Raw genomic sequence first — 42,663 nt, forward strand, 5'->3', positions numbered from 1 at the left:
GGCGCGCCCAACGCTCCAACTGGGCGCGCTCCCCGGCACTCAACACCAACTCGGCCCGCGGCCGTCCGGTTCGTGGCATACGCCCAGCATACACTTAGTAAACGGACTTTAGAAGCAAGACACTAGTGTCCCGCGCCGGAAATCCGTCGCATGACTCTGCTCGACCTGGCTGCGCGCGTCCGGTCATCCGCGCCCGGCTGGCAAGGCGCCGGAACACCCTCGCGGTGCTCAATCAACGCAGTGGGTCGTCTGTGGGTGTTTCGGCAACGCGGCCAGGCGGGATGCGGGGGCCGATTTTCACGGCGGATTTCCGGCGCGGGACACTAGATCCCAGCGCGTGCAAGGCGCTTCGCCCTTCAACGCCTTGGCCTGGCCCTATGGCTAAACGTGGAAGGCGGCCAGCGCGAGCGTCGCGGATTCGGGGTCGTATTCGGCCAGGAGCACGCTTCGCGCCGGCCGCCGCGGCTCGTTGAGCATGCCGGCCAGCTCCCACCACGTTCCGGTGGCCGGGCGGCCGGGATGCGCGTGGTGTATCAGAAATCTGTCGGCCAGGTCGCCGGCGTGCTCCGCGAGACCGGGGCCGAGGATCAGCGCCGTGTCGCTCGGCCCACCGAGGCCCGCGGCGGCCGCTTCGAGCGCGCAGACCGCGGCCTCGTCGGTCTGGACGTCCGCCAGGATCTTCACCTCGCCCAAGCGCGCCGGGTGTCGCGGCCGGCCCGCGGCCGCGGCGGGTAAGGACACTGGCACAGTCGAGTCACCGAGGAGCAGCGCGACTGCGGCGTTCTCGGCCGGCATCGGGGCCGAGCCCGTGTCGTAGGGCAGCGACGCCTGCTCGACGACCAACAGGATCGTGCTGTGCAGCGCGTCGGTTCGGGCGTATTCGCCGGCGAGCCGCAGACCGGTGAACGCCGCCACGGCGCCCTGGTCGCCGATCGCGAGGGCGAGCGGGGAGCCCGGGCACACGTGGCTCAGGTAGATGGCCGTGGAACGACCCGGGGTCAGGTCGGGCACGGCCGAGGCGAGCACGAGCAGATCCACCGCCTCGCCGGGCGGCACGGTCAGGCGCAGCAGTTCCTCGGCCATCTCGCCGTAGCTGTGGCCTCCCGCGGCGAACTTCTCCTCGTCGAGCGAGAGCCCGTCCTGCTTCAACAGATCGCTCAGGTACGTGCGCAGGAGCGCGGTGTGCGCGGCGTCTTCCGCGAGCGCGGCGCGGCCGGGAAAGCCCAGGCGAACCGCCGCGCGAACGCCCCAGTGCGCCGGACCCGCGAGCCGCCCGGCCGGTGCCGGTGCCGGTGCTGGAATCGGAGCTGCGGTCGTTGCCGGAGCCGGACCCGGAGCCGCGGTCGTTGCCGGACCCGGAACCGGAACCGAGCGCGCCAAGGTGCCGGACACCCGTTCGTTCCCCGCTCTCATTCCTCGGTGAGCAGGTTCGCGGCGACGTAACTCGCCAGCGAGCCGATCGTCTCGAAGTCGTCGCGATCCAGTTCCTCGACGCTGATCTCCAGTTCCATGCTCTCCTCCAGCCGCAGCAGCAGTTCCAGGCCGGTGGTCGAGGTCAGTCCGACCGCGTCCAGCAGCGCCGTGTCCGCCGAGGCGCCTTCGATCTCGCGGCCGAGCATCTGCGGAAGCAGCGTGCAGATCGCTTCCGCGATCCGCTCGCGCGATCGCGGATCGCCGGTCAGGGCGGTGGCGCTGATGTCCAACACGGTGGCTCCTTAGCTGCGAAAGTCCTTCGGTTGCGAAGATCCGGCGGCGCGAACCGCGCCCGGAAACGTGATCGTCCCGGGCCCGTCAATGCTCGAAGACCATGGCGGCGAAGGCGGCGCCGAGGCCGGCCCCCGCGGCGGCCATCACATAGCGGTCGCCCGGCTGCAGCAGTCCGCGGTCGGCGGCGGTCCGGTAGTTCACCAGCCCGTCCGCACAGAACAGGTGCCCGATCGAGCCGACGTTGTCCAGCAGCACCCGCTCCAGCGGGAACCCGAGCTTGCGGCACACCCGCTGCCAGGCCACCCGGTTCACGCTGTGCGGAAGGATCAACCGGATCTGCGTCATGTCCAGGCCGCTGCGTTCCACCGCGGTGCGGATCGCCGCGGCCAGGCAGTGCGCGTATTCCCGCTGGAACCGCGCCGCCGTCTCCGGCGAGTCGTCGTCGAACTCGCCCCGCAGCTGCGCGTCGTACGCGAGCAGCCGGTCGTGCTCGCCGTGGGCGCGCACCAGGCAGGCCGCCGCGCCCTCACCGAAGAAGGAGGTTTCCGGCACGAGCTGGGCCTGTCCGGTGAACGCCTTCTCGCCGGCGACCACCAGCCCGAGCGCCTCAGGGTCGGCGTCGGCGGCCAGAAGCCGGCCGACCACGTCCACCGCGAGCAGGCCGGAGGCGCAGGCGTGGTGGCCCACCGCGAAGGTCGCGGCCTGTTCCAGCCCGAATTCGCGGCACAGGTCCCGCAGCGGATTGCGCGGATACGGCACGACCACGGGGAAGGTGCGCGCGTGCACGACGTAGCGCACCCGGTCCTCCCTGCCCTTCAGGCTGCCGAGGTCGGCGACCGCGCCGCGCAGCAGGTCCAGCAGCCCGCCGGGATCACGGCTCACCTCGCCGAGCCCGTGGTAGCGCCGGAAGACGCGCACCTGCATCGCGGTCAGCCCGAAATGCTCGGCCAGATCCTCGATGGGCGTCCGGCCGGACGGGACGTACACGCCGACGGCTTCAAGAGCGGTCATCGCACCCCCAGAGCCCTTTCATACATGGACCGGCCCCGCCGCCGGCTGCCGCGCCGACACCCGCGTCGGCGCCCGCGGGTCGAGCGCCGCCTCCACGGCCGCCGCCTCCATCTCGCGCGCCAGCGCCTCGTTGCCGGCGGGGGACAGGTGCCGGGTGTCCGCGCAGACCATCAGCTCGATGCCGTCGCCAGCGTCGTCGATGTGCAGGAACAGCTGCTCGTACGGGTTGACCTTCTTCTCGACCCAGCGGAAAGTGCTCGCGGCCCGCTCGTCGCCGAGCCGCCGCGCGCTGATCGGTTCGGGGCCGGTCGGCGCGACGCGGCGGTCGTTGAAGAAAGCCCAGTGGGTACACGACCACGGCCGCGCGTCGGGATCCAGCAGGCGCGCCTCCCGCACCAGCCGCTCGATCAGCGCGGTCTCCGCCTTCGGGTCGAAATAGGAATACTTGCGCACCGTCATCGAGAGCTGACGTGCCTGGCGCACCGCGTCGTCGATCGTGCTCTCGGCGACGTCGAGGACGCAAACGCCGCTCTGCACGAGGTTGCCGACCATGTCGGCCAGCCCGGGGCGGAACCGGTTGCTCGCCAGTGGCCTGATGACCGCGGGGTTCAGCAGCCCCAGCCGGCCCAGCGCGGTCGCGTAGAGCGCCATCAGCACCGCCGAGGCGTCGGCCGCGGTGCGTTCGGCGATCGCGGGCAGCGCCAGTTTGAGGGCGCGGGATCGCAGCACTCCGGTCCAGTGCCTGGGCTCGCGCTCGTCGCCGGAGAGCGGGAGTGGCCGCGGCGGCACCGAACGCAGCACCTTCTCCATGAACCGCATCGCCGCGTCGTTCACCCGGCGTCCGGCGGGCGAGTCCTGCCAGCGCGCCAGTTCCAGCTGTTGCAGGCCGATCGGCGGGTCAGTCACGCCCGCGTCGATCTGCCGACTCATCGCCACCATGCCCAGGTTGTCGCTGACGGTATGGCACGAGATGGCGACCACGTGGGTGAGTCGCCCGTCCTGACGCACGACGCCCATCTGAATCGGCCACTGGGATGTGAAGTCGCGCGGCCTGGTGCGGTAGCAGGCTTCGATGCGCGCCGCGACGGCCGCGGCGTCTTCCCGCTGCGCCGCGTCGAAGACGTCGAGCGTGATCTCGCCGTCGCGGTGCAGTTCCTGGACCGGCGAGCCGGGTACGTCGAACCGCAGCCGGGTGCGCAGCGAGGGGAAGCGGGACATCATGTACCTGAGCCGGTCGGCGGTGTCCTGCACCGTGGTGCCCGGCGGCAGCGGGATCACCCCGCCCATGGAGATCCAGCCCTGGCGGACCATGGCCTCCAGGATCTCGCGCTGACCCCACGTCAGCTCCGCGACGCCCTCGCCGTCGCCGGCGAAGTGCACGGGCACGCGCTCGCTCGGCGCGGGCACGGTCGCGGGCCTGATCGACGCGTTGAACGGGGGCACGGTGGCGGACAGCGGGAAATGGCCGATGCGCGGGTCGGCGAAGAGTTCCGGGCGCGACGCGGAAGCGGCAGGCGAGGTCGGTGCGGTCATGTCAGTCAGCCGCCGCTCGTGCCAGGCTGCGCTGGCGCATCAGGAACTTGCGTACCTTTCCGGTGGGGCCGGTGATGAGGTGGTCCTCGCCGACCACCACGACCTCTCGCAGCGTGGCCGCCGCGGCCTCGGTGAGCGCGGCGCGCACCTCGGCGGTCCGGTCGACGCCGGGGTCGGCCCAGTCGTGCAGCGCGAGCAGGACGTCGGTGGTGACCCGGCCGTCCGGGCCTTTCGCCGCCACGACGGTGCAGTCGTGCACGTCCGGGCACGTTCTCAGGATGTTCTCCTCCGATTGGGCGGTGTACAGCCACTGGCCGCCGCCGAGGTCGATCGCGTCCACGGCGCGGTCCACGTGGTAGTAGTAGCCCTCTTCGTCGCGGTAGAGCAGGTCGCCGGTGAGGTAGTAGCCCTGGAACCTGGTGCGGTACCAGCCGGCCGAGTCGTTCCAGTAGCCGGCGGCGACGCTCGGCGACTTGAGCCCGAAGTGCCCCACCTCTCCCGGCGGCACCTCCTTGCCGGTGGCCAGGTCGAGCAGCGCGATCTCGACGAACACGTGCGGCCTGCCGATGCAGCGGCCGTACCGCTCGGTGTCGGGGCGGTGCGTGATGTGGAAGGCGGAGTGGCCCATCTCGGTCGAGCCGAGGCCGTCGACGAACATCGACCCGGGCACGCGGCCGACGCCGCCGCGGCCGACCGTCTGCCGGGAACCGGCCGCGACGAGCCGCCGCACGTGTGCTTCGTGCGCGCAGTCCCCGGTGTTGTACCAGAGCGCCACCGAGTCCACGTCGCGCTCGGTCAGATCGATGCGCGCCAGCGCGGCCCACGTCGCCGCGAAGCCGAACACGCCGGTGGGCTTCCAGCGTTCGATGGTCTCCACGATCGCCGGGCCGTCGGCCTGCTGCGAGAGGAACAGCAACTCGCCCCGGTTGCACATGATGTGGTTGATCGCGGCGATCCCGGCCGCGTGCGGGGCCGGCAGCGTGCACAGCACCCGCTCGGTGCCCTGCGCGCGCGGCGTCTTGAGCCGGATGAGCCGGGTGGCCGCGAACAGGCTCGCGTTCGAGTGCACGACGGCGGTCGGCATGCGCGTCGTGCCCGAGGAGTGCGTGATCGCGATCGGGTCCTGCTGGTGGTGCCGGTACGGCGCGGGCGCCGCGGCCGGCTCGCCGGAGCCGGTCGACGCCGGGTCGATCAGCAGGTCGCGGGCGAGGCCGAGGCTCTCGCCGGCGAGCAGGCCGCGGTGGGCGCCGTCCGCGACCAGGCCGACCGCCCGCAGTCTTCTGATGTACTCGGCGGCCACGTCGCCGGGCAGCGCCGGGTTCATCAGCGCCGGGATCGCGCCCAGCCAGGTCAGCGCCATGAAATGCAGGAAGCAGTCGGCGGCGGCCGAGACGTAGACCGCGACCGGGTCGCGCGGCCCGATGCCCTGGGCGTGCAGCCACGCCGCGCGCGCCGCCACCCGGTCGCGCAGTTCGCCGAGCGTCATCCCGTGGAAGGCCGGCAGGCCGTCGACCGGCGTATCGAAGCCGAGTCCCGGGCCGTCGAGCGGCGCGCCGTGCTCGATGAGCTTGGGCAGGACGTTGCCCGCGCCGAGGTCGGGATCGGCGGCCAGTGCCGCCCGGATGCTCGTACCCATCGGGTCCCTTCTCACAGGGTTCTCATCACAGGGTTCTCATCACAGGGTTCTCATCACAGGGTTCTCATCACACGGTTCTCAATCGCACGGTCTCATCACGCTGCCTCGGCTCATGGCTCAGACCGCGCGCGCCAGCCGGGTGCTCGGCTGGCCGAAGACGAGGCTGACGTTGTGGCCGCCGAAGCCGAAGGAGTTGGATACGGCGTGGCTGAGCCGGGCCGGCCGGGCGAGCTTGCGCACGTGGTCGAGCTCGCAGGCCGGATCGGGGTCGTCGAGGTTCTGCGTCGGCGGCAGCAGGCCCCGGCGCAGCGCCAGCACGGTCACCGCGGCCTCCGCCATCCCGGAGGCGCCGAGCATGTGGCCGGTCACCGCCTTCGTCGCGCTGACCGGCGGCTGGTGGTCGCCGAAGGCGGTGCGGATCGCCAGCGCCTCGGCGGTGTCGCCGAGCTTGGTGCCGGTGCCGTGCGCGTTGAGGTAGCCGACGTCGGCCGGGCCGATCCCGGCGTCCGCCAGCGCCCGGCGCATGCACTCGGCCGCGCCTTCGCCGTCCGGACGCGGCGTGATCGGGTGATAGGCGTCGTTGGTCGCGCCCCACCCGACCACGTCGGCGTAGCCGGCCGCGCCGCGCGCGTCCGCGTGCGCCGCACGTTCGAGCACGAAGACGCCCGCCCCCTCGGCGAGCACGATCCCGTTGCGGCGCCGGTCGAACGGCCGGCTGGCGGAGGCGGGATCCTGCGCCCAGCCGCGGGCCAGGGCACGGGCGTTGGTGAACGTGTCCGCGAGCGTGCGGAACAAGGGCGCCTCGCTGCATCCGCACACCGCCACGTCGGCGAGCCCTGATCGCAGCAGGCGAAGTCCCTCCGCGATCGACTGCCCGCCGGCGGCGCACGCGGTGGCGACGCAGGAGCTGTAGCCGCGGATGCCGTACTTGATCGCGATCCGCGCCGCGCCCATGTTGGGCAGCATGCCGGGCAGCAGGTACGGGCTGACGCCGACCCGGCCGCGCTGCGAGCGCTCGATCGACTGGGCTTCGAGCGTGGGCAGCCCGCCGGTGCTGGAAACCACCACCGCGGTGCGGTACGGGTCGACGTCGCGCCCGATTTCGAGCCCTGCGTCGGCCAGCGCGTCCTCGGCGGCGCGCAGCACCATCACGATGTAACGGTCGACGACCCTGGTCTCCGGTCCCGGCAGCACCGCGGCCGGGTCGATCGGCGGGCCGAAGCCGGCGACCTCGACCGCGCCCTGCAACGGATGCCCGGGCGGCGGCGTGCTCAGGCCGCTGCGCCCGTCGCACATCGCCGCCATCACCTCGGCCGCGCTCGTTCCCACCGTGGTCACCAGGCCCATGCCGGTGATGACCACGCCGTCGCGTCCGGCGTCGCGCTCGCTCAAACCGCCCCTCCCTGACCGAAGAAGGCGGCGGTCTCAGCCGACCGCGCTCGACGCGGCGCCCGCGCCGATCCGCGCCGCCACCGCGGCCCGGAACTCGCCGACGGTCAGCACCGCCATCTGCTCGGCCTCGTCGTCCTCGAACCGGACGCCGAACGCGTCCTCGACCCGGACCAGAAGTTCGGCCAGCGCCAGCGACTCCAGGTCGGCGCCGGCCGGTCCGAGCAGGGTCGCGTCGTCGATGCCCGTGGTGTCGTAGTTCATCTCGCGCAGGGACCGCAGAATCACCTCGCGGATCTGCTCGTCCGTGCTGCTCTCGGCCGCTGCCGGCGCGTCGTCGGTCATGGGAACGGGTTCCCTTCAGAACGTGGGACGTGGAGTCGATGACGGTGCGGCGGGCGCGGACCGTGCTGAATCTCCAGCGGCGTACGTGCACGGATCCAATCGGTCCCCCCTCCCTGAGCGGACTGCGGCGCGGCGGCGACCGTGACCGCGGGCGGCCGTTACGCCGATACCCGCGCCCGATACCTTGCGCAGCCGCACTCTCGGCTCCGGGGCAGGGTTTTTCAATACCCGGGAAAGATCCGTGATTTCAACCGCAGGTCACGTGCAGGACGGTGATTTCCGCATCGTGAAACTTTCACACAATTGACGTGAGAGCGCTCTCGTGAGAGTCTGCGTACCGTCATAAGCACCGCGGCAGATCCCGCACTCCGAGGCTCTAAATGCCCCGGCGTGGACGCGGTGCCGGAATAGCTCTGATTATCCCGCTAAGCCGCAGGCCGCAGCGTTATGGCCCGGAAACTTGGCGTGGGGGGAAACCGCAGGCCGCAGAAGATTTCCGGCGCGGCCGAATTTCCCGCGCCCGCGCGCCGGTCCTTATTTCGCCGAGGTAAGACGGCGCGGCATGGTTTGTTATTCAGCGCACCATGCCGGCTACGGAACTCCGCACGCATTCGCTCGCCGCCCTCTCGCCCGGAGACTTGACGACGTGGAAGCCGACTCGGACGCACGCACCACCACCAGCACGAGTATGAGCACGAAGACCGAGGCCGCGCGGCCTGCCGCCGTGGCCGACTTCGGGCAGCCGCTCAACGACGCGGTCGAGCGTTACTACGACACCACGCTCGATCTCTACGAAGAGCTGTGGGGGGAGCATGTGCACCACGGGTACTGGGACGCGGGCGAGCGTCCCGACGAGGGCGGCGCGGACCGGCACGCGGCCACCGGCCGGCTGGTGCGCGAACTGGTCGCCTACGCCGACGTGCCTGCGGGCGCCGCGGTGCTCGACGTCGGCTGCGGCATCGGCGGCCCGGCCTTGTACCTGGCCGGCGATCTCGGCTGCCGGGTGCACGGGGTCAGCCTCAGTGCCCGGCAAGTGGCCCGCGCCGAGCAGAAGGCCGCGGCGGCCGGCCTTGGCGCGCAGCTGCGCTTCGAGCAGATCGACGCGCTGCAGACCGGCCTGCCGGACGCCTCCTTCGACGTGGTGTGGGCGCTGGAAAGCGTGATGCACATCCCGGACCGGGCGGCCTTCTTCGCCGAGGCGCTGCGTCTGCTGCGTCCGGGCGGTGTCCTGGCGGTCGGTACCTGGGCGGTGCGCGACGGCGAGCTGGATCCCGGTGAGCGCGAACTGGTCGCGCAGGTCCTCAAGCATCAGGTGATGCCGAGCCTGATCTCGCTGGAGGAGCATGCCCGCCTGGCCGAGGCCGCCGGTTTCGCGCAGGTCGACTTCGCGGACTGGAGCGTCAACGTGGCCGACTCCTGGGATCCGCGATTCGCCCGGATCCAGTCGCTGGACGACGGCCGGGCGCTCATGCGCAAACTCGCCCGCGAGCGCGGCGTCGAAGTACTCGGATACTTCTACGCCGGCCCGATCATGCTCAAGGGTTTCGAGACCGGTGTGCTCACGTACGGCGCCCTGCGTGGCGTCAAACCGGCCGCGCATGACGCCCGGAGTGCACCCGGGCAGAGCGGAGCCGGGCAGGTCGGATCCGGGTGACCGCGCGGGATTTCGGCACCACGGCCGCACCCGTCTTCGATCGCGATGACGAGAGCCGGTGCGCAGACATCGCCGCGCTGCTGCGCGAGAGTCTCGGCGAGGACCGCACGTGGCCGGCGGACCTCGGACCGCACACGCGCCTCGACGCCGATCTCGCGCTCGACAGCCTGGAGACCGCCGCCTTCGCCGCGGCGCTGCGGCAACACCACGGCGACGCCGCCGACCTGCTCGCCTACATCGCAGACCTCGACCTTGATGCGCTCATTACCCTGACGATCGCGGACGTGGCCCGGTACGTCGCGGACCGCCTGGCCGCCGGCGGTGACCGGAGCGCACCGCGATGAGCCGGTTCCTGTTCGTCTCGCTCCCGCTGGCCGGCCACGTGAACCCGCTCGCGGCCGTCGCCCGGGAGCTGGAACGCGCCGGGCAGGAGGTCGCCTGGGCCGGTTCCGAGGCGTTCCTGCGGCCGCTGATCGCGCCCGGGCAGCGCGTGTACCCGATCCCGCTGCGCGCGCACCGCGGCGGCGCCGAGCGCGGGCTGGCCTCCACCAAGTCGCGGTGGGAGGGCTACATCGTTCCGCACGCCCGCGTGACCCGCGCGGGAATCCGCGGGGCGATCGCCGACTTCGCGCCCGATGTGCTCGCGGTGGACCAGCACGCTGTGGCGGGTGCGATCGAGGCACACCGCCACGGCCTGCTCTGGGCGACGCTCGCGCCGACCACGATGGAGCTGACCCGGCCGCTGCGCACCTTCCCCAAGGTCGAGGCGTGGATCCTCGACCAGCTGGCCGCGATGTGGAGCGTCGCGGGCATGCCCGGTCTCCCGCCGCACGACCTGCGCTTCTCCCCGCACCTTGTGATCGCGTTCACCGGCGCCGCCCTTGTGGGAGAGGCGATGGCGCAGCTGCCCGCGAACACGCACCTGGTCGGGCCCGCGCTCACCGGCAGACCCGCCGACCCGGCCTTCCCCCGGCATTGGCTGGACGAGGGCCGCCGGCACGTCCTGGTCACCGTCGGCACCCTGGCCGCCGATATGTCAGGAACCTTCTACCGGCGGGCCGGCGCGGCGCTGCGCCCCCTCGGCGACCGGCTCCAGGCCGTCGTCGTCGCCCCGGACGGCGCCATGCCCGACCCGCCCGAGCACGTCCTCGTGCGGCCGCGGGTGCCGGTGCTGGAGCTGATGCCGCGGCTCGACGCGGTCGTCAGCCACGGCGGGCTGAACACGGTGTGCGAGGCGCTGGCCCACGGCGTACCCCTGGTGATCGCGCCGATCCGCGGCGACCAGCCGATCAACGCGGCCCAGGTGGCCGCGGCGGGCGCGGGAATCAGGATCCGCTTCGACGGCGCGCGGCCCGAGTCGCTGCGTGACCCGCTGCTGACAGTGCTCGAAGATCCGTCCTACCGGTCCGCGGCCGCGCGCGTGGCGCGGTCCCTGTGCGAAGCCGGGGGCGCGGCCGCCGCGGCGCGTCACCTGGGCGCACTGGCCGAGCGCGGCGCCGGATCGCCGGTCCTCGCCGGCGGCAACCATTCCGAGAACGAGTGAGGGTTGACGTGAAGACGCTGCGCGACATCTGGCTGATCTTCCAGCGGCACATGCTGCTGATGCTGCGCTCCCCGCTGTGGGTGTTCCTGGGGGTCGCCCAGCCCATCGTCTACCTCGCGCTGTTCGCGCCGCTGCTCAAGCCCGCCCTCGCCTCGCTCGACAGCGGCTCGATGGCCACCGCGTACCGGATCTACGTGCCGGGCATGCTCGTCGCCGTCGCGCTGGGCGGCGGCCTGTACGTCGGTTTCGGGCTGCTCGGCGAGATCGCCTCCGGGGTGGTCGAACGCGCCCGGGTCACCCCGGTCAGCCGGTACGCCCTGGTGCTCGGCCGCTCGCTGCGGGACGTGGTCGCGGTGCTGGTGCAATCCGCGATCATCACCCTGCTGTCGCTGCCGCTCGGCCTGTTCGTGCGCATCGGGGACCTGCTGCTCGCCTACGCGCTGCTCGCGCTGATCTCGCTGACCAGTTCGGCCATCTCGTACGGGATCGCGATCCGGGTCAGCAACCCGAACGTGCTCGGCCAGGTGATCAACAACGTCGCGCAGCCGCTGATGCTGCTGTCCGGCACGCTGCTGCCGATCGCGCTGGCCCCGCTGTGGCTGCGCCGGGTGGCGGACTGGAACCCGTACAGCTGGGCCGTCAGCGGGATGCGCGCGCTGTTCGCCGGGCACTCCGGCGACCCCGCGGTATGGCGCAGCCTTGTGATCATGGGTGGCCTGGTAGTGGTGTCCCTGGCCTGGTCGGCGCGCCTTTTCGCGCGCTCGGTGCGGTAGTGGCGAGGCGGAAGAAGTGGAGCTGAGCATGAACGAGGCCGTGATCCAGGCCGAAGGACGGGCCGCGGGCCGAGCCGAGGGGCGGGCCATGATCGAAGCCAGAGGGCTGCGAAAGTCCTTCCAGACCCGCAAGCGCGGCAAGACCACCGCGGTCGACGCGGTCGTCGGCATCGACCTGCGCGTCGAGGCGGGGGAGATCTTCGGTTTCCTCGGGCCCAACGGCGCGGGCAAGACCACCACGCTGCGGATGTTCGCGACCCTGCTGCCGCCGGACGGCGGCGAGGCCGTGATCGCGGGTGCGGACCTGCTGCGCAAGCCGGCCGAGGTGCGCCGCGCCATCGGCTACATCGCGCAGGGCGGCGGCACCTGGGACGACGTGACCGCGCGTCAGGAACTGGTGCTCCAGGCCCGGATGCACGGCATCGGCAAGGCCGAGGCGCAGCGCCGGGCCGCGCAGTCGCTGGAGGCGTTCGAGCTGGCCGACTACGGCGACCGCAACTGCAAGACCTACTCCGGCGGGCAGCGGCGGCGCGTGGACATCGCGCTCGGCGTCGTCCACCGGCCGAAGGTGGTCTTCCTCGACGAGCCGACGACGGGGCTCGACCCGCAGAGCCGGGCGCACATGTGGGACATGGTGCGCAAGCTGCGCGAGGAGGGCATGACGGTCTTCCTCACCACGCACTACCTGGACGAGGCCGACGCGCTGTGCGACCGGATCGCGATCATCGACGCGGGCCGGATCGTCGCCGAGGGCACCCCGGCCGCCCTGAAGCGGGAGATCTCCGGGGACGTGGTCACCGTCCGCGTCGCCGCGGCCGACGCGGAGCAGGTCGGTGCGGCCCAGAGCACTGCCGCTCAGAGCACTGCCGCGCAGGTCACCACGGCGCAGAAGGCCGCGGATCTGCTTGCCGCGGAGCCTTACGCGCGCTCGGCGGAGGCCCGCGACAACGGCGAGCTGCGGCTGGCCGTGGACGTGGGCGAGTCGGCGATCCCGAGGATCATGCGGACGCTGGAAAGCGCGGGCATCGAGCTCTCCACGATCGAACTGCACCGTCCGACGCTTGACGACGTCTTCTTCGCCAAGACCGGACGCTCCCTGCGCGAGTCCTGAGCGCGCGTCCAGCGCACTTCCCGGTCGGGTCAGGTCAGGTCAGGCCGGCCGAGGTCGGGCCGGGTCGGGTCGGGTCATTGTTCGAGTACGAGCGTACGGTGCGCGGTTCCGGCGCGGTCCCGGCGGCCGCGCCGAGGGAGGGTGGGTTGATGCGCGGCGCCGAGACGGAACCCCGGCCTGTCCCCGCGGCCGGCCGACCGGAACGCGGCCTGCACCGGGCCGTGGTCACCGGGGGCGCGGGCTTCGTCGGCTCGCACCTGTGCGACCGGCTGCGGGATCAGGGAGCCGAGGTCGTATGCGTGGACAACCTGCTGACAGGGCGCGCGGTCAACCTCGCCGGGCTGCGCGACGACCCTCGGTTCACGCTGCTGCGGCATGACGTGTGCGAGCCCTTCGACGTGGACGGGCCGGTGGACCTCGTGGCGCACCTGGCCTCCCCGGCCTCGCCGCGCGACTACGCCCGGTACCCGATCGAAACGCTCAAGACGGGTGCGATCGGCACGCTCAACGCCCTGGAGCTGGCGCGGCGCAAGGGCGCGCGGTTCGTGCTCGCCTCCACCTCGGAGGTGTACGGCGACCCGCTGGTGCATCCGCAGACCGAGTCGTACTGGGGCAATGTGAACCCGATCGGGCCGCGCAGCCAGTACGACGAGGCGAAACGCTACGCGGAGGCGCTGACCACGGCGTATCGCACGAAGCTGGGCGCCGACACGGTGATCGTGCGGATCTTCAACACCTACGGTCCGCGGATGCGGCCGGGGGACGGGCGCGCGGTCCCGAACTTCATCGCGCAGGCCCGGGCCGGCCGCCCGCTGACCGTGGCCGGGGACGGCACGCAGACCAGGTCCCTGTGTTATGTCGACGACACCGTCGCCGGGATCCTGGCCGCGGCCCGCGGCGCGCACCCGGGGCCGATCAATCTGGGCAATCCGGCGGAGCTCACCATCCTCGCCCTCGCGCAGTACATCAGGGACCTGTGCTCATCGCGCTCGCCGATCTCGTTCGTCGAGCGGCCCGCGGACGATCCGTGCGTGCGGATGCCGGACATCGCGCTGGCCCGCACGGCGCTGGGATGGCGGCCGAGCATGGAGCTGGAGAAGGGTTTGAAGACCACCATCGACTGGTTCGCCGCGCACGAGGAGCTGACAGAGCACTGACCCGGCGGGGTGCGGGCACGGCGGGGCACGGCCGTGGTCCCGGGCCGGTCCGTCAGGGTTCAGACAGGCGGCCAGCTGCGGCGGACGACGTGGTACGGCTCGGTGCCCTCCAGCGCGAGCGCGGCGCGGAATCCCACCGGACTTCGCAAGCCTCTGATGCTGAAGGCCTGGCAGAGCGCGCCGCCCGGAACGTGCTCGCCGGTGTCCAGCACCGGCAGGCACAGGCCCTGGGCGAGCCTGCCGCCGCTGGCCTTCACGCACGCCTCCTTGCGGACCCACAGCGATGCGAACCGGGACGCCGCCCGCTTCGGTCCTCCGGCGGCGACATATCCGGCCTCGTACGGCGGGAAGTAGCGTTCCGCGATGCGGATCGCCGCGCCGGCGGCAGGCAGGCTCTGCACATCCACGCCGACCCGCCGGGAACCGGTGAGCGCGAGCATGGCCACATCCCCGCTTCCGGAAAGGTTCAGCTGCACCGCGCTGGCGGCCCCGGCCCCGGCCCCGGCCCCGGCGCCGTCGAATTCGGGTTTGCCGTGCGGGCCGATGCGCCAACGCAGTTCGGCGGGCGCGACGCCGAGCTGCCGGCCGAGGATGAGACGCATGGCGGCGTGCGCGACCGTGTAACGGCGCCGTTCGTCGCCGGAGCCGAAGGATTCGGCGCGCCGCAACTCGCGCGGGTCGAGCAACGCCGCCAGATCGGCGAACGTCGAAACGGCCGCGCCCGCGTCGGTGCGGATCAGCCAGACCTCAACGGTTTCAGTGCTCGATGACATCGCCGCGCTGCGCCGCCTCCGGCCTGGGCGCCCGCCGGATTTCAGCGTCCCGGATGTCCGCTTCGCCGGTCGCCGTGTCGCCGAGGGTAGCGTTGCGGAAAGTCGCGTCGCCGAGGGTAGCGTCGCCGAGGGTCGCGTCGTGGATGAACGCGGCGAGCCGGCGCACCCCTTCCTCGATGAGCTCCGGCGTCAGATAGCTGCACGAGAGCCGGAGCCGGCGCGCGCCGCTGCCGTCGGGATGGAAAGCCGCCATCGGCGTCCATAAGACCCCGTAGTCGCGCGCGCACCGCTCCAGGGCCGCGGCGTCCGCCGTGAACGCCACCGACAGCTGGACGAAGAAACCGCCCTCCGGACGGTTCCAGCGCACCCCGAGCCGGTCGCGCCGCGCGGGCGGGAAGGCCCGCTCCAGCGCAGTAAGCAGGGTGCGAAGATTGTTCGCGTAGAAGCCGACCGCCCGCGCGTTCGCCGCGCGCAGCCGAAAGCCGTGCCGGACCAGCATGCCGCCGATGACCGCCTGGCTGACCGCCGAGCTGTTCACCGTCGTCATGCTCTTGATCTTCGCCAGCTCGTCGGCCAGCCGGGAGCGGCGCCCGTCGCGGTCGATGACCGGCTGATCGGCGATGACGTAGCCGACGCGCGCGCCCGGCAGGCAGGTCTTCGCGAAGGAGCCGAGGTAGATCACCCGGGCGTCCTGGTCCAGGGCCTTGAGGGTGGGGCGCGGCGGACCGGGCTCGGCGGCGAAGAACCCGTACGGGTTGTCCTCGATGATCAGCAGGTCCTCCCGCGCCGCGACCTCCAGCAGGCGGCGGCGCGCCTCCACCGGCATGCTGGCGCCCGACGGATTGGCGAAATCAGGCACCAGATACAGCGCGCGCGGCCGGTCGCCCTGGTCGCGCAGCGCGCGCGCCGCGCGGGCCACCGCCTCGGGATCCGGCCCTCGGGCTTCGAGCCACTCCTCGGGCTCGGGCAGCGCGACGGTGCGGATGTCGAGCACCCTCGCCGCGCCGGTGATGCCGACATAGCAGGGCGAGCTGACCAGGATCACGTCCCGGCGTTTCGCGCACAACGCGCGCAGGACGAGCAGCATGCCCTCCTGGGCGCCGACCGTGATGACGAAGTCCTCCGGCGAGGCGGCTATCCCCTCGTCGTTCGCGACGGTCCGCGCGACCAGCTCGTGAATCAGCCCTTTGGTGCGGCCGTACTGGAAGAGCGCCGCGCGCACCTGCTGCTCGTCGTAGCCGAGTTCCCCGCGCAGATGACCGGCGAAGGCGTCCAGGCTCTCGTGCAGGTCCTCGAACGCGAAGAAACCCTCGTAGGGGCGGCCCGGAGCGAACGAGACGGCCTGCGGGTGGCGCGCGGTGACCTCGTTGAGGAAGGTCATCTCGTCGAGCAGCGGGTCGGACAGCGACGCGTGCAGCGCGTCGAGCCGCAGCGCGGCCGTCACCGGCCGTCGGCTTCCGCCGGCTCGTCCGCCGGCCCGAACGCGCCACGCAGCCGCCGCGCCGCGTACTGCACGGCCTCGCGGCCCTGGTCGAGCGTTCCCGCCATCGCGAAGAAGCCGTGCGGCATGCCCGCGTAACGCCGCACCTCGGCCGGCACCCCGGCCTTGTCCAGTCGCCGCGCATAATGCTCGCCCTCGTCCCGCAGCGGGTCGTACTCCGCGGTGATGACCGTGGCCGGCGGCAGACCACTGAGATCGGGCGCGCGCAGCGGTGACGCGAGCGGATCGAGCCCGTCCCGCTCGTCGGCGAGGTAGTGCCGCCAGTACCACTGCACCGAGTCGCGGTTGAAGAGCATCGGATCGGCGTTCTCACGCATCGAGGGTGTGTCACCGCCGTACTCGGTGTTCGGGTACACCAGCAACTGGTGCACGAGCGGCGGTCCGCCGCGTTCCCGGCTCAGCAGCGTGACCGCGGCGGCGAGGTTGCCGCCCGCGCTGTCGCCGCCGACCGCCACCCGCCGCGGGTCCAGGCCCAGCGTCGCGGCGTTGCCGGCGGCCCAGGTCAGGGCCGCCTGGCAGTCCTCGACGGCCGCGGGGAACGGGTGCTCCGGGGCCAGCCGATACCCGACCGACACCGTCGCGCAGCCCGCCGCGTTCGCCAGGCTGCGGCAGATCGCGTCGCAGGTGTCGAGGGTGCCCAGCACCCAGCCGCCGCCGAAGAAGTAGACCAGCGCGGGCAGGGCCCCGGCGCGGTCGGGCCGGTGGATGCGTATCGCCAGCTCACCGCCGGGGCCGTCGATCGTATGGTGTTCCACGGCCGCCACGGGTTCCGGCCGGCCGGCACCCGCGCGGATGTCGGCCAGGTCCGCCGCGCGGGCCTCTTCGAGCGTCATCGTGTACAGCGGCGGGGTACCCGCGGCCTCGCGCCGCGCGCGCAACGCCGCGGCCTGAGGGTCGAGCGGCATCGTCGTATCACCGATCCCTGATTCGTCCGGGGGCGTGGTTCATCCGTGCTCCTTCGCGACCGCGCGCACGGCCTGCCGCAGTTGCTCCGCGTTCGGCTGGAGCGCGCGGTCCAGCGCGAGGGCGAACGGGAGCACCGCGCCGTCCGGCCGGGTGATCCGGCGCGGCGGGGCGATCAGCCGCGACTCCTGCGCCGCGCTCGCCACGACCTCCGCGCCGATCCCGCAGCTGCGGTTGGAGTCGTCGATCACCACCAGCCTGCGCGTCTTGGCCAGCGAGAGGCTCAGCGCGGGCCAGTCGAACGGGTAGAGCGTGCGCGGATCGAAGACCTCGATCGACACCTCTTCGGCCAGTTCCGCGGCGACGGCGAGCGCGGTGTGCACCAGATGGCCGACCGCCACCACGGTCACGTCCGTGCCCTCGCGGTGCACGCGCGCCGCGCCGAGCGGGACGGCCTCCAGCTCCCGGGTGACGTCCTCGCGGACGCTCATCGCCGCGGACGGTGCGAAGAAGACGACCGGATCGGGGTCGCGGATGGCGGAGGCGAGCAGGCCGTACGCGTCCGTGGGCGTGGCCGGGACCACCGTCTTCACGCCCACGTGCGCGAACAGGCTGTAGGGATGATCAGAGTGCTGACCCGCCCAGCCCTCGCGCGATCCGGAACCGGGCACGACGTACGTGATCGGCGCGGCGGCCTGCCCTCCCGTCATCAGGCTGATCTTGTGTGCCTGGTTCGCGATCTGCTCGAAGACCAGGAACAGCAGCGAGGGGATCTGGAACTCGACCACCGGACGCCGGCCGCACAGCGCGGCGCCGAGCGCGAGCGAGGTGAACGCCTGCTCGGACAGCGGCAGGTCCACCACGCGGTCGCGGCCGAACCGGTCCTGCAGGCCGAAGGTGAGCCCGGCCATGCCGGCGCCGACGTCCTCGCCGAAGACGCACACGGCCGGGTCCGCCTCAAGCGCGTCAGCCAGCGCGCGATTGAGGGCCTTGGCATAGGAAAGAAGGCTCACGGCAGCGCTCCCGCCCGCGGACGCAGCCCGCTCGCGTAGAGGAAGTCGCAGGCTCCCGACGGATCGGGCGTCGCGCTGCCGAGCGCGAACTCGCGTGCGTCGTCCAGTTGCGCGGCGACCTGCGCGTCGATCGCGGCGCGCTCCGCTTCTGCGTCGGCCAGCGCCGCGGCCGCCGACTCCAGCGGGTCTCGGGCCCGCCAGGCGGCGATCTCCTCGGCGGTGCGGTAGGCGAGGCGGAACCGGCGCTCCACGGTGTGGTGCCCTTCGAAGCGGTAGGTCCGGCATTCCAGGAAGACCGGGCCGCGCCCGGCCCGGGCGCGGCCCGCGGCCGCGCTCGCCGCGCCGCGCACCGCCTCCACGTCCATGCCGTCGACTTCGAACGCTGCGACTCCGAAGCCGCACGCGCGTGCCACCGCGCTGCCCGCGACCGCGGCGGCGGCCGGCAGCGTGGTCGCGTAGCCGTTGTTCTCACAGACGAACAGCAGTGGCAGCTTCCAGATCGCGGCCAGGTTGAGCGTCTCAAGCAGCACGCCCTGGTTCAGCGCGCCGTCGCCGAAGAACGCGGCCACCACCCGGTCCGCGCGCGCCTGCTTCGCCGCCCACGCCGCGCCGGCCGCGATCGGGACCCCGGCGCCGACGATCCCGTTCGCGCCGAGGATCCCCAGCCGCAGGTCGGCGGCGTGCATGGATCCGCCGCGGCCCCGGTTCGACCCGGTCACGCGACCGGCCAGCTCGGCCAGCAGCAGGCGCGGCGGTACTCCCTTCGCCAGCACGTGGCCGTGTCCGCGGTGGGTGCTGGTGATCTGATCGCCGGGGCGCAGCGCGGCGCACACGCCCACCGCGACCGCCTCCTGCCCGATGTACGGGTGGGTTCCGCCGACGATGTGCCCGGACCTGACCAGCTCCAGCGCCAGTTCCTCGAAACCCCGGATGAGCCGGATCATCCGGTACCTGGCCGCCGGGGTGTCCAGCGGCTCGACGGATCGGGCCCCGGCGGAAGGCGGATCAGTGGACTGTGGATCAGCGGTCTGTGGGTCGACGGTCTGTGGATCAGCGGTCTGTGGGTCGACGGTCTGTGGGTCGACGGTCTGCGGCGCTCGATCGTCCAGCGCCCGGGTCATCGAGCCGCGTCCCAGATCACCGGGCAGAACTCCGGGTCCGCGTAGTCGGGCTCGCCCTCAGCCGTACGGCGCACCAGCACATCGTGGTTGTACACCACCGGCGTGCCGTCCGGCCGATCGTAGCGCCGGTACCGGTTCTCGCCGTCCTGCAGGTGCAGCGAGACCGCACGGCGCGGAACCTCGGCGAGGTTCGGGCCGCTGCCGTGGTACACGCGGCAATGGTGGAAGCTGACATGCCCGCGCGGGATCTCGACCGGGACCTTGCGAAGCTCGGCGCCGTTGTACTGCGCGTTGCGCTCCAGCAGCCGCTCCAGTTCGCCGCGGTCGCGCTGGGCGAAGTGCCGGCTGGAGTCGTCCCCGCCCGGGGCCTCCCGCCACCGGTGACTGCCGTCGATCATCGTGATCGTGCCCATGCGCTCGTCGCAGTCGTGGAACGGGATGAACGCGGTGAGCATCCGGTCCGAGCTACAGGTCTGCCAGTAGTGCCGGTCGAAGTGCCAGGGCACCAGGTTGCTCGGCTCCCGCGGGTTCGGCGGCTTGTAGATGAGCGTGGCCTGGAACACCCTGATCCGCTCGGCCTCGGCCAGCGCCGCGGCGACGGCGCCGAGCAGCGGCTTGCGCAGGATGCGTCCGGCGGTTTCGCACTCGTAGTGGATGTAGTCGTTGTGCCGCTGCACCGGTCCGTGCTCAGACCGCCAGGCGGCCAGGTTCGGCGGGCGCACCGGCAGCTCGCGCTCGCGCAGCCCCTCGTAGAACTTGTCGGTCGCGTCCTGCAACTCGTCGAGTTCGTCGTCGGTGAACAGGCGGCGGCCGGACAGGTACCAGCCGTGCTCCGCGTACCAGCGCACCTCGTCGGCGGTCGGCAGCGCCGCACGCTCCTGAGCACTGAGACCGTACGACGCGGCGATCTGCTCGGTGTCGATCATCACTTCCCCCTCTTTTCAGCCGTTGGCGGCGGAGCGCTGCCGCTCGACCGCCTCATACAGGGCCTTGATGTTCGCGGTGCCGAAACCGGCCGCGCCGCGCCGCTCGATCAGTTCGAAGAAGAAGGTGCCGCGCGGGTGGGTGGAACGGGTGAAGATCTGGAACAGCCGGCCGCCGTGGTCCTGGTCCATCAGGATGTTGAGCTCGCGCAGGGTGTCCACGGGGATGTCGGTGCCGCCGAGGCGCTCGGCGAGAGCGTCGTAGTAGGTGTCCGGGGTGCTCAGGAAGCCGACGCCGCGCTGCGCCAGAGTCCGCACCGAGCAGGCGATGTCCCCGGTGCGCAGTGCCAGGTGCTGCACTCCCGGGCCGCCGTGCGCCGCGAGAAAACCGTCGATCTGACCGGGGGCGCGGTCGGTGTCCGGTTCGAGCAGGGTGAAGGTCACCGTGTTGGACGGGCTCTGCACCACGACCGAGTCCATGCCCTGTTCGCCCACGGACACGTACTCCGCGAACGTGCGCGCGAAGCCGAGCGCCTGCTCGCAGAAGCGCACGGTGTCCTTCAACTCCCCGGCGGGCACGCACAGCGCGACGTGGTCCACGAGCCACGGTTGAGCGCCCGCCGCGAAGTCCGCGAAGTGCGCGGCGGCGCCCGGCTCGACGAAGCTCAGGGCCACGTCGCCGAACCCGGCGACAGTGCGCTGCGCGGCGTCGATGACATCGGCGCCCGAGCCGACCGCGCGGGCGTAGTCCTCCTGCGGGTCTTCGCAGCCGAGCGCGATGACGGCCACGCCGTCGCCGTGCCGCTCCACGTACTGCTGTGCGCGGTTGCCGGGCGCGGCCTCGGTCAGCACGAGGCTGATCCCGCCGAGGCCGAGTTCGGCCCCGCCCCGCGAGCGGCGGCGTGCCACGAATCCGTAGTCGTGGATCAGCCGCTCGGCCGCGGCGTCGGCGTCCTGCACGTGGAACTCGGTGTGCGCGATCCCCAAGATCGCCATGTTTCCCTCCCTAGATCGCGATGTACCGGCGGTGGGCGCCGGATCATCCATCCCCCGCGACGTACAGCGCAACAGCGCGGTCCCCGGCTGCGCCCGGGACGGTGCCTTGTTCGACCGCCAGCACCAGCGCCTCCCGCGCGTCGCCGTCGCCGATCAACACGGCGGCCGCGGTCAGCGCCTCGGCCAGGGACAGCCGGCAGGTCTGCTCCGGGGTCTCGCCGCGCCCGGTCGCCGCCGGACCCAGACTGATCACGGGTCCGGCCAGCCCCCATCGCGCCGCGACGTGTCCGAGCACGGCGTTCGGGTTGGACTGGAAGAACAGCAGGGGCGGCACCCGTGCGCCGGCGGCCACCGCCTCGGCGAGCGCGCGCGCCGTGCCCTGGTCGCCGCCCGCGCTGGCGAGCAGGATGCCGACGCCGGCGGCGCGCCGCGGCTCGGCGGCCGGCGGCTCGCCGAAAACCTGCCGCAGGCAGCGCTCGGCGACCTCGATCACGAGCGGATTGAAGCTGGAGACGATGAAACCCGGGACCGCGGGCGGCGCCGCGCCGTCGTCGGCCGGCTCCGGCCAGCACGCCCGCGCCAGCACCCGCAGGGAATCGGTCGCCGCCGCGCTTCGGACCGCCGAAACGACGGGCGCTGACTCCCAGGGCGCTGAGTCCCAGGACCCTGATTGCCAGCGCACCGAATCGGCGGGCGCCGAGTCTACGGGCGCCGAGTCTACGGGCGCCGAAACGGAGGGCGCTGATCCTACGGGCGCCGTGTGCGTGTGTTCGGAAACTGCCTGCACCGGCCCGGTCCCCACGGTCACGCGGCACCGACCAGCAAGGCGGTATTGGCGCCGCCGAAGGCGGAATTAACGCTGAGCGCATAACCCGGGCGGGCGGCGCGCGCCTCGCCGAGCACCAGATCGAGCCGGCATTCAGGGTCCTGCTCCAGAAAGCCGGCGTTGACCGGCAGCCGTCCCGTATTCAGCGCGAGCACGGTGACGATCAGTTCCAGCAGCGCCGACGCCTCCAGGGCGTGTCCATGCACCGATTTGGTCGAGCTCACCGGCAGGCGCTCGACGCCGTCGCCGAAGACCCGGCGCAGTGCGGCGGCCTCGGCTGGGTCGGCCAAGGGCGAGCCGGTCGCGTTCGCGTTGACGTACGCGATCTCTTCCGGCGCGGCCCCGGCGCGGCGCAGCGCCATACCGATCGCACGGGCCAGTCCTTCGCCGTCCGGGCGCGGCCTGCACACGTGATACGCGTCACCGGCGCCGCCCCACCCGGACAGCCTCGCCAGCGGCTCGACGCCGCGCCGACGTGCCGCGCCGACGGCTTCGAGCACGACGGCGGCCACGGCGTCGCCGAGCAGCAGACCCCCGCGACCCTTGCTGAACGGGCGGGCCGCACCGTCACGCGACAGCGCCCGCCCGGCGTCGAAGACGGCGAACGTGTCGGGTTCCACCAGATATCCCGCCGCGACGACGACCCGCTCGTGTCTGCCCGCGCGGATGTGCGCGGCGCCGTCGGCGACTGCCGTACTGGACGCGACACAGGCGCCCGTGTACACCCGGCACGGCGGTTGCGAACCGAACCGTTCCGCGATGCCCTCCGCCACCTGACCGGTGACGTCTGCGATCCTCAGGTCGCTGTGCACGGCGAGCAAGACAGGGGTCTGCGCCACGACCCCGCTTGGCTCGGCGTCGCGGTCGAGCCGGGCGCGCCGCAGCGCGCCGCCGATGACCTCGACCAGTTCTGACGCCAGTCCGTGGACCTCAGGCAGCTGCGCCGCATGACCGGTGCCGGTGCGAGACACATCGAACCGGGTCACCGGTCCGAACGCCGGGCGGCCGGCGAGTACGGCATCGAAGAGAGCCTCGGGCCCGCGTCCGCAACCGCTGACGACGCCGATACCGGTGATGCCGACCCCGCGCTGCGGCCGGGTGTCAGTGTCCGCCATCCGAGTTACCTACCGCCCCGCATCCGCCGGCGCGGCCGTGGTCAGAACACTGTTCAGCACGTCGAGTGCGTCCGTGACCGTCGCGATACGGGCCAGGTGCGCCTCGCTCAGTTCGAGCACCACCGCGTAACGCTGTTCCAGTTCGGTCACCAGCCAGGTCAGTTCGAGCGAGCCGAGCGTCTCGTCCACGCTCCGCGGGTCGCGGCCGCCGAGCGCCGCGATGATCTCGACCAGTTCCGACCGCTCGAGCAGCGGCGCGCGGCTCACCGAGCGCTACCTATGGCCCGGTGTGCAAGACCACTGGTTTGGTGTGACAAGCCGCCGCCCCGGTGCGAAAGTCCGCGCCGAGACGGCCCGGACGGCCCGCGCCGCGACGGCAGCGGAAGTGAGAACGCCCAGTGACGTGGTAATGAAGACAGCTGATCCCGCATCGGTTCCTCCCCTTTGTCGATGGTCGAAGCGTCGCCGGGGACGCTCAACCGCCGGCGGCCTCGGCTGCCTTCCGCAGGCCCGCCGGATCGCGCAGCAGCTTGCCGGTCGCCGTGCGCGGCAACGCCGGCAGCACACGCAGGTGTCTGGGTTGCTTGTAGGACGCCAGTTCCTGCCCGAGCCGCCGGCGGACCGCCTCGGCGCTCGTTGCGTCCGCCAGCGCGGCGTACGCCGTGATCACGCCGTCTTCGAACACGATGACGGACTCGGCCACGCCCGGAAGCGAGCCGAGGGTGTGCTCGACCTCGGTCAGATCGACCTTCAGTCCGCCGATCGAGACCTGCGAGTCGTTGCGGCCGAGGATCACCACGCGCCCGCCGTCCTGCGCGCGCGCCGCGTCGCGAGTGTGCAGCCAGCCGTCCGACCAGCGCGCCGGATCCGTGGCGCCTAGATACGGCGACGCGGGCATCAGGATATGGAGCTCGCCGTCGCGCACCTCCAGGCAAAGCCCCGCGGTCGGTTCCACCGCCGGATGCAACTCGCCGGTCAGGTCGGTCGCGATGACCCCCAATTCGGTCATCCCGTACATCGTGCCGAGCGGCACGCCGTACCGGGCGGCGAACGCCGCGGGCACGCCCGGTCGCACCAGCTCGCCGGCAACGATCATCCGTGCGAAGTGGGGAAGGCCGGGCGGTTGTGCGACGCCGGAGAGCAGTTCGGCGTAGAAGGGCACGCCGATCACGGTGGTCGGCCGCTGGTCCCACGAGACCGCGTCCAGGATCCCGGCCGCGGTGAGCCGTTCCGGCAGCACCAGCTCGACGCCGGCGTGCAGCGCGTGCAACAGCCCCCCGACCAGGCCGAGCACGTGCACCATCGAGGCGAGCAGCACGATGCGTTCGCCGCGGCGCGGAAACCGAGGCAGCAGCGCGTAGCGTCCGAGCTCTGCTTCGAGGTCGGCCGCGGTGCGCCCGATGACCTTCGAAGGGCCCGTAGAACCGGAGCTGAGCTGGATCAGCGCGTGCCCGGTCTCGGCGGGCCGTCCCCGGCGCAGCGCCGTGGCGACCGGCTCCACGTCGGCGTATCCGCGCAACGCCGCGCCGCCCGGCGCCTTGGTCCCCTGCACGAGCACCTGTGGGGCGAGCCGGTCCAGCGCGCGGCGCACCTCCGCTTCGGCGAGGCGGTGATCCAGCAGGCTGACCTGTCCGCCGAGCCGCCACGCGGCCAGCAGCGTGGCCACGTAGCCGGGGGAGGGCGGCAGGCACAGCGCCACCGTGCCGCCGGCGGCCAGACCCGCGTCCGCCAACTGCCGCTGCCGTTCGGCGACCTGGGCGCGCAGAGTGCCGCGGTCGCACGGCCGGCCGAAGCGCAGACAAGGGTCGTCCTCGCCGCCGGAGAGCAGGACCCGATCGACCCACGCGCCTTGCTGCGGGCCGGTCTGCGCGCTGCTGCTCAAAAGACTGGTCAACACGACTCCACGGCTCAGCTCGTCGAGCGTCGGTGGCGGGGCTGGACTGCGCTCAAGGCGGATCCCCCCACGGCGGATCCGTTCAAGGCGGACCCGTTCAAAGAAAGGGGTGGATCCGGCGGCGAGGTCTCGCGCGGCCCGAGCCTGTCACTTCCGTCACACCCGAGTCAATGGTCTAGACCATTTTGGGCGGTGGTCCGGCCGGGCGCCGGGGAACCGCGCCTGTCGGCGACATGATCGAGGCGCCGCGGTCGTGAAAGTTGCACCGGTCCATGCGCCACAGGCCACTGATCCGCAAGCGGCAAGCGGGTTTCGGCACTGAATCCGTGCCGTTGCGTTGACTTCGCCACGCCCCCGGCGCGAGAGTCGGACCCCGCGCCACGGCGAGCGCGGCCGCGACGCGATGCCCGGCCGCATCCGGGTGCCCGAGAGGGGGGGAGTGTGTCGCAACCGCTCACGCTCGAAGAGTTCGAGCATCAGGGCTCTGCGCGTATGCCACCGGACGTTCGCGACTACATCGGCGGTGGCGCGGGCCGGGAACAGACCCTCGCGGCCAGCCGTGCCGCGTTCGACCGTTTCGCCCTGCGGCCGCGCGTACTGGTCGACGTGCGCGCGCCGGACCTTTCGGTCCGGCTGCTCGGTACGTCGCTCGCCGCGCCGATCGGGGTGGCTCCCATGGCCTTCCACCGGCTGGTGCATCCGGACGGAGAGCAGGCGACGGCGCGTGCGGCCGGCGCCGCCGGAGCACTCTTCGTCACGAGCATCTTCGCCAGTCAGAGCCTTGAGGACATCGCCGCGGCGGCGAGCGGGCCGCTGTGGCTCCAGCTCTACTGGCTGCGCCGCCGCGAGGCGCTCGCCGACCTCGCGCAGCGGGCCGAGGCGGCCGGATATCGAGCCCTGATGCTCACCGTGGACGCCGCGCGGGTCGCACGCCGACTGCGCGACGTGCGCAACTCCTTCAGCGTTCCGCCGCACATCCGCGCGGTCAACCTCGACGCGGCGCTGCCCGAGATCGCGGCCTACGGCGCCGCGGGCATCTCGGCGATCGAAGCGCACTCGCGCGACCAGTTCGACGCCGCGGTCACCTGGCGGGACCTGGAGTGGCTCACCTCGCGCACCCGGCTGCCCCTCGTCCTCAAGGGCGTGCTCACCGCCCAGGACGCGCTGCTCGCCGCCGAACACGGCGCCGCGGCCGTCGTCGTCTCCAATCACGGCGGCCGGCAGCTCGACGCGGCGGTGCCCGGCCTCATCGCGCTTCCCGAGATCACCGACGCGGTCGCGCACCGCATCCCGGTGCTCTTCGACGGAGGCGTGCGCTGCGGCGCGGACGCCGCGAAGGCGCTGGCCCTGGGCGCGCGCATCGTCCTGGTCGGCCGGCCGGTGCTCTGGGGCCTGGCCTGTGCGGGCCGCGACGGAGCCGCCGCCGTGCTCAAGCTGTTGCGCGACGAACTCGAAGAGGTCATGGTCCTGTCCGGACGGCCGAAACTCGCCGACTTCGGACGCGACGCCGTCGTCGAGCTATGAAAGGGCATTTAGTCCTGTTTCGAGTCGGAGTACAACGATAAGCGTTGTATTCTTCCAGGTCACCCGATGTACCGGTCGTTGTGGCCTCAGGTTTCGAATTCACTTTGATCGTGGCGTGCGTTGGTGCAAAGCTGCTACAAAGTCATGGGCCGGGCGGCCCGTCGGGGTCATAACATGAGTGCTCGTCTCATTCGCCGGGCACCGCTGGCGGGTCATATCCACAGCGTGGGGGAACCGAACGTGCACAAGCGCCAGTCCGCGGTCTGCGCCGCGGTCGCCGGGATCGGGATTCTCGTCCCGGCGACGGCGCACGCGGACTCCGCCGCCGACTCCGTCAAGGCGTTGCCGGTGAATGCGTTGTCGAACAGGCCGCTGTCCGCCCCCGCGCTGCTCCCGCCGGGCCGCACCGCGGCTCGCACGGTGCGGACGCACGCGGCCGGACCGCTCTCCCCGAGCCTGAGATTCAGTGATGTGGGCATGCTCAGCGTGGCGGGCTTCGCCGCGGACCAGAACTGGATCGCCGGCACCTCCTACTCCTTCGACTTCGGCGACGGCAGCGCACCGGTGAGCACTTCCGGAAGTGCCGTCAGCCACAGCTACTCGAAGCCCGGCACCTATCCCGTCACCCTGACCGAGACCGACCCGGCCGGTGACTCCGCGACCGTCACCGCGCCGTACACGACCAGGGGCACGAACTTCAGCCCGTATGGACCGACCCGGCTGCTCGACACGCGCAACGGGACCGGCGCGCAGCAGGGTGCCGTCGCGCCCGGCGACACGATCAGGCTCAAGGTCGCGGGGGTCGGCTCGGTTCCGGCGAACGCCGCGGCGGCCGTGCTGAACCTGACCGTCAACTCGCCGACGGCGGCGGGCGTCATCACCGCTTACCCGGACGGCGACCGCGCCGCACCGGGCACCGCGAGCGTCGACTTCGCCGCCGGGCAGACGGTCGCCACGCTCGCGGTGGCGCAGCTCGGCGCCGACGGCACGGTGGACCTGCTCAACAACAGCTCCGGCACCGTGCAGGTGATCGCCGACATCACCGGCTACTTCACGCCGGCCGCCGCGGCCGGCTACACCTCGCTCTCGCCGGTGCGCCTGCTGGACACGCGCAAGGGCATCGGAGCGCCGGCCGGCGTCGTCGGCGCGGGCAAGGCGGTCACGCTGACCATCGCGGGCGCGGACGGCGGCCAACTGCCCGGCTCCGGCATCACGGCCGTCGCGCTCAACGTGACGGCCACCGGCACACTGGGCACCGGCTATGTCACCGCCTACCCGGACGGCACCACCCGGCCGGCGACCTCGAACGTGAACTTCACCGCCGGCCAGGTCGTGGCGAACACGGTCATCGTCCCGGTCGGCAGTGACGGGAAGATCGACCTGTACAACTCGAGCACCGGAACGCAGATCATCGCGGACGTCGACGGCTACTTCAGCGCGGGCGGCACGAACGCCTACCTTCCCATGGACCCTGACCGCATCGACGACACCACCTCGGACGGCTGGGGCCCGATTCCCGGCGCCGGGGTGCGGGAACTGGGCCTCATCTACACCGCCGATCCGGACACCGGCGACCCGGTCCCGATGGCGCTCGGCATGAACGCGTTCGTCATGACCACCACCGTGACCAACACCGCGCAGAGCGGCTATCTGACGGTATATCCGTTCGGCGTGACGCGGCCCGTCGTGTCGAACCTCAACTTCGCAGCCGGCCAGACGGTCGCCAACCTCTCGCTGGCCACCGCCGGCACGGACGGCGCGCAGAACGTCAAGGCCGTGGACTACTACAACGGCACCTCAGGCTACTTCGACGTCAGGACGGATCTGACCGGGGTCTTCGGCACTTATTAGCCGACCACCGGCGGACCGCCTTGTTGTCGCCCACAGGCTCCGGTGCTTCGGGACGGATTCCCGAGGCGTCCGGTTTCGCCGCTCCCGAGGGGGGACGGCGGCTTACAGCACCACCGCACGAGACTTGGGGATTCATGTGAACAAATCCAGCAGCGCGGCGCCCGGGGAGCCTTACCAGGCCTCGCCCCGGCGCGCGCGGCGGACGGCCATCCCGGCTGTCGCCGTGAGCCTCGCGGTCGGCGCGGCCCAGGTGGCGCTCGCGGCGCCCGGCCACGCGGCGGCGCCCGTCCGGGTCGCCGTCGGCGGCGCGCCCACGGTGCCGCACAGCGCCAAGGCCGCCGCGGCTCCGGCGGACTCGACGAAGCTCAGCATCGACATCGAGCTCAAGACGCCGACCTCGGCCCAGTTGCCCGCGCTCGCCGCGGCGCTCAACGATCCGAAGTCGCCGAACTACCACCACTTCCTGGCCAAGGGGCAGATCGCCCAGCAGTTCGGTGCCTCCGCGGCCGAAGTCGCGGCCGTGGACGCCGCGCTCAAGGCCGCGGGCCTGACCCCGGGCCCGGTTTCCGCGGACGGCCTCTTCGTTCCGGTGACCGCCACGGTCGGCCAGGCGAAGAACGCGTTCGGCACCGGCTTCGCGGGTTACCGCTACGCCGGCCGCGCCGTCTACGCGAACACCAGCGCGCCGAAGTTCGACGCCGCGGTCTCGGCGGACATCGCCGGGGTCGTCGGTCTCGACAACATCGCGTACGCGGTGCCGCACCACGTCACCTCCGGCAAGCAGGCCAAGAGCACGGTGCAGTCCTCCGCCGTCAAGTCCCACGCCGCGGTGAAGTCGAACACGGTGCAGCCGAACTACGCGGTACCGACGTGCTCGAACATCAACACGATCTACAACAGCCCGTCGTTCAACCTGCACGACGGCACCAACTACTACACGGCCGACGTTCTGGCCAACATCTACGGCACCGGTTCGCTGCTCAACGGTGGCAACAACGGCTCCGGCGTGACCGTCGCGGTCTTCGAGCTCGAAAGCTACGACCCGGGCGGCTTCAACGACCTGAAGAACTGCTACGGCATCTCCACCCCGATCAGCCAGGTCTCGGTCGACGGCGGTCCGACCGCCCAGCCCAACATGTACACCGGCGTCGGCATCGAGTCGGCGCTCGACATCGAGAACATCGCCACCATGGCGCCCGGCGTCTCGATCATCGACTACGCCGGTCCGGACTGGAACCTGAACTCCACCACCGACACCCAGGTGCTGGACACCTACAACCGGATCGTCACCGACGACTCCGCCAAGGTGATCTCCAGCAGCTGGGGCCAGTGCGAGGCGCAGGCCAACCCGTCCACGATCTCCGCGGAGAACTCCATCTTCTCCGAGGCGGCGATTCAGGGCCAGACGGTCATCGCGGCCTCCGGCGACTCCGGCGACACGGGCTGCTACGACCCGACCGCCACGTCACCGGACAGCGAGCTGTCCGTGGACGACCCGGCCAGCCAGCCCTTCGTGCTCGGCGCGGGCGGCACCACCATGCACGGCCTGACCAACAACTCGATGGTCGAGTCCGCGTGGAACTCGGTGCAGACCGACGGCAACGGCCACTACTACTACGGTGCGACCGGCGGCGGTGTCTCCACGAACGCGGCGCCGTCGTTCCAGCAGTACGTCACCGCGGCCGGATACTCGGCGCACTGCGCCGCGGCCGCGACCAGCGGCTGCCGTCAGGTTCCTGACGTCGCCGCGCTGGCCGACCCGGCGCAGGGCTACGTCATCGACGAGTACTACTACGACGGCAACCCCGCCGACACCGGGAACTACTACAACATCATCGGCGGCACCAGTGGCGCCGCACCGGTGTGGGCGGCGATCTACGCCCTCGCCGACGCCAGCGCCGCATGCCAGGCCGGCACGCCGGCCGGTCAGGCGGCCCCGGCCCTCTACAAGGCCGCCAAGACCCCGGACAAGTACTCCGTCTTCCGCGACGTGACCGCGGGCAACAACGGCATCTCCGCTTACAACGCGGCTTACAGCTACCCGGCGAACGCCGGCTACGACATGGCGACCGGCTGGGGCTCCCCGATGGCGCCGGGCGTCGTCGCCGTCGCCTGCGCGGGCAGCGTCGAATCCGCGGCGAGCTACTACGTGCCGAACGGCCCGACACGCATCCTGGACACCCGGTACAACATCGGTGGCGCCGGCCCCGTCGCGGCGAACGGCGGCACGGTCAAGCTGCAGATCACCGGTCAGAACCACGTCCCCGCCTCGAACGTCACGGCCGTCGTGCTCAACGTGACGGCGACCGCGACCCACGCCACCGGCTACGCAGTCGTCTACCCGGACGGCAGCGCGATGCCGGCGACCTCCAACCTCAACTGGGTCGGCGGGCAGGTCGTGCCCAACCTGGTCACCGTGCCGGTCGGCGCGGGTGGCAAGGTGGACCTGGTCAACGAGTCCGGGGGCACCGTGCAGTTCATCGCGGACCTCGCGGGCTACTTCACGACGGACTCCACCAGCGCCTCCACCTACACGGCAGTCGGTCCGGTCCGGGCGATGGACACCCGTCACGGGATCGGCGTCCCGACGGGCAAGGTCGGCTCGACCAGCACCGTCAGCCTCCCGGTCGGCGGCACCACCGTCGGCTCCGTGACGATTCCGTCCGGAATCAGCGCGGTGGCGATGAACGTCACGGTGACCGCCCCGACCGCGAGCGGCTACGTGACGGTCTACCCGAACCAGGACGCCGCGGGTAACCCGGTGACCCGGCCCACCGTCTCCAACCTCAACTTCTCGGCGAACCAGGTCATCGCGAACATGGTGATCGTCCCGGTCGGCAAGGACGGCAAGGTTGACTTCTACAACGGCAGCGGCGGTCCGACCGACCTGATCGCCGACGTGGCGGGTTACTTCACCGTCGGCACCGCGGGCGCGAAGTACCACGCGCTCGGCCCGGACCGGCTCGTGGACACCCGCATCGGCCTGGGCACCTCCGGACCCGGCACCCTCGGGGCGAACGGCACTCTCGGTCTGCCGCTCCCGGCCAGTGCCACGGCCATCCTGGCGAACGTGACGGTGGCGCAGGCGACCGCGACCGGCTACCTGACCGCCTACCCGGCGGCCTCCACCCGGCCGGTCGTGTCGAACCTGAACTTCACGCCGGGCGTGTCGGTGCCGAACCTGGCGATCGTGCCCAACAGCGGGCAGGTCGACTTCTTCAACGGCTCCGGCGGCACGGTCCGGGTGATCGTCGACCTCGGCGGTTACTTCAGCGCCAGTTGACACCGCACGTCTAAGCAGTACCGCGGTTATGCAAGACCAGCAGTGATGTGAACAGGCCGGGGCCCGGCGGATTCGTCCGCCGGGCCCCGGTCGTCTCGGTTCCTCGGTTCCTCGGTTCCTCGGTTCCTCGGTTCCGCGCTCAGCTCAGCGCACGTTCGCCTGGTGGGCCGAGGACGGCGCCGGTTCGCCGCGCTCAGCCGCGGCAGGGCCCTTGTGCGTCGCCACCTCGTCGCGCCGCGCCGAGGCCGGCCGACCCCCGGTCACCCGCAGCACGTCCAGAGCCATCAGCGCCATCGTCGCCGCGGGGCCGGCGATGGACGCGACGGCGGCGGTGGTCAGCGGACCGAGCGGCACCGCGAACACCACGAACATCGTCACCACCCCGAGACACCACGCGAACAACACGGTCTGCTGCCGGTTCAGCGCGGTCAACGCGGACTGCAGGATGTTCGCCACCAGAAGGAAGAGCGTGCCGAGGGACAGTTCCATCAACAGCACGGCCGACAACCGCACCTTCGCGCCCATCACGGTGGTCAGCACCCACGGGCCGACCAACCCGCTCGCCACGATCCCCGCGATCCCGGCCGCGACGCAGATCGCCACCAGCGCGGCCGTCGTGCGGCGCACCTCGGCCATCCGCCCGAGCGCCGCCGCGGCCGTCAGCCTGGGCAGCAGCGGGGCCTGGAGCGGGAAGAGGATCAGCAGCCCGAGCCGGGTCAGCCCGACCGCCGAGGCGACCGAGATGGCCAGCTTCGAGTCGGTGGTGAGCCGGCCGGTGACCACGAGCGGCATCGCGTACATCAGCACCTGGCCGGCCAGGACACCGCCGGTGAGCCGGGCCAGCCGCGCCGCCGCCTGGTTCGCGGTCTCGGGCGCGGTGTCCAGCACGGTGTTGTCCAGAGCGCTGCCGTCCGGCGCGGCGTTGCCCGCAGACGCGTTTTCCGGCGCGGTGTCAACGACCGCCTGGGCCTGGACGGCCTCGGCCGGCGGGGCGTTCGCGGCGGCTGTCTCGGTCGCGCCGAGCGCATCAGCGTAGGGAATCGGCGCGCGCGCGACGAGTAGTCCGGACACCGCGGCCACCATCGGACCCAGCGCGAAAACCAGTCCCTGGGACCAGGTGGATCCGAGTGCGAGCGCCGCCAGCACGATGCTCGGCAACAGCCGCGCCAGGCCCTCGACCACCATCGTGATCGCGTAGGAGCGGAACTGCCGGCGCCCCGAGAGCACCCCGCGCACCAGAAAAGAGGCCCAGATCCCGGCCAGGCCGATCAGCAACTCGGCGAAAACGGCCCAGTCGCCGTACATCCAGTGGTGCGTGACGAACGGGCTCGCCGCACACACCAGCGCGAGCGTGCCGACACCGACCCAGGCCGCGTTGCGCACCTGGTGCCGGATCACCTGCGGCTCCGAGTGCCCGAGCGCCAGCGCCCGGCTCACGGCCCGGGTCATCTCCTGCTCGAAGGCCGCGAACATGCCGGTGCCGATCGCGGCGAGCAGGAAGTAAAGGCCCGGAAGCGGCGCGACCCGGATCGGCGGCATCGAGTGGTTCACGACGGCGATGAATCCGGATCCGGCGGCCGCGGACAACCCCAGCCCGGTCGCCAGCAGGACGACCGGCCGGTTCAGCAGGGACGCCAGGCGCGTTCCACGGCCCGGATCGGGTGCGGTATCCATGACCCAGGCATGGTAGCGCAGCGGAAGATCACGGCGGCCGGCACGCAAGTGCAGCCCCCGTGTGTATTCGAGGGCTGCAAGATCAACGTAGCGCGATCCGCACCGAAGTCCAGGCTCGGCAGGTATCGCTTGCATTGCGATCGCCGCGCGGGTGACCGTCGCGCGGCCCGCCGCGGTCCCGCGATCCTGTCGTTCTCGCGCGTATTCGCGCGACCCGTCCGTGCACCCGTCCGCGCACCCGTCCGTGCGGCACGCGGGCCCGGGGTGCAGGATATGCCGCATGAGCGAGAACGATGCATTCCTCTCCGCGACGGTAAGGATCACCGGGCACGGCGGAGCCGAGATCGAGGCCTATGCGGCCCTGCTCCAGGACGAGACCGCGCGCGGCGGGGTGGTGGTCATCCATCACCTGCCCGGGTATGACGAGGCGACGAAGGAGATCGTGCGGCGGTTCGGCCACCTCGGCTACAACGCGGTGATGCCGAACCTGTTCTGGCACGACGCGCCCGGCGCCGCCCCGGACGACGCGGCGGCGGCGGGCCGGGCCAAGGGCGGGGTGCCGGACGAGCGGCTGGTCGGCGACGTCGCCGGCGCGGCCGAGTATCTTCGTTCACTGCCGAACTCCAACGGCAAGGCCGGCGTCATCGGCTTCTGCTCCGGCGGGCGCCAGTCCGTCCTGGCCGCGTGCAGCCTGCCCCTGGACGCGGCGGTGGACTGCTACGGCGCCTTCGTCACCGGTGACCCGTCCACCATCCAGGGCCACCCGATGCGCCATGTCGCCCCGCTCTACGACAAGCTGCCCGACCTGCACTGCCCGCTGCTCGGGCTGTTCGGCGCGGACGACCAGCACCCGTCCGCGGCCGAGGTCGCGGAACTCGAGCAGATCCTGACCAAGCTCGGCAAACCCTTCGAGTTCCACAGCTACCCGGACGCCGGCCACGCCTTCTTCATGGTCGAGCGGCCCGCGTTCCGGCCCGCGGCGGCGAAGGACGGCTGGGAGCGCATCGGCTCGTTCTTCGGCAAGCACCTGAGCGCTTAGGGGGCGTCTATGTGCACTTACATCACCGCCAAGGTCGACACCGAGGGCAGCGGCAAAGGCGCCGAGGGCTGGTTTCCTCTGACGCAGACCACCGTCTACTTCGACCACCCCGTGCACGCGGCCGCCGAGCACACGCTCAACATCGACTTCCGCAACCCGGGCCGCGGCGCCGGCGCGCGCGTGGCGGTGGAGTTGACCGCGGAAACCGCGCGGGCGCTGGCGAAGGCGATCATGGAAACGCTCGACGCCGTCCCGCAGGACCTCACTTAGCGCCCGGCTGACATCGCCGGCCGCCGGCCGGATGCGGCGGGTACCTCACCCGTCCATCTGGCCGGTCAGCGAAACGTTGCCGTTGTGCGGGCTCACCTGCCCGCCGATCACGATGTTCTTCGGGTCCGGCTTCGGGCTGGCGAACAGCAGGTGCGAGATCTGCAGGTTCGTGTACTCCGGCCGCGGCACGTGGTTCATGATCTTCAGGGCCTGGTCCTGGCCCGCCGACTCCACGTCGAAAAGGCCGTAGCCCAGCGCGCGCCCGATCCCGGAGCGCCGGTAGGCCATGTCCGTCAGCCGCGAGACCGGCATCGAGCGCACCGTCGTGCTGATGATGCCCTCGATGACCACGATCCGCTTGTTGGTCAACACGAAGAAGCGGTCCGCCCACTCGCCGATCTGCAGCGCGGCCCAGCCGAGCACGACCAGCAGCACGATCAGCAGCATCCCGCCGACGCCGAAGAGCTTGTTCTGCACCAGCCAGGCGATCCCGTAGGCGAGCGCGCCGACGATCACCGCCGCCAGCAACTGCGCGCGCGCGTCGGCCTTGCGCAGCGCCATCGCCTTGCGGATGTCCCAGACCGTGGCGAGCGCCCACAGCACCCAAAGTCCCCACAGCAGCCAGGCCACGTTCAGTGCGCTGCCGGTCCTGACCGGCTGCGAGACGTTGACCGCGATCGTGACGAACACGCCGACGACGGCGAGCGCCACCGGCTGGATCAGCGAGGCCCAGTGGAAGCGGGTGTGGATCACGACCTTCTCGTCGGGGTCGAGGAACTTCCTTATGTGCCCCGGTGCCTGGCTGGACGCGATCGACGGGAACATGGTCATCGGCGGCTAGTGGACGTTGCTGTGGAAGCTGACGATGTTGCCGATCGAGTGGAAGAAGTTCGACACGAACACGAACACGTCCTTGACGAATCCGGCTGTGGTGTTCGGATCATGCACTATCCAGAACACGACGAACAGAACGAGGCCCCATTGGATGGCCGGCTTGGCCTTCGGCATGACGATCGCGACCCTTCCCCTCCGAACGCGACACCGACGCATCGACCTGACCGGCCCGCGTGGGTCAGACCGCTGACGACGGACCACGTGTAGCACGTAAGTCCCTGACCGGTACCAGCGTAGCCTGATCCGCTTCGCTCCGGCTGACTTCAATAGGGGTACCCGGCGCGGCGGGGGCCGGAAACCGGGACGGCGCAACGTGATCGGGGTCGCGGACCGTCCGGCTCCGGGCTCGCGGTGCTTCGGCAGTCGGTTCGCGCGCCCCGCGTGCGCCCCCGGGCGACCGCGCCGGACGCCCGGCGGCGCCGCGGTCAAGGACCGGACGCCGGTGATATTGGTGTCGCCGGTTACTTCCCCACGGTGCTACCGCCAGGTACGGTGCACGCCATGCGTATCGGAGTGCTGTCGGAAACCAGACCGGGCGAACGCCGGGTGGCGCTGCCGCCCGAGGCGGTGTCGGCGCTGTGCGCCGCACCGGACACGACGGTGACCGTCCAGTCTGGCGCGGGCCGCCATCTCTACGCCACCGACGACGACTACCGAGCCGCCGGCGCCGAGATCGTCGATTCGGCTCAGCAGCTCGCCTCCGGGTCGGACGTGCTCGCGGTGGTCAACCCGCCGGAACTGACGGTGATCGCCGCACTACCCGCCGGCGCGAGTCTGCTCGGTCTGCTCAATCCTTTCCAGGAAGCGCAGGCGATGCTCGCCGCCCGCGATCACGGCGTGACGGCATACGCACTCGAACTTGTACCCCGCATCTCCCGAGCGCAGAGCGTCGACGCGCTTTCGTCTCAGGCGCTTGTCGCCGGATATCGCGCCGCGCTGGTCGGCGCGCAACTGCTGCCGCGCTTCTTCCCTCTGTTCATGACCGCGGCAGGCACCATCCCGCCGGCCCGCGTGCTGGTGCTCGGCGCCGGGGTCGCGGGTCTTCAGGCCATCGCGACCGCGCGCCGGCTCGGCGCGGTGGTCAGCGGCTACGACGTGCGTTCCGCCGCCGCGGACGAGGTGCGCTCGCTCGGCGCCACCTTCGTCGAACTGCACCTGGAGACGCAGGAGGGCGCCGGCGGCTACGCCAAGAGCCAGAGCGCTGATTTCGCGGCGCGGCAGCACGCCGCGCTCGCGCCGTACGTCGCCGAGTCGGACGTGGTGATCACCACCGCCGCGATTCCCGGCCGCACCGCGCCGCTGCTGGTGACCGAGGAGATGGTCGCGGCGATGCGGCCCGGCTCCGTCGTGGTGGACCTGGCCGCGCAGAGCGGCGGCAACTGCGCGCTGTCCAAGCCCGGCGAGACCGGCGTCTTCAACGGCGTGTCCGTGTGGGGCGGGGCGGACGTGCCCTCACAGCTTCCGGTGCACGCGAGCAAGCTGTACGGAGCGAACATCTCGGCGTTCGTCGCGCTGCTGCGCGCCGGGGACATGCAGGACGAGATCCTGGCCGGCTCCCGGGTCACCGAGGGCGGCCGCTTCGTCCACGAAGCGGTACGCAACGCGCTCGCTCCCGGCGAACCGGAGCCCGAACCGGAGCCCGAACCGGAGCCCGAACCGGTGCCCGAGCCGGTGCCCGCATCCGATCAGAGCGAACCGGAGCCGGCGGCCCCAGCACCGGAGCAAGCGCAACAACCCGAGCAGTCAAACCAGTCCACTCAACCGGAGTAGGTGGCGCGTGGCGAACCAGATCGGTGGCATGGGTCTGCTGACCATCTTCGTGCTCGCGGTGTTCGTGGGCTTCGAGGTGGTCTCCAAGGTCTCCTCCACCCTGCACACACCCCTGATGTCCGGGGCGAACGCCATCCACGGCGTCGTCCTGGTAGGCGCCATCCTGATCACCGGTGTCTCGTCCGGCCCGGCGCAGATCACCCTCGGGCTGATCGCGATCGTGCTCGGCACGGTGAACATGGTCGGCGGTTTCGTGGTCACGGACCGGATGCTGCGGATGTTCTCCGCCCGGCGCGGCGAGGAGCGCAGATGAGCACCGGAGCGCAGTTCGGCTACCTGATCGCCGCGATCTGCTTCATCCTCGCGCTGAAGGGGCTGTCCGCGCCGAAGACCGCCCGCTACGGAAACTGGGCCGGGGCTGCGGGCGCGGTCATCGCGGTGGCCGTCACGCTCAGCGTCGGCCACCTCCAGCACCTCGGCCTGATCCTCGGCGCGGTCGCGGTCGGCGCGGTGATCGGCGTCCCGGCGGCCACCCGGGTCAAGATGACCGCGATGCCGCAGCTGGTGGCGATCTTCAACGGGGTCGGCGGCGGGGCGGCCGCGCTGGTCGCCCTGATCGAGTTCCTCACCGTGGCTTCGCAGTCCTCGAAGATCGCGATGGGCGACCAGGCGGCCACCGTGTTCACCGTCCTGGTGGGCTCGGTCTCCTTCGCCGGCTCCATGGTCACCTTCGCCAAGCTCCAGGAGCTGATGACCACCCGGCCCGTGGTGCTGCCCGCCGGCCGCTGGATCTCCGGGGCGGTCTTCGTCGCGGCCGTCGGCCTGGCCGTCGCCGGGCTGCCGGTGCGCTCGACCGGGCTGCTGGTCACGCTGCTGCTGGTCTCCCTCGGCCTCGGCGTGCTGTTCGTGCTTCCGGTCGGCGGCGCAGACGTGCCGATCGTCATCTCCCTGCTCAACGCGTTCACCGGCCTGACCGTCGCGGCCTCCGGCTATGTGCTGGGCAATACGCTGCTGATCGTCGCCGGCACCCTGGTCGGCGCGTCAGGCACGATCCTCACCCGGCTGATGGCCGCCGCGATGGGTCGCCCGTTGACCGGCATCCTGTTCGGCGCGTTCCGGGCGAGCGTCGCCGGCCCGGCCGCGGCGGCGCAGAACCGCCCGGTGCGCTCGGGCACCCCCGAGGACATCGCCATCCTGCTCGGCTACGCCCGCAAGGTGATCGTCGTCCCGGGTTACGGGCTCGCGGTCGCGCAGGGCCAGCACACCATCCGGGAACTGGCCGACCTGCTCACGGCGCGTGGGGTCAAGGTCGCGTACGGCATCCATCCGGTGGCCGGTCGCATGCCGGGTCATATGAACGTGCTGCTCGCCGAGGCGAACGTGCCCTACGAGTCGCTGCTGGAGATGGACGAGGCGAACATGGAGCTCTCCAGCGCGGACGTGGCCTTGGTCGTCGGCGCCAACGACGTGGTCAACCCGGCTGCGCGCACGAGCCCAGGCGCCCCGATCTACGGCATGCCGATCCTCAACGTCGACAGCGCCGCCGCCGTGGTGTTCTGTAAGCGCTCGCTGCGCCCGGGCTTCGCCGGCATCGAGAACGAACTGCTCTACGACCCCAAGACGACGCTGCTGTTCGGCGACGCCAAGGAGAGCCTGAGCAAGGTCGTCGCCGCCGTGAAGGCCCTGTGACCGCAAGCCCTGTGACCGCAAGCCCGGTGCCGCGCGCCGGGACCTCCGCTTAGACGACGCCGTACAGCCGGTCCCCGGCGTCCCCGAGACCCGGCACGATGTAGCCGTGCTCGTTGAGATGGTCGTCCACGGCGGCGGTCACGACCGTCACCGGGATCGGGTGTCCGGCCAGCTCCTGGTCGAGCTTCGCGATGCCCTCCGGCGCGGCGAGCAGGCAGATCGCGGTCACGTCCCGGGCTCCGCGCGCGGCCAGCAGCCGGATCGCCGCGATCAGCGTGCCGCCCGTCGCCAGCATCGGGTCCAGCACGTAGCACTGCCGGTCGGAGATGTCGTCCGGGAGCCGGGTCGCGTAGGTCGAGGCGACCAGGGTGCCCTCGTCGCGCACCATGCCGAGGAATCCGACCTCGGCGGTCGGCAGCAGCCGCACCATCCCATCGAGCATGCCGAGGCCGGCCCGCAGGATCGGCACCACCAGCGGTTTCGGCGCGGCCAGCCGTACACCGCGGGCCGGGGAGACCGGGGTCTGCACCTCCAGCGGCGAGACCCGTACGTCCCGAGTCGCCTCGTAGGCGAGCAGCGTCACCAACTCGTCCGAGAGCCGGCGGAACGTCGGGGAGTCGGTGTTGCGGTCGCGCAGCGCGGTCAGCTTGTGGGCGATCAGCGGATGCTCCGCGACGTGGATACGCATGGGCAGAGTCTATGCGGGCACGCGTTGCACGAACCGTTCGGCGTGCGCACACGTTGGCAGGCCGGATGAGCGGGTAGGACTGAACGGAAGGAAACGAGCGAACATGGACGAAGGGGGTTCGGCCATGACCGATCGCCGCCGCGCGGGGGACGATCCGCAGCCGGGCGTCCGGGCGGTGCCGGACGCCTCCGCCGCCGGTTCCGAAGATCCCGAGGACAGCGAGCCGGAGCGCGAGCGCAGGTTGCGACGCGCGCGCTTCCTCGCCGAACTGGCCGAGGCGCGCGAGCTGCGCAAGCGGGTCGCGCCGCGCCGTACCCGCGCGGCCGAACTGCACGAGCGGGTGCTCCGTACGTTTCGGTACTGATCCGCTCGGCTGATCCGCCGCGGCGATCCTGGCGGCCGCCCGGCGCGGCGCGCCGATCCGACCCTTCCAGCCGCTGCCGATGTGCGTCGCTTTCTGTCACGATGCGAGTGCGGGCATTGTCCGTGACGGATGCGAGTACGGCGCCGGTTCCTGAGGCGCTGTTCCTGGTATGCGACAGCTGGAGAGGACGGCCATGGCGCCGCAGGCGGACTACTTGGAGTTCGACGACTCGCTCGTCGACTTCGCCGTGGCCGCCTACCAGGAGGACGGGCACTGGGACGCGGTCGGGTTACCGCCGCACGTGGCCGAGTCCCTCGACGCTTTTCTCTCCGCCCTGCATCAGCAGGTCTCCGAGGGCCCCACCATCGGGCTGGTGGGCCTCGGGGACGAGTATTTCGTCGCGGCCAGGCCGGTCGGCGCGCGGGTGCTGCTGTTCCTGTCCGATGTGGCCGCGGCCGTGGACGACCGAATCGCGGGCGACGTGCTCGACCGGGTTGATCCCGGCGCCGACCCGCGGGAGTTGGCCGACGGGCCGATCGGCGACCAGGACATGTTCGCCGACCTCGGTCTCGACCCGCTGGAGCTGGCGTTCGTGTGCGAACGGCTGCAGCGGGAACCGGAGTTCGGGCTGGGCGAGGCGGTCGGCGGCATCGCATCCAGGCTCGGCTTCGGCGAGCAGTTCGCCCACGCCGCGCGGCGGGACGAACAGGCCGACCAGTGGCTGGATGGTTGAGTGGTGCATCGGCCGCGCGGACCGGTCTCCCGCGCGGCCCGAGATCGAGGGGAGAGTGTGCTCGCCGTGGCGTACTTCGCCGCACTGCTGGCGCGGTCAGCGGACCGATGGACGGCCCGGGACGCCGATCTGGACGAGATCGAGGACGTCGCCGGCCTGATGGAGCTCATGCGGGAGGTTCCCGAGGACTACGAGGGCGACGACGAACCGGACACCTCCGTGCTGCTGCTGGAGCAGGAGGACGTGTGGTTCGCCGTGGTTCGGCTCGACTCCGATGACGATCCGCGGTTGTTCGTCTCCGACGCGGCCGCGGTTTCCCGGTCGGCATACGCCGATCTGCTGTTGTCCGCCGACCTGCTCCCGCCCGGCGCGGACGGCCGCGACGAGGCGGGCGTCGGCGCGGTCGGCGAGCAGGAAGCGGACGAGGACGCGGAACCCGGCTCGGCCGACCTCGCCGTGGTGGAGACCGGCGAGCACCGGCCGTTGCATTCGGGGCCGGCCGGCGACGCCGATCTGCTCGCCGATTTCGGCGTGCGCGCGGCCACGCTGACGCGCCTGTGCCATCAAGGCGTGGTCCCGGCGGACGCGCTCGCGGACGTAGCGGCCGCCCTGGGCGCGGCCGAGGAACTCGAGGAGGTCCGCTGAGCTCGGATGCTCCACGCGCATCAAGCGCTCCGGAGGCGGGCCGTCCCGGCGCTCCCGGCGCTCCCGGAACTTCACGTGCTCGTGCTCCAGGCGCTCCGGGTGCTCCAGGTGTTCAAGGCGCCCCGGATGCAGGCGTGCGAGGTGCCCAAGGCGCGAGAGGTGCACCGGCGTCGACTGGCGCGCCGCCCCCGTTGCCGGCCTGGCTGCTGACTCGCTACGCCGCATGGATGCGTGAGGCGTTGGCCGAGGCTGAACAGGCCCCGCATACTGGCGACGTCCCGATTGGCGCCGTCGTCGTCGACGCGGAGGGCCAGATCGTCGGCCGAGGCCGCAACGTGCGTGAGGCGGAAGCCGACCCGGTCGGTCACGCGGAGGTCGTGGCGTTACGCGCCGCGGCGCGCGCGGCGGGCAGTTGGCGCTTGTCCGGCTGCACGCTCGTGGTCACTCTCGAACCCTGCGCGATGTGCGCCGGCGCGTCGGTCCTCGCGCGGGTCGACAGGATCGTCTTCGGCGCTTTCGACCCGAAGGCCGGAGCGGTCGGCTCGCTTTGGGATCTGCCGCGTGACTCAAGGCTCAACCACCGCCCGGAGGTCGTCCCCGGTGTGTTGTCCGCCGAGGCAGGCGCCCTGCTGGAGAAGTTTTTCGCATCTCACCGAGCGGTCGGGTAAGGTTCTCCCCGGTGACGTGTCCGAGCGGCCTAAGGAGAACGCCTCGAAAGCGTTTGTGGTGCAAGCCACCCGGGGTTCAAATCCCCGCGTCACCGCAGGTGAAGGGCGGTAGCCGAGCGATCGGCCACCGCCCTTCGGCATTCCCGTCCCGCTTCCCGTCTCAGTTGACCCGACTGGCGGCCTGGAAGCGACTTGAGCACTACGGTTGTCGGTCATGGCGGTTGCCGCACTGATCGTCTCGATCGTGACTGCTCTCGGCTGTCAGGAGCCGTGATGATCATCCTTGGAGGGCTCATGCAGGAGCTCCCACTGCTGGTGCGACGAAGGAACAGCTCGCGGCGCAGATCTGGGGGCCATACGTGTTCGCTCCTGGCGTGGGTAGAGCCCTTTCATGCTGCCCTCGGGTACGTAGCGGCGGGGGAAGGCGATTCACTCGTCGTGCAGTTCGAACAAGACGGCGGCGACCAGCCGCAGGAGCGCGTCGTCGTTGGGGAAGACCCTGGACGACGTCGATGCGGCGTTTGACCTCGCGGTTGACCCGTTCTAGCCCCCATCCTCCGCACATAGCGGTATCGGTTGAATGCGCTGGTGTAGGCCGTGACGGTGTGCGGTGGCGGTGTTGTTCGGGCATGTTGATGACTCCGCCC

The 42,663-nt window shown here is 71.6% G+C and carries 40 protein-coding genes and 1 tRNA gene; 19 read left to right on the plus strand and 22 right to left on the minus strand.

Annotated features, from left to right (window positions below):
• Positions 1–381: 381 nt before the first annotated feature.
• The 7 genes from KGA66_RS15220 to KGA66_RS15250 form a co-directional block, all read right to left on the minus strand.
• A complete protein-coding gene (locus KGA66_RS15220) occupies positions 382–1,392 on the minus strand; it encodes a hypothetical protein (protein ID WP_211468772.1) in 1,011 nt (336 codons plus the stop codon).
• Between the two features lie 17 nt (positions 1,393–1,409).
• Positions 1,410–1,706 (minus strand): phosphopantetheine-binding protein, encoded by a 297-nt coding sequence (locus tag KGA66_RS15225; RefSeq protein WP_211468773.1) that lies wholly within the window; start codon positions 1,704–1,706, stop codon positions 1,410–1,412.
• Positions 1,707–1,791: 85 nt separating this feature from the next.
• A complete protein-coding gene (locus KGA66_RS15230) occupies positions 1,792–2,718 on the minus strand; it encodes a 3-oxoacyl-[acyl-carrier-protein] synthase III C-terminal domain-containing protein (RefSeq protein ID WP_211468774.1) in 927 nt (308 codons plus the stop codon).
• Positions 2,719–2,736: 18 nt separating this feature from the next.
• The gene (locus KGA66_RS15235) at positions 2,737–4,251 is read right to left on the minus strand and encodes a condensation domain-containing protein (RefSeq protein WP_211468775.1); all 1,515 of its coding nucleotides are present in this window, start codon (positions 4,249–4,251) and stop codon (positions 2,737–2,739) included.
• 1 nt (position 4,252) lies between these two features.
• Positions 4,253–5,887, minus strand: coding sequence for a class I adenylate-forming enzyme family protein (locus KGA66_RS15240; protein ID WP_211468776.1), 1,635 nt, complete (start codon positions 5,885–5,887; stop codon positions 4,253–4,255).
• A 117-nt stretch (positions 5,888–6,004) separates the two neighbouring features.
• Positions 6,005–7,279, minus strand: coding sequence for a beta-ketoacyl-[acyl-carrier-protein] synthase family protein (locus tag KGA66_RS15245; protein WP_246507899.1), 1,275 nt, complete (start codon positions 7,277–7,279; stop codon positions 6,005–6,007).
• A 33-nt stretch (positions 7,280–7,312) separates the two neighbouring features.
• Positions 7,313–7,540 (minus strand): acyl carrier protein, encoded by a 228-nt coding sequence (locus KGA66_RS15250; RefSeq protein ID WP_438822046.1) that lies wholly within the window; start codon positions 7,538–7,540, stop codon positions 7,313–7,315.
• A gap of 727 nt (positions 7,541–8,267) precedes the next feature.
• On the opposite strand from KGA66_RS15250, the gene KGA66_RS15255 reads away from it, so the two are divergent.
• The 6 genes from KGA66_RS15255 to KGA66_RS15280 all read left to right on the plus strand — a co-directional run bounded on the left by KGA66_RS15255 (position 8,268) and on the right by KGA66_RS15280 (position 13,859).
• Complete coding sequence (locus tag KGA66_RS15255; protein ID WP_312886924.1) at positions 8,268–9,275, plus strand: methyltransferase domain-containing protein; 1,008 nt, start codon at positions 8,268–8,270, stop codon at positions 9,273–9,275.
• A complete protein-coding gene (locus KGA66_RS15260) occupies positions 9,272–9,619 on the plus strand; it encodes an acyl carrier protein (RefSeq protein WP_211468778.1) in 348 nt (115 codons plus the stop codon). Before KGA66_RS15255 ends, KGA66_RS15260 begins: the two co-directional genes overlap by 4 nt.
• Positions 9,616–10,818 carry a glycosyltransferase gene (locus KGA66_RS15265; protein WP_211468779.1) on the plus strand — a complete coding sequence of 401 codons (1,203 nt, stop codon included), beginning with the start codon at positions 9,616–9,618 and terminating at the stop codon, positions 10,816–10,818. Before KGA66_RS15260 ends, KGA66_RS15265 begins: the two co-directional genes overlap by 4 nt.
• 8 nt (positions 10,819–10,826) lie before the next feature.
• Complete coding sequence (locus KGA66_RS15270) at positions 10,827–11,591, plus strand: ABC transporter permease (protein WP_211468780.1); 765 nt, start codon at positions 10,827–10,829, stop codon at positions 11,589–11,591.
• Between the two features lie 88 nt (positions 11,592–11,679).
• Positions 11,680–12,702, plus strand: a complete 1,023-nt coding sequence (locus tag KGA66_RS15275; protein ID WP_211468808.1) for an ATP-binding cassette domain-containing protein — start codon at positions 11,680–11,682, stop codon at positions 12,700–12,702.
• Between the two features lie 149 nt (positions 12,703–12,851).
• A complete protein-coding gene (locus tag KGA66_RS15280) occupies positions 12,852–13,859 on the plus strand; it encodes a UDP-glucuronic acid decarboxylase family protein (RefSeq protein ID WP_211468781.1) in 1,008 nt (335 codons plus the stop codon).
• A gap of 59 nt (positions 13,860–13,918) precedes the next feature.
• On the opposite strand, the gene KGA66_RS15285 is transcribed toward KGA66_RS15280, so the two are convergent.
• The 11 genes from KGA66_RS15285 to KGA66_RS15335 form a co-directional block, all read right to left on the minus strand.
• Positions 13,919–14,632 carry a 4'-phosphopantetheinyl transferase family protein gene (locus tag KGA66_RS15285; protein ID WP_211468782.1) on the minus strand — a complete coding sequence of 238 codons (714 nt, stop codon included), beginning with the start codon at positions 14,630–14,632 and terminating at the stop codon, positions 13,919–13,921.
• Positions 14,616–16,076, minus strand: coding sequence for an aminotransferase-like domain-containing protein (locus tag KGA66_RS15290; protein ID WP_312886925.1), 1,461 nt, complete (start codon positions 16,074–16,076; stop codon positions 14,616–14,618). The genes KGA66_RS15285 and KGA66_RS15290 overlap by 17 nt, the downstream gene beginning before the upstream one ends.
• Positions 16,073–17,038 (minus strand): LipP1 family hormone-sensitive lipase, encoded by a 966-nt coding sequence (gene lipP1, locus KGA66_RS15295; protein ID WP_211468783.1) that lies wholly within the window; start codon positions 17,036–17,038, stop codon positions 16,073–16,075. The genes KGA66_RS15290 and lipP1 overlap by 4 nt, the downstream gene beginning before the upstream one ends.
• Before the next feature lie 39 nt (positions 17,039–17,077).
• The gene (locus KGA66_RS15300) at positions 17,078–18,049 is read right to left on the minus strand and encodes an alpha-ketoacid dehydrogenase subunit beta (protein WP_211468784.1); all 972 of its coding nucleotides are present in this window, start codon (positions 18,047–18,049) and stop codon (positions 17,078–17,080) included.
• On the minus strand, positions 18,046–18,993 hold the full coding sequence (locus KGA66_RS15305) for a thiamine pyrophosphate-dependent dehydrogenase E1 component subunit alpha (RefSeq protein WP_369015881.1): 948 nt from the start codon (positions 18,991–18,993) through the stop codon (positions 18,046–18,048). The genes KGA66_RS15300 and KGA66_RS15305 overlap by 4 nt, the downstream gene beginning before the upstream one ends.
• 173 nt (positions 18,994–19,166) lie before the next feature.
• The gene (locus KGA66_RS15310; protein ID WP_211468786.1) at positions 19,167–20,096 is read right to left on the minus strand and encodes a phytanoyl-CoA dioxygenase family protein; all 930 of its coding nucleotides are present in this window, start codon (positions 20,094–20,096) and stop codon (positions 19,167–19,169) included.
• Between the two features lie 15 nt (positions 20,097–20,111).
• Positions 20,112–21,089: a 4-hydroxyphenylpyruvate dioxygenase gene (gene hppD, locus KGA66_RS15315; protein WP_211468787.1), complete on the minus strand. Its 978-nt coding sequence runs from the start codon at positions 21,087–21,089 to the stop codon at positions 20,112–20,114.
• Positions 21,090–21,132: 43 nt separating this feature from the next.
• Positions 21,133–21,675, minus strand: a complete 543-nt coding sequence (locus tag KGA66_RS15320; protein ID WP_211468788.1) for a beta-ketoacyl-[acyl-carrier-protein] synthase family protein — start codon at positions 21,673–21,675, stop codon at positions 21,133–21,135.
• A gap of 218 nt (positions 21,676–21,893) precedes the next feature.
• Positions 21,894–23,030 carry a beta-ketoacyl-[acyl-carrier-protein] synthase family protein gene (locus KGA66_RS15325; protein ID WP_211468789.1) on the minus strand — a complete coding sequence of 379 codons (1,137 nt, stop codon included), beginning with the start codon at positions 23,028–23,030 and terminating at the stop codon, positions 21,894–21,896.
• Between the two features lie 9 nt (positions 23,031–23,039).
• Positions 23,040–23,297 (minus strand): hypothetical protein, encoded by a 258-nt coding sequence (locus KGA66_RS15330; protein ID WP_211468790.1) that lies wholly within the window; start codon positions 23,295–23,297, stop codon positions 23,040–23,042.
• Between the two features lie 208 nt (positions 23,298–23,505).
• Positions 23,506–24,924 (minus strand): class I adenylate-forming enzyme family protein, encoded by a 1,419-nt coding sequence (locus KGA66_RS15335; RefSeq protein ID WP_246507901.1) that lies wholly within the window; start codon positions 24,922–24,924, stop codon positions 23,506–23,508.
• Positions 24,925–25,365: 441 nt separating this feature from the next.
• On the opposite strand from KGA66_RS15335, the gene KGA66_RS15340 reads away from it, so the two are divergent.
• The 3 genes from KGA66_RS15340 to KGA66_RS15350 all read left to right on the plus strand — a co-directional run bounded on the left by KGA66_RS15340 (position 25,366) and on the right by KGA66_RS15350 (position 31,582).
• Positions 25,366–26,448 (plus strand): alpha-hydroxy acid oxidase, encoded by a 1,083-nt coding sequence (locus tag KGA66_RS15340; RefSeq protein WP_211468791.1) that lies wholly within the window; start codon positions 25,366–25,368, stop codon positions 26,446–26,448.
• Between the two features lie 225 nt (positions 26,449–26,673).
• The gene (locus KGA66_RS15345; protein WP_211468792.1) at positions 26,674–28,299 is read left to right on the plus strand and encodes a PKD domain-containing protein; all 1,626 of its coding nucleotides are present in this window, start codon (positions 26,674–26,676) and stop codon (positions 28,297–28,299) included.
• Positions 28,300–28,522: 223 nt separating this feature from the next.
• On the plus strand, positions 28,523–31,582 hold the full coding sequence (locus KGA66_RS15350; RefSeq protein ID WP_211468793.1) for a S53 family peptidase: 3,060 nt from the start codon (positions 28,523–28,525) through the stop codon (positions 31,580–31,582).
• A gap of 144 nt (positions 31,583–31,726) precedes the next feature.
• Here KGA66_RS15350 and KGA66_RS15355 read toward each other — a convergent pair whose 3' ends face one another.
• On the minus strand, positions 31,727–33,256 hold the full coding sequence (locus KGA66_RS15355) for a lipopolysaccharide biosynthesis protein (protein WP_211468794.1): 1,530 nt from the start codon (positions 33,254–33,256) through the stop codon (positions 31,727–31,729).
• A gap of 280 nt (positions 33,257–33,536) precedes the next feature.
• Here KGA66_RS15355 and KGA66_RS15360 point away from each other — a divergent pair, with 280 nt between their 5' ends.
• The gene (locus KGA66_RS15360) at positions 33,537–34,295 is read left to right on the plus strand and encodes a dienelactone hydrolase family protein (RefSeq protein ID WP_211468795.1); all 759 of its coding nucleotides are present in this window, start codon (positions 33,537–33,539) and stop codon (positions 34,293–34,295) included.
• A gap of 9 nt (positions 34,296–34,304) precedes the next feature.
• Entirely contained in the window at positions 34,305–34,565 is a 261-nt protein-coding gene (locus KGA66_RS15365) for a DUF6295 family protein (protein WP_211468796.1), read from the plus strand.
• 45 nt (positions 34,566–34,610) lie between these two features.
• On the opposite strand, the gene KGA66_RS15370 is transcribed toward KGA66_RS15365, so the two are convergent.
• On the minus strand, positions 34,611–35,396 hold the full coding sequence (locus KGA66_RS15370) for a PH domain-containing protein (RefSeq protein ID WP_211468797.1): 786 nt from the start codon (positions 35,394–35,396) through the stop codon (positions 34,611–34,613).
• Positions 35,397–35,402: 6 nt separating this feature from the next.
• The gene (locus tag KGA66_RS15375; RefSeq protein WP_211468798.1) at positions 35,403–35,573 is read right to left on the minus strand and encodes a hypothetical protein; all 171 of its coding nucleotides are present in this window, start codon (positions 35,571–35,573) and stop codon (positions 35,403–35,405) included.
• Positions 35,574–35,960: 387 nt separating this feature from the next.
• Between KGA66_RS15375 and KGA66_RS15380 the strand changes: the two genes are divergently transcribed.
• The 3 genes from KGA66_RS15380 to KGA66_RS15390 are packed head-to-tail and all read left to right on the plus strand — an operon-like array spanning position 35,961 to position 38,918.
• Complete coding sequence (locus KGA66_RS15380) at positions 35,961–37,229, plus strand: NAD(P) transhydrogenase subunit alpha (protein WP_211468799.1); 1,269 nt, start codon at positions 35,961–35,963, stop codon at positions 37,227–37,229.
• A 19-nt stretch (positions 37,230–37,248) separates the two neighbouring features.
• Positions 37,249–37,542 (plus strand): NAD(P) transhydrogenase subunit alpha part 2, encoded by a 294-nt coding sequence (locus KGA66_RS15385; RefSeq protein ID WP_211468811.1) that lies wholly within the window; start codon positions 37,249–37,251, stop codon positions 37,540–37,542.
• On the plus strand, positions 37,539–38,918 hold the full coding sequence (locus KGA66_RS15390) for an NAD(P)(+) transhydrogenase (Re/Si-specific) subunit beta (protein ID WP_211468800.1): 1,380 nt from the start codon (positions 37,539–37,541) through the stop codon (positions 38,916–38,918). Before KGA66_RS15385 ends, KGA66_RS15390 begins: the two co-directional genes overlap by 4 nt.
• 49 nt (positions 38,919–38,967) lie before the next feature.
• Here the strand turns inward: KGA66_RS15390 and upp are convergent, their stop codons facing one another.
• The gene (upp, locus tag KGA66_RS15395) at positions 38,968–39,606 is read right to left on the minus strand and encodes a uracil phosphoribosyltransferase (RefSeq protein ID WP_211468801.1); all 639 of its coding nucleotides are present in this window, start codon (positions 39,604–39,606) and stop codon (positions 38,968–38,970) included.
• A 103-nt stretch (positions 39,607–39,709) separates the two neighbouring features.
• On the opposite strand from upp, the gene KGA66_RS15400 reads away from it, so the two are divergent.
• The 5 genes from KGA66_RS15400 (at position 39,710) to KGA66_RS15420 (ending at position 42,111) form a co-directional block, all read left to right on the plus strand.
• Complete coding sequence (locus tag KGA66_RS15400; RefSeq protein WP_211468802.1) at positions 39,710–39,970, plus strand: hypothetical protein; 261 nt, start codon at positions 39,710–39,712, stop codon at positions 39,968–39,970.
• A gap of 169 nt (positions 39,971–40,139) precedes the next feature.
• A complete protein-coding gene (locus KGA66_RS15405) occupies positions 40,140–40,703 on the plus strand; it encodes a tRNA adenosine deaminase-associated protein (protein WP_211468803.1) in 564 nt (187 codons plus the stop codon).
• 66 nt (positions 40,704–40,769) lie between these two features.
• Complete coding sequence (locus KGA66_RS15410) at positions 40,770–41,348, plus strand: tRNA adenosine deaminase-associated protein (protein WP_211468804.1); 579 nt, start codon at positions 40,770–40,772, stop codon at positions 41,346–41,348.
• Between the two features lie 227 nt (positions 41,349–41,575).
• Complete coding sequence (locus KGA66_RS15415; protein WP_211468805.1) at positions 41,576–42,016, plus strand: nucleoside deaminase; 441 nt, start codon at positions 41,576–41,578, stop codon at positions 42,014–42,016.
• Positions 42,017–42,026: 10 nt separating this feature from the next.
• A tRNA-Ser gene (locus KGA66_RS15420) sits at positions 42,027–42,111 on the plus strand.
• Positions 42,112–42,663: the final 552 nt, after the last annotated feature.

It is taken from the genome of Actinocrinis puniceicyclus (assembly GCF_018283645.1).
GTDB lineage: Bacteria > Actinomycetota > Actinomycetes > Streptomycetales > Catenulisporaceae > Actinocrinis > Actinocrinis puniceicyclus.

Bases quoted from the DNA above. Each gene is read 5' to 3' on its own strand.
- KGA66_RS15305 (WP_369015881.1), bottom strand. From the start codon at position 18,993: ATGATCCGGCTCATCCGGGGTTTCGAGGAACTGGCGCTGGAGCTGGTC.
- KGA66_RS15280 (WP_211468781.1), top strand. From the start codon at position 12,852: ATGCGCGGCGCCGAGACGGAACCCCGGCCTGTCCCCGCGGCCGGCCGA.
- KGA66_RS15380 (WP_211468799.1), top strand. From the start codon at position 35,961: ATGCGTATCGGAGTGCTGTCGGAAACCAGACCGGGCGAACGCCGGGTG.
- KGA66_RS15310 (WP_211468786.1), bottom strand. From the start codon at position 20,096: ATGATCGACACCGAGCAGATCGCCGCGTCGTACGGTCTCAGTGCTCAG.
- KGA66_RS15240 (WP_211468776.1), bottom strand. From the start codon at position 5,887: ATGGGTACGAGCATCCGGGCGGCACTGGCCGCCGATCCCGACCTCGGC.
- KGA66_RS15365 (WP_211468796.1), top strand. From the start codon at position 34,305: ATGTGCACTTACATCACCGCCAAGGTCGACACCGAGGGCAGCGGCAAA.
- KGA66_RS15275 (WP_211468808.1), top strand. From the start codon at position 11,680: ATGATCGAAGCCAGAGGGCTGCGAAAGTCCTTCCAGACCCGCAAGCGC.
- KGA66_RS15250 (WP_438822046.1), bottom strand. From the start codon at position 7,540: ATGAACTACGACACCACGGGCATCGACGACGCGACCCTGCTCGGACCG.
- KGA66_RS15415 (WP_211468805.1), top strand. From the start codon at position 41,576: ATGCGTGAGGCGTTGGCCGAGGCTGAACAGGCCCCGCATACTGGCGAC.
- upp (WP_211468801.1), bottom strand. From the start codon at position 39,606: ATGCGTATCCACGTCGCGGAGCATCCGCTGATCGCCCACAAGCTGACC.
- KGA66_RS15370 (WP_211468797.1), bottom strand. From the start codon at position 35,396: ATGACCATGTTCCCGTCGATCGCGTCCAGCCAGGCACCGGGGCACATA.
- KGA66_RS15235 (WP_211468775.1), bottom strand. From the start codon at position 4,251: ATGACCGCACCGACCTCGCCTGCCGCTTCCGCGTCGCGCCCGGAACTC.
- KGA66_RS15285 (WP_211468782.1), bottom strand. From the start codon at position 14,632: ATGTCATCGAGCACTGAAACCGTTGAGGTCTGGCTGATCCGCACCGAC.
- KGA66_RS15325 (WP_211468789.1), bottom strand. From the start codon at position 23,030: ATGGCGGACACTGACACCCGGCCGCAGCGCGGGGTCGGCATCACCGGT.
- KGA66_RS15355 (WP_211468794.1), bottom strand. From the start codon at position 33,256: ATGGATACCGCACCCGATCCGGGCCGTGGAACGCGCCTGGCGTCCCTG.
- KGA66_RS15265 (WP_211468779.1), top strand. From the start codon at position 9,616: ATGAGCCGGTTCCTGTTCGTCTCGCTCCCGCTGGCCGGCCACGTGAAC.
- KGA66_RS15405 (WP_211468803.1), top strand. From the start codon at position 40,140: ATGCGACAGCTGGAGAGGACGGCCATGGCGCCGCAGGCGGACTACTTG.
- KGA66_RS15400 (WP_211468802.1), top strand. From the start codon at position 39,710: ATGGACGAAGGGGGTTCGGCCATGACCGATCGCCGCCGCGCGGGGGAC.
- KGA66_RS15375 (WP_211468798.1), bottom strand. From the start codon at position 35,573: ATGCCGAAGGCCAAGCCGGCCATCCAATGGGGCCTCGTTCTGTTCGTC.
- KGA66_RS15390 (WP_211468800.1), top strand. From the start codon at position 37,539: ATGAGCACCGGAGCGCAGTTCGGCTACCTGATCGCCGCGATCTGCTTC.
- KGA66_RS15230 (WP_211468774.1), bottom strand. From the start codon at position 2,718: ATGACCGCTCTTGAAGCCGTCGGCGTGTACGTCCCGTCCGGCCGGACG.
- lipP1 (WP_211468783.1), bottom strand. From the start codon at position 17,038: ATGCCGCTCGACCCTCAGGCCGCGGCGTTGCGCGCGCGGCGCGAGGCC.
- hppD (WP_211468787.1), bottom strand. From the start codon at position 21,089: ATGGCGATCTTGGGGATCGCGCACACCGAGTTCCACGTGCAGGACGCC.
- KGA66_RS15360 (WP_211468795.1), top strand. From the start codon at position 33,537: ATGAGCGAGAACGATGCATTCCTCTCCGCGACGGTAAGGATCACCGGG.